This is a genomic window from Alkalihalobacterium elongatum (assembly GCF_019024285.1).
Classification (GTDB): Bacteria; Bacillota; Bacilli; order Bacillales; family Bacillaceae_F; genus Alkalihalobacterium; species Alkalihalobacterium elongatum.
Genome location: NZ_WMKZ01000012.1, coordinates 1 through 57671, shown reverse-complemented (window position 1 = coordinate 57671; position 57671 = coordinate 1). Strand labels below are relative to the sequence as shown.

The 57671-nt window shown below is 40.3% G+C and carries 47 protein-coding genes (1 of these 47 running past the window's edge); 46 read left to right on the top strand and 1 reads right to left on the bottom strand.

Translation table 11 applies throughout. The annotated features are described in order from the left end of the window. The 46 genes from GKP30_RS13275 to GKP30_RS13050 all read left to right on the top strand — a co-directional run. Nucleotides 1–1333 carry the 3' portion of an NADH-quinone oxidoreductase subunit C gene (locus GKP30_RS13275; RefSeq protein WP_216829940.1) on the top strand. 5 nt of this gene lie to the left of the window's left edge, so only the last 1333 of its 1338 coding nucleotides appear in the window; its start codon lies beyond the left edge, outside the window; its stop codon occupies nt 1331–1333. Nucleotides 1334–1336: 3 nt separating this feature from the next. After that, nucleotides 1337–2437 carry an NADH-quinone oxidoreductase subunit D gene (locus GKP30_RS13270; protein ID WP_216829939.1) on the top strand — a complete coding sequence of 367 codons (1101 nt, stop codon included), beginning with the start codon at nt 1337–1339 and terminating at the stop codon, nt 2435–2437. Beyond that, on the top strand, nt 2437–3438 hold the full coding sequence (nuoH, locus tag GKP30_RS13265) for an NADH-quinone oxidoreductase subunit NuoH (RefSeq protein ID WP_216829938.1): 1002 nt from the start codon (nt 2437–2439) through the stop codon (nt 3436–3438). Before GKP30_RS13270 ends, nuoH begins: the two co-directional genes overlap by 1 nt. 254 nt (nt 3439–3692) lie before the next feature. After that, entirely contained in the window at nt 3693–4118 is a 426-nt protein-coding gene (nuoI, locus tag GKP30_RS13260; protein ID WP_209123351.1) for an NADH-quinone oxidoreductase subunit NuoI, read from the top strand. Then, nucleotides 4115–4627, top strand: coding sequence for an NADH-quinone oxidoreductase subunit J (locus GKP30_RS13255; protein WP_216829937.1), 513 nt, complete (start codon nt 4115–4117; stop codon nt 4625–4627). The genes nuoI and GKP30_RS13255 overlap by 4 nt, the downstream gene beginning before the upstream one ends. Then, complete coding sequence (gene nuoK / locus GKP30_RS13250) at nt 4624–4938, top strand: NADH-quinone oxidoreductase subunit NuoK (protein WP_216829936.1); 315 nt, start codon at nt 4624–4626, stop codon at nt 4936–4938. The genes GKP30_RS13255 and nuoK overlap by 4 nt, the downstream gene beginning before the upstream one ends. A 19-nt stretch (nt 4939–4957) precedes the next feature. Continuing rightward, on the top strand, nt 4958–6829 hold the full coding sequence (gene nuoL, locus GKP30_RS13245) for an NADH-quinone oxidoreductase subunit L (RefSeq protein ID WP_216829935.1): 1872 nt from the start codon (nt 4958–4960) through the stop codon (nt 6827–6829). Beyond that, nucleotides 6826–8337: a complex I subunit 4 family protein gene (locus GKP30_RS13240; protein WP_216829934.1), complete on the top strand. Its 1512-nt coding sequence runs from the start codon at nt 6826–6828 to the stop codon at nt 8335–8337. Before nuoL ends, GKP30_RS13240 begins: the two co-directional genes overlap by 4 nt. 5 nt (nt 8338–8342) lie before the next feature. Then, on the top strand, nt 8343–9845 hold the full coding sequence (gene nuoN, locus GKP30_RS13235; RefSeq protein ID WP_216829933.1) for an NADH-quinone oxidoreductase subunit NuoN: 1503 nt from the start codon (nt 8343–8345) through the stop codon (nt 9843–9845). A gap of 734 nt (nt 9846–10579) precedes the next feature. After that, complete coding sequence (locus tag GKP30_RS13230) at nt 10580–10813, top strand: DUF1146 family protein (RefSeq protein ID WP_216829932.1); 234 nt, start codon at nt 10580–10582, stop codon at nt 10811–10813. Nucleotides 10814–11066: 253 nt separating this feature from the next. Further along, nucleotides 11067–11792 carry a YwmB family TATA-box binding protein gene (locus tag GKP30_RS13225; RefSeq protein WP_216829931.1) on the top strand — a complete coding sequence of 242 codons (726 nt, stop codon included), beginning with the start codon at nt 11067–11069 and terminating at the stop codon, nt 11790–11792. A gap of 41 nt (nt 11793–11833) precedes the next feature. After that, nucleotides 11834–13159 carry a UDP-N-acetylglucosamine 1-carboxyvinyltransferase gene (gene murA / locus GKP30_RS13220; protein WP_216829930.1) on the top strand — a complete coding sequence of 442 codons (1326 nt, stop codon included), beginning with the start codon at nt 11834–11836 and terminating at the stop codon, nt 13157–13159. Nucleotides 13160–13529: 370 nt separating this feature from the next. Further along, nucleotides 13530–14552 (top strand): stage II sporulation protein D, encoded by a 1023-nt coding sequence (spoIID, locus tag GKP30_RS13215; protein WP_216829929.1) that lies wholly within the window; start codon nt 13530–13532, stop codon nt 14550–14552. A gap of 680 nt (nt 14553–15232) precedes the next feature. After that, nucleotides 15233–16096: a M23 family metallopeptidase gene (locus GKP30_RS13210; protein ID WP_216829928.1), complete on the top strand. Its 864-nt coding sequence runs from the start codon at nt 15233–15235 to the stop codon at nt 16094–16096. Between the two features lie 650 nt (nt 16097–16746). Beyond that, a complete protein-coding gene (locus tag GKP30_RS13205; RefSeq protein WP_216829927.1) occupies nt 16747–16923 on the top strand; it encodes a hypothetical protein in 177 nt (58 codons plus the stop codon). A gap of 415 nt (nt 16924–17338) precedes the next feature. Beyond that, on the top strand, nt 17339–17641 hold the full coding sequence (locus GKP30_RS13200) for a DUF4212 domain-containing protein (RefSeq protein ID WP_216829926.1): 303 nt from the start codon (nt 17339–17341) through the stop codon (nt 17639–17641). 279 nt (nt 17642–17920) lie between these two features. Further along, the gene (locus GKP30_RS13195) at nt 17921–19582 is read left to right on the top strand and encodes a sodium:solute symporter family protein (protein WP_216829925.1); all 1662 of its coding nucleotides are present in this window, start codon (nt 17921–17923) and stop codon (nt 19580–19582) included. Beyond that, nucleotides 19563–21494: a DUF294 nucleotidyltransferase-like domain-containing protein gene (locus tag GKP30_RS13190; RefSeq protein WP_216829924.1), complete on the top strand. Its 1932-nt coding sequence runs from the start codon at nt 19563–19565 to the stop codon at nt 21492–21494. The genes GKP30_RS13195 and GKP30_RS13190 overlap by 20 nt, the downstream gene beginning before the upstream one ends. Nucleotides 21495–21678: 184 nt before the next feature. Next, on the top strand, nt 21679–22689 hold the full coding sequence (locus tag GKP30_RS13185; RefSeq protein WP_216829923.1) for a processed acidic surface protein: 1011 nt from the start codon (nt 21679–21681) through the stop codon (nt 22687–22689). A 4-nt stretch (nt 22690–22693) separates the two neighbouring features. Next, nucleotides 22694–23368 carry a class D sortase gene (locus tag GKP30_RS13180; RefSeq protein WP_216829922.1) on the top strand — a complete coding sequence of 225 codons (675 nt, stop codon included), beginning with the start codon at nt 22694–22696 and terminating at the stop codon, nt 23366–23368. A 607-nt stretch (nt 23369–23975) separates the two neighbouring features. Then, a complete protein-coding gene (locus GKP30_RS13175) occupies nt 23976–24641 on the top strand; it encodes a 3'-5' exonuclease (protein WP_216829921.1) in 666 nt (221 codons plus the stop codon). A gap of 303 nt (nt 24642–24944) precedes the next feature. Further along, entirely contained in the window at nt 24945–25229 is a 285-nt protein-coding gene (spoIIID, locus tag GKP30_RS13170; RefSeq protein WP_209121801.1) for a sporulation transcriptional regulator SpoIIID, read from the top strand. Nucleotides 25230–25337: 108 nt separating this feature from the next. Continuing rightward, the gene (gene mreB, locus GKP30_RS13165) at nt 25338–26342 is read left to right on the top strand and encodes a rod shape-determining protein (protein WP_216829920.1); all 1005 of its coding nucleotides are present in this window, start codon (nt 25338–25340) and stop codon (nt 26340–26342) included. Between the two features lie 409 nt (nt 26343–26751). Continuing rightward, a complete protein-coding gene (locus GKP30_RS13160) occupies nt 26752–27570 on the top strand; it encodes a flagellar hook-basal body protein (protein WP_216829919.1) in 819 nt (272 codons plus the stop codon). A 14-nt stretch (nt 27571–27584) separates the two neighbouring features. Next, nucleotides 27585–28430 carry a flagellar hook-basal body protein gene (locus GKP30_RS13155; RefSeq protein WP_216829918.1) on the top strand — a complete coding sequence of 282 codons (846 nt, stop codon included), beginning with the start codon at nt 27585–27587 and terminating at the stop codon, nt 28428–28430. A 138-nt stretch (nt 28431–28568) separates the two neighbouring features. Further along, the gene (locus GKP30_RS23525) at nt 28569–29555 is read left to right on the top strand and encodes a DNA-directed RNA polymerase subunit beta (protein WP_236035077.1); all 987 of its coding nucleotides are present in this window, start codon (nt 28569–28571) and stop codon (nt 29553–29555) included. Nucleotides 29556–29718: 163 nt separating this feature from the next. Continuing rightward, nucleotides 29719–30315, top strand: coding sequence for a transposase (locus GKP30_RS13145; protein WP_216829917.1), 597 nt, complete (start codon nt 29719–29721; stop codon nt 30313–30315). A 31-nt stretch (nt 30316–30346) separates the two neighbouring features. Continuing rightward, nucleotides 30347–30769 carry a 3-hydroxyacyl-ACP dehydratase FabZ gene (fabZ, locus tag GKP30_RS13140; protein ID WP_216829916.1) on the top strand — a complete coding sequence of 141 codons (423 nt, stop codon included), beginning with the start codon at nt 30347–30349 and terminating at the stop codon, nt 30767–30769. A 280-nt stretch (nt 30770–31049) separates the two neighbouring features. Next, nucleotides 31050–32765, top strand: a complete 1716-nt coding sequence (locus GKP30_RS13135) for an EAL domain-containing protein (RefSeq protein WP_216829915.1) — start codon at nt 31050–31052, stop codon at nt 32763–32765. Nucleotides 32766–33112: 347 nt separating this feature from the next. Next, nucleotides 33113–33334 (top strand): hypothetical protein, encoded by a 222-nt coding sequence (locus GKP30_RS13130; protein ID WP_216829914.1) that lies wholly within the window; start codon nt 33113–33115, stop codon nt 33332–33334. Between the two features lie 493 nt (nt 33335–33827). Beyond that, nucleotides 33828–34424, top strand: a complete 597-nt coding sequence (locus tag GKP30_RS13125) for a protein kinase family protein (protein WP_216829913.1) — start codon at nt 33828–33830, stop codon at nt 34422–34424. A gap of 206 nt (nt 34425–34630) precedes the next feature. Further along, on the top strand, nt 34631–35179 hold the full coding sequence (locus GKP30_RS13120; protein WP_216829912.1) for a hypothetical protein: 549 nt from the start codon (nt 34631–34633) through the stop codon (nt 35177–35179). A 733-nt stretch (nt 35180–35912) separates the two neighbouring features. Beyond that, entirely contained in the window at nt 35913–37265 is a 1353-nt protein-coding gene (locus GKP30_RS13115) for a C40 family peptidase (RefSeq protein ID WP_216829911.1), read from the top strand. Nucleotides 37266–37524: 259 nt separating this feature from the next. Further along, nucleotides 37525–38532 (top strand): UDP-glucose 4-epimerase GalE, encoded by a 1008-nt coding sequence (gene galE / locus GKP30_RS13110; RefSeq protein ID WP_216829910.1) that lies wholly within the window; start codon nt 37525–37527, stop codon nt 38530–38532. 149 nt (nt 38533–38681) lie between these two features. Further along, nucleotides 38682–39011: a hypothetical protein gene (locus tag GKP30_RS13105; protein WP_216829909.1), complete on the top strand. Its 330-nt coding sequence runs from the start codon at nt 38682–38684 to the stop codon at nt 39009–39011. A 315-nt stretch (nt 39012–39326) separates the two neighbouring features. After that, the gene (locus GKP30_RS13100) at nt 39327–40445 is read left to right on the top strand and encodes a glycosyltransferase (RefSeq protein ID WP_216829908.1); all 1119 of its coding nucleotides are present in this window, start codon (nt 39327–39329) and stop codon (nt 40443–40445) included. A 63-nt stretch (nt 40446–40508) separates the two neighbouring features. Then, nucleotides 40509–41672, top strand: coding sequence for a glycosyltransferase (locus GKP30_RS13095; protein ID WP_216829907.1), 1164 nt, complete (start codon nt 40509–40511; stop codon nt 41670–41672). 15 nt (nt 41673–41687) lie between these two features. Beyond that, nucleotides 41688–42449 (top strand): glycosyltransferase family 2 protein, encoded by a 762-nt coding sequence (locus GKP30_RS13090; RefSeq protein WP_407928613.1) that lies wholly within the window; start codon nt 41688–41690, stop codon nt 42447–42449. Between the two features lie 168 nt (nt 42450–42617). Next, nucleotides 42618–43394, top strand: coding sequence for an ABC transporter permease (locus GKP30_RS13085; RefSeq protein WP_216829905.1), 777 nt, complete (start codon nt 42618–42620; stop codon nt 43392–43394). Between the two features lie 14 nt (nt 43395–43408). Beyond that, nucleotides 43409–45004: an ABC transporter ATP-binding protein gene (locus GKP30_RS13080; RefSeq protein WP_216829904.1), complete on the top strand. Its 1596-nt coding sequence runs from the start codon at nt 43409–43411 to the stop codon at nt 45002–45004. 14 nt (nt 45005–45018) lie between these two features. Then, nucleotides 45019–47013 (top strand): glycosyltransferase, encoded by a 1995-nt coding sequence (locus GKP30_RS13075; RefSeq protein WP_216829903.1) that lies wholly within the window; start codon nt 45019–45021, stop codon nt 47011–47013. Further along, nucleotides 46994–48511 (top strand): ATP-grasp fold amidoligase family protein, encoded by a 1518-nt coding sequence (locus GKP30_RS13070; RefSeq protein ID WP_216829902.1) that lies wholly within the window; start codon nt 46994–46996, stop codon nt 48509–48511. Before GKP30_RS13075 ends, GKP30_RS13070 begins: the two co-directional genes overlap by 20 nt. Nucleotides 48512–48628: 117 nt before the next feature. Continuing rightward, a complete protein-coding gene (locus tag GKP30_RS13065; protein WP_216829901.1) occupies nt 48629–50260 on the top strand; it encodes an acylphosphatase in 1632 nt (543 codons plus the stop codon). 61 nt (nt 50261–50321) lie between these two features. Beyond that, nucleotides 50322–51944 (top strand): acylphosphatase, encoded by a 1623-nt coding sequence (locus tag GKP30_RS13060; RefSeq protein ID WP_216829900.1) that lies wholly within the window; start codon nt 50322–50324, stop codon nt 51942–51944. An 80-nt stretch (nt 51945–52024) separates the two neighbouring features. Beyond that, nucleotides 52025–53638: an ATP-grasp domain-containing protein gene (locus GKP30_RS13055; RefSeq protein ID WP_216829899.1), complete on the top strand. Its 1614-nt coding sequence runs from the start codon at nt 52025–52027 to the stop codon at nt 53636–53638. A gap of 136 nt (nt 53639–53774) precedes the next feature. After that, the gene (locus tag GKP30_RS13050) at nt 53775–55982 is read left to right on the top strand and encodes a peptidoglycan-binding protein (protein ID WP_216829898.1); all 2208 of its coding nucleotides are present in this window, start codon (nt 53775–53777) and stop codon (nt 55980–55982) included. Between the two features lie 116 nt (nt 55983–56098). On the opposite strand, the gene GKP30_RS13045 is transcribed toward GKP30_RS13050, so the two are convergent. Continuing rightward, nucleotides 56099–57671: peptidoglycan-binding protein (locus GKP30_RS13045; protein ID WP_216829897.1), on the bottom strand; the 1573-nt coding region annotated here is incomplete at its 5' end.

Sequence of the window (57671 nt, the reverse complement as noted above, 5' to 3'; positions counted from 1 at the left end):
TGATGAAAAAGCAAAAGCCGCAGCTGCCGCAAAAGCGAAAGCTGCAGCAATGAAGAAATTGCGAGAAAAAGAACTTGAAAAAGCTAGACAATCGGAAGCGGTTTCAAGTGAAAATAAGGAAGTAACGGAAGAAAAAGCAAGTGCAGACGCTAAAGCAAAGGCCGCAGCAGCAGCGAAGGCGAAAGCAGCGGCAGCGGCAAAAGCGAAAGCAGCCGAAATGGCGAATCAGGAAGCAGGTAACGAAGGGGCCAGCGAGGAACCAGCGAGCGCAGATGCGAAAGCAAAGGCCGCAGCAGCGGCAAAAGCGAAAGCAGCGGCAGCGGCAAAAGCAAAAGCAGCCGCAATGGCGAAGCAAGGAGCAGGTAACGAAGGGGCTAGCGAGGAACCAGCGAGTGCAGATGCGAAAGCAAAGGCTGCAGCAGCAGCGAAGGCGAAAGCAGCGGCAGCGGCAAAAGCGAAAGCAGCCGCAATGGCGAAGCAAGGAGCAGGCGGCGAGGAGTCAGCAGGCGCAGATGCGAAAGCAAAGGCTGCAGCAGCAGCGAAGGCGAAAGCGGCGGCAGCAGCAAAAGCGAAAGCAGCCGCAATGGCGAAGCAAGGAGCAAGCGAAGAAGCAACAGGGGACGATGAGAAAGCGAAGGCCGCAGCGAAAGCGAAAGCAGTTGCAGCAGCAAAGGCCAAGGCCGCGGCGGCAGCAGCAGCTAAGAGAAAAGCAGCTGGTGGAGCTGGAGACGGTGATGATGAAAAAGCGAAAGCGAAGGCAGCCGCTATTGCCAAGGCAAAAGCCGCAGCAGCAGCGAAGGCCAAGGCAGCTGGTGGCGAAGCCCCTACTGCTGATGCCGAGCAGGAGCAACCATCACCGAATCAACAGTACCTTGATAAGTATTTAAAGGTGATTAAAGAAAATTTAGGCGAAGATGTGCTAGAAGATGCCTATATTAATAGACTAGGCAAAGACATTCCTACTTTAGTAGCGAAGAAGGAAACGTACTTTAAGCTTGCTCAGTTTTTAAAGCATAATGAGCAGCTTGCGTTTGATTACTTATCTGAGCATCATGGTTCAGATTTTGAAACACATATGGAAATTTATAATCACATGTATTCTTTTAAAACGAAGGAAAACATCGCATTAAAGGTTAAAATTGACCGTGATGAACCTACGATTGAATCGATTACTCCTGTATGGGATGGAGCAAATTGGCCTGAAAGAGAATCATATGATTTACTAGGGATCGTTTTTACAGGTCATCCGAACCTAACGCGAATTATGCTTCCTGATGATTGGGTAGGGCATCCCCTCAGGAAAGATTACGAGCAGCACGACGAGGAGGTGTAACGAATGCTACGTACGGAAGAAATGTTATTAAACGTAGGTCCACAGCATCCAAGTACTCACGGTGTATTCCGTCTAGTTGTCAAAATTGACGGTGAGATTATTAAAGAGGCGATCCCAGTTGTCGGCTATTTACACCGCGGTACAGAGAAGCTTGCGGAAAACCTTCAATATACGCAAATTATTCCTTACACAGACCGAATGGACTACTTATCAGCTATGACAAATAACTATGTTCTCTGTCATGCGGTCGAAACGATGATGGAGTTGGAAATTCCAGAGCGTGCGGAATACTTGAGAGTCCTCGTGATGGAGCTAGGACGTGTCGCTAGTCACCTCGTATGGTTTGGTACATATTTACTTGATATTGGGGCAATGAGTCCATTCTTATATGCTTTCCGTGAGCGTGAGATGATCATTAACTTATTAAATGAGATTTCTGGCGCAAGATTAACGTTTAACTATATGCGTGTAGGTGGAGTTAAATGGGACGCACCTCCAGGGTGGATTGAAAAAGTAAGAGATTTAGTTCCATACCTCCGCAAAGAGCTAGAAGGTTATCATAACCTTGTAACAGGTAATGAGATCTTCATGAGCCGTATTAAAGATGTAGGAACGTATACGAAAGAAGAGGCTATTAAGTACTCGTTGAGTGGTGCCAATATCCGTTCAACAGGTGTGAATTGGGATTTACGTAAAGATGAGCCATATTCGATTTATGATCGTTTTGATTTTGATATTCCAGTGGAAGAAAAAGGCGACTGCTGGGCACGTTACATGTGCCGTATGAAGGAGATTGAAGAGTCGATCAAGATTATCGAGCAAGCCGTTGAGCAATTTCCTAGTGAAGGTCCGATCCTAGCCAAAACACCAAGAATTATTAAACCACCAGCAGGGGAGACGTTCGTTCGTATCGAGTCACCACGTGGAGAGATCGGCTGTTATATCGCAAGTCAAGGTAAGAAAGAGCCTTACCGCTTAAAGTTTAGAAGACCATCTTTCTATAACCTTCAAATTTTACCAAAATTATTAGAAGGGCAACCAATCGCCAATTTAATTGCTATTTTAGGTGGAATTGATATTGTCCTTGGGGAGGTTGACGGCTAATGATTAATGATCTCCTGACATCAGCGCCGAGTTGGACAAACTTTTTAATTTATTTTGCATTAGGAGCTGCCCTTTTAGGGGCGGTATTAGGGTTTGTTACGTACGCCATTTTGGCAGAGCGTAAGGTTTTAGGTTTTATGCAGCTTCGTGTAGGACCCAACCGTACAGGTGGTGGACTTGGTTTACTACAAACCGTAGCCGATGTATTAAAGCTATTATTAAAAGAAGATACAATCCCTAAGAAGGCAGATAAACCACTATTTATTTTGGCGCCAATCATTGCCTTCGTTCCAGCATTTGTAGTATTAGCTGTTATTCCTTTTTCTGAAAATCTTTACTTTACAGACATTGGAGTCGGACTTCTATTCTACATTGCCGTTTCTGGAATTACGACCATTGGAATAGTTGCTGGTGGTTGGGCATCAAATAATAAGTACGCCTTAATGGGTGGAATGCGAGCGGCGGCTCAGATGATTTCATATGAAGTACCTCTTGTACTATCAGTTGTAGGGGTCGTTCTATTAACTGGAAGCTTAAACTTAATTGAAATTGTTAATGCTCAAGCTAATCTATGGTTCTTTATTCCGCAAATTTTAGGTTTCCTAGTGTTTGTTATTGCGGCAACCGCTGAGCTGAATCGAGTGCCATTTGACTTACCTGAAGCCGAGTCAGAGCTAGTCGCTGGTTACCATGTTGAGTATTCAGGTTTCCGTTGGGCGTTTTTTATGCTAGCTGAATATGTTTATTTATTCGCGATGGCGTCATTAACGACTGTATTGTTCTTAGGGGGTTGGCAGCCGTTACCTTTCTTGGACTTTATACCAGGTGTCGTATGGTTTGCTCTAAAATTCTCTGCTGTTGTGTTCTTCATGATTTGGATGCGTGGTACATTCCCGCGTTTACGTGGAGATCAACTGATGGAGTTTGCATGGAAAATCTTATTACCAATTGCGTTAGTAAACATTATTATTACAGCATTAGTTAAAGAGTTTCTCTTATAAGAGGAAGTTCAAAAAGTCCAGGATACCCTCTGATAAAGTAGCCGTCGACGAAACGTCGAGGTCATCAGATCCTGTGCAAGCGTAGTATTCTAAACTGTAGCGCTTCGAACTTCTTGGATCTTTTTGTCCTCCTTTTTAAACATATTATTGAAGGAAGTGAAGAAGTAGTCGAATGGGAGTATCGAGCTCTGTGCCATAAGCCCTTCACTCTTTTAAAAGACTGCTTCCTTAATCACGACTAAGGAGTGATCACATTGTTAGGTCAAGGATTAGTCAAAGGGTTGAAATATACACTTAGTAACTTGACGAAAAAAAATGTGACGACAAGTTATCCGGATGAACCAATCGATATGCCGGATCGCTTTCGTGGCATACAGAAGTTTTATCCGGAAAAGTGTATTGTCTGTAATCAGTGTGCTAATATCTGTCCAACCGATTGCATTCAATTAACGGGTAAACCACACCCAGACCCGAATAAAAAAGGAAAAATTATCGACACATATGATATTAACTTTGAAATTTGTATCCTATGTGATTTATGTACAGAAGTTTGTCCGACAGAAGCGATTGTCATGACGAACAATTTCGAACTAGCTGAATACAGCCGAGATGATTTATTTAAAAACTTAGAATGGCTAGATGAAAACGATACGAACGTGAGGGAGGAAAATAAAGCATGAATGGAGAATTTCTAGCTTTCTTTATCCTTGCCCTTGTAGCGCTTAGCGGTGGTGTATTGATGATTAACTTGCGTAAAGTGGTTCATATCATCATCGCCTTAGCTTTTACGTTTATAAGTATCGCAGGGCTTTACGTACTGTTATCAGCGGAATTTCTAGCCTTCGTTCAAGTGCTCATATATGGTGGAGCGATTACGATTATGATGTTATTCGGAATTATGTTAACAAGACATGATGATAAGGTCTCCTCCGTAAGTATTTGGCGGACACTAGCAGCACTTGTTGGAGTAGCGGTATTCTTTATCATTATGTTTGTCGGAATCAATGATCTTTCATTTGGAGATCAAGTAACGAATCTACATGAAAACAATGTAAGACAAATTGGTATTGAGATTTATTCAAAATTTGTTATTCCTTTTGAAACAGTAGGGGTTATTTTACTAGTAGCTCTTGTTGGCGCCGTTGCTTTAGCTAAGAGTGATAATGAAGAGGAGGTAGATGAAAGATGAGTAGTATTCCTTTATCGGTCTATCTCGTTATAGCTCTTCTTCTCTTCTGTATTGGTATGTTCGGTGTGTTAACGAAGCGTAATGCTGTTATCGTTCTTATTTGTATCGAGTTAATGCTAAACGCGGTCAATATTAACTTAGTAGCATTTGCGATACACGGTGTTAACCCTGGTATTACAGGTCAAGTGTTTGCATTATTTACAATAACGGTTGCCGCGGCAGAAGCTGCTGTAGGCTTAGCCATCTTAATTGCTCTTTATCGTAATCGAAAAACGGTAAATGTCGATGAGATGGACTTAATGAAGCGATAGAAAGGGGCAGGTGATAGATATGATGGAAAATGCATGGTTAATACCACTGTTACCGTTCTTATCCTTCGTCATCCTCGTCCTCTTTGGTCGCAGGTTGAAGGAAAGCGGTGCATACGTTGGTATGGCACTTTCTTTCATCGCATTGATCATGTCAATCCTCGTATTATTCGAGCGAATGGCAGGTGAAAATGTATTAGTACAATTTGACTGGCTAGCAATTGGAGACCGAACGATTACGATGGGCTTTGAAGTCAATCAGCTCAATGCATTAATGCTCGTTATCGTAACGCTTGTTAGTTTTTTAGTACATACGTATTCGAAAGGTTACATGACAGCAACAGATAGCTATCGTGTACCTGTATTCTACTCTTATTTAGGGCTCTTTACGTTTGCGATGTTAGGGTTAGTTATTTCTCCTAACCTCTTACAACTATATATTTTCTGGGAGCTCGTTGGTGTTTGTTCATTCTTATTAGTTGGTTTCTACTTTTTCAAAACAGAAGCAAGAGCTGCTGCGAAAAAAGCATTTATCGTTACGAGAATTGGGGATGTCGGTTTATTTATCGGGATGATCCTCTTATTCTGGCAAGTTGGAAGCTTCGAGTTTGCTGCGATTTTTGAAGCGGTGAATGCGAACGGAATGACTGAAGGAATGATTACACTCATCGCGATCCTTATTTTTGTAGGGGCGGTTGGTAAATCAGGTCAGTTCCCGTTACACACATGGTTACCAGATGCGATGGAAGGTCCAACGCCTGTTTCGGCCCTTATCCATGCTGCGACGATGGTAGCTGCAGGTGTATACTTAGTTGCAACGATGTTCCCGTTATTTGCAGCTTCACCAGTTGCTTTAACAACTGTAGCGGTTATCGGTGGATTTACAGCGATCTTTGCTGCAACTATTGCTTTAACACAAAAAGATATTAAACGTGTCCTTGCCTACTCGACAGTAAGTCAGCTAGGATACATGATGCTTGCTTTAGGTTCTGCAGGCTATGTGGCTGCAGTATTCCACTTAATGACGCATGCTTTCTTTAAAGCATTACTGTTCTTAGCAGCAGGTAGTGTCATCCATGCTGTTCATACTCAAAACATTGAGGAAATGGGCGGACTGTGGAACAAGATGAAAACAACAGGGGTACTATTCTTAATCGGCTGTTTAGCGATTGCTGGTTTCCCACTGTTCTCTGGGTTCTTTAGTAAAGAGGAAATTTTATTAACGACGTTTGAAGATGGACGTTATGTACTGTTTGCTCTTGCTCTTGTTACCGCATTATTAACAGCAATCTATATGTTCAGATTGTTCTTCATGGTATTTACGGGTAAACCGCGTGGAGACCAAAGCAAAGTTCACGAATCTCCTGCGATTATGACGATCCCAATGATGGTGCTCGGGGTTCTAGCAGTCGTTTCTGGTTTCGTTCACACGCATTGGTTTGGAACGTTCTTAGGGGATTGGCTAAGCGATAGTCCGTGGACGAGAGGACATACTTATCTGCACGATCCAGGCTGGATTATGCCAGTAGCTATTCTCGTTTCTTTACTCGGTATTTTCATTGCTTGGTTAATTTATGGAAAAGGCATTATTTCCCGAGAAAGATTAGCACATGACAGCAGCTTGTACATGGTGCTTTACAACAAGTATTACATTGATGAACTTTATAATCGTACGTTTGTAAAAGGAACGACGATCTTAAGTTACACGATGTTATACATTGAAAAATACATTATCGAGTTTACCGTTCAAGCCGTTGTGAATACGACGGATGCACTTGGGCGACTAAACGCTCGTTTACAAAATGGTCAGGTCCAAACGTATGGGGCTGTGGCGTTTCTAGGGTTAGTCGTTATCCTTGCCGTCTTGACCTTGACAGGGGGGTACTTCAGATGATTGATTCATACTTACTTTCCTTACTCATCTTCTCCCCACTTGTAGGGATTATCATCTTAGCTTTTGTACCTAAAGGGCAGCATCAGCTAATAAAGTTAATTGGTTTATTAACAACCTTATTACCTTTAATTCTAGCGCTTATTGTTTATGTGAACTTTGATCATGCAGGATCAGGAAATCAGTTTGCAGAAACAAGAGATTGGATTAATTTTAGTAATAGTGGTTTGTTAGCGTATGGGGTTAATCTTGCCATTCCATATGAATTAGGCTTAAACGGATTTGGAATGGTACTCGTTTTATTAACAGCGATTGTATCAACACTTGCTGCATTAGCTTCCATTATTCAAGTTAAGTCAGGTTGGAAAGCGTACTTCATGTTATTCCTATTACTAGAAATCGGAATGCTCGGGGTATTTGCTTCACAAAACTTATTCCTATTCTTCTTATTCTTTGAGTTAACGCTCATCCCAATGTACTTCTTAATTGGTAGATGGGGCTTCTCAGATCGAGAAAAAGCAGCGAATAGCTTCCTGATTTACAATGGATTAGGATCAGCAGTTTTACTTATTGCAATTGTTACGTTGTTTGTTGTTACAAACACGACGAATATCGATCAAATTTCAGTGATCATGCAAGTCGTTGGTCCTGAAGCAGATAATCTTAAATGGGGATTACTTATTGCTTTACTCGTAGCATTTGGTGTAAAACTACCAATCTTTCCTTTACACAGCTGGATGCTTCGCGTACACGTTCAAGCACCACCAGCCATTGTCATGCTTCACTCTGGGATCCTATTAAAGATCGGTGCTTACGGTTTAATTCGTTTTGGGGTCGGCTTTTTCCCAGAACAAGTAAGTCAAATGGCTGTAGTCCTTGCGATCTTAGGGGTTATCAACCTTTTATACGGTGCATATTTAGCACTTATTCAATCCGATCTAAAGATGGTACTGGCGTATTCGAGTATCTCACACATGGGGATCGTTCTTATCGGTGTTGCGGCATTAAATGATGTCGGTTTACAAGGGGCTGTCTTCCAAGTCGTGTCTCACGGATTAATTTCTGCGTTACTATTCTTCTTAATCGGGGTTTACTATGAGCGTACAAATACGTCGCTTATTCCGAATTTAAGCGGTTTAGCCCGCTCGATGCCAATCGCTTCAGGATTTTTATTAGTCGGGGCAATGGCTTCACTCGGATTACCAGGAATGTCTGGGTTCATCAGTGAGTTCTTAGCGTTTTTAGGTTTATTTAGAGAAATGCCAATTATTGCAGCTGTCGGTACATTAGGTATTATTTTAACTGCTGTTTACTTATTAAGAGCCGTTTTAAATGTTACATTTGGTCCAACACCTGATCAGTTAAAAGAACTGAAGGACATTAGACCAATCGAAATGGTACCTGTACTTGTATTGTTAGCATTCATTGTGTTAATTGGTGTATATCCAAGTGTGTTAGCTGAACCATTACAAGCATCATTACAATTCATCTTAGCAGGGTTAGGGGGGTAACGATTATGGATTTAGAAACACTACTTAGCTACCCATGGGGAATTATGGCACCAGAGTTTACAATACTAATCGTTGCAACTCTCCTATCCATACTCGATATCTTTATGAAAGACAAAGTAAATCGAAATGTACTAGGATGGTTGGCAATTGGTGGGGTTGTACTCGCACTTATCTTCTTAATCGGTCAATTTGGAGCACCAGTCCAAATGATCTTATATGATACGTACCGATTAGATGCTTTTTCAGTAGCCTTTAAGCTCATTTTGTTAGTTGGAACATTATTTGTCTTATTGCTCGGATTAGATTACGGTCAAAAAGAAATTAAATACCGCGGCGAGTTTTTCTACCTCTTATTAACTGCATTACTAGGTGGAATGATCATGTCATCAAGTGCTGATATGATCACACTATTTGTCGGGTTAGAACTATTATCTCTATCGTCTTACGTCATGGCAGGTCTTAGAAAAAATAATCTCCAATCCAATGAATCTGCATTTAAATATGTAGTGAATGGTGGAGTTGCAACAGCGATTACGTTATTCGGTATGAGTTATGTGTATGGTTTAACAGGCTATACGAATTTATTTGATATTAGCGATGCATTACAAAATCCGGTTGTCTTAGAAAATAGTTTTCTGTTAGCATTCGCGTTCTTCTTAGTGTTTGTCGGTCTTGCTTTTAAAGTAGCTGCTGTTCCATTCCATATGTGGTCGCCAGATGTGTATCAAGGTGCACCTACACCAGTTACAGCGTTTCTAAGTGTCGTTTCAAAGACAGCTGGGTTTGCCCTTATTCTAAGGTTCTTACTCGTTGTCTTTGGTGGAGCGCAAGGCATTGACCTTCTACAGCCATTGCTGTTAGATACGCAAATCTATATCGCGGTTATTGCAGGGTTAACGATGATCGTTGGTAACGTTATGGCTCTTCGCCAAACGAATGTGAAACGATTATTTGCTTACTCGAGTGTCGCACAAGCTGGGTACTTATTAGTGCCTTTTGCAACACTTTCAATCGTCATGTTTGAAAATGTTTGGTTCTACTTAGTTGCTTATCTTTTCATGAACCTAGGTGCGTTTGCGGTATTACAACTTGTCACTTCGCAAACAGGTACAGAGGACTTAAAAGGATTTGCAGGCTTAGGCCAGCGCTCGCCACTAATGGCGGTCGGAATGGGAGTATTCCTCGTTTCATTAGCGGGTATTCCTGTAACTGCTGGATTTATGGGTAAATTCTATATCTTCATCGGTGCGTTAAGTACGGGACATTTCATCCTAGCTTCGGTGATGATTGCAACATCTGTCATTTCCTACTTCTATTATTTTGGAATTATGACGCAAATGTTCTTTAGAAAAACTCACACGACTGAACCGATGCGAGTTCCAGTTGGTGCAGCTATTGTCATTATCGTTGCGATCGTTGCAACGATTGGATTAGGTATTGTTCCGCAAGTAGCGATTGACTTTTTCAATACAAACTTTGATTTCTCACAAATCTTTACGCGAATTTAATGAGTTCGTGGAAAGCCGAAGGGCCCTCGTCTGGGGGCTCTTTTTTTATGCGCGAGACTGAAGCTCTGCACTTGTCGATTCGGGACAAATAATATTTCGATTTTGGCGTAAATAATTGGCATTGGACTTTGATTTAAGAAATAAATCTTAATTATGGAAATAGTACTTTCTATTCAGAGGTGATGTCAGACCATGAAACTAGGCGTAGAAGGGGGATCCCTTAATTCTTTTATAGAAATGGAAATGATTGATATAAGTTGGTTTTGAGCTCGTGGTGTGAAAGAAAGCTTTAAACGACTTTCAGGAACTAGTAAGAAATGAAAAAGGATAAATTAATCGTTCGTTAACAGTGCTTAACAGTGCTTAATGAAAAAGCTCTTTTCTCAAAAATTTTAGCTTTTAGCTTTTTGACCGTTACTGAAGTAAAAGCTTGGTTCGTCAAGCTTTTAGCGCATGAGGCTTTTTAAAAAAATGGGTTTAAAAAATAGTAAATGGTGGAATGGAATGAAGAGTGTTTGTTGTAGTGACCCCATTTTTCGACATTTTTCTGCAAAAAGATTTTGTAGTTTTGTGTATATTTCCAAGGAAATGTAGATTTTTATCAAGAAATCGGTTATCATGTATTTTGCATTGCTTTGTTTACTTTGGGAAAAATGTACCTTTTCATGGAAAAGGTAATTAAAGTATATTTATCAATGCAATGATGTATCAATCGATAAAGGAGTAACCTCATCATGATGGATGGCTTTGGAATGCAAGGTTTGCTACATATTACAGTTAATTTAATGTTTGTAGTGATTACTTGGTGGGCTCTTCAGTCTTTTAAGTTTGATCTTTTTTTTAGAGATCCTAAAGGACCTAAAGCTAAAACATTAATGATTTTGCTGACGATCGCTATTGCGCATCTAGTGAGTAGCTTCTTTTTGGATTATCTGAATTGGTCAACGATGCTAAGATACTTATTTTAAATCAAGTGAAGTCAAGACATACACGGTTTTTCAAGTTTAGCTTATGTTGCAAAGGTTTTGGTCATATACACTTCTTGTAGTATCCGACTCTAACTTCTATATACTAATTGCCTCACTTGTGCTAAACAGGAACCTTTCTGATTTCTGAATGGAGTTGTCGAAAGTTGACTGTAACTTCCATGTATGTAAAGCCTCTCAATGGAAAAAATGTTACTAATTAATTGTTTTGTAACGGAGAGGGGCTTACAGAGAGATGAAAAAAATAGTGCCGATTGTAGGATTGTTTTTCCTATTTGCAATGAGTATGTTAACACATGGGGAATCGAAAGAACAAACACAACTAGTTGATATTGTTCACTTGATGGAAGAGCAAGATGTTCAAATTGAAGATTGGAGACTGTACACGAGAGGGACGGGAAAAGAAGTCAAAGATATTAATGAGTATGAAGAACAGCTTCATGACTTAATGGCTTCTGAAAGTCAATTTCAATGGGACACAACAAAGTGGCGACAAAACGAACATTGGAAAGTGACTGGAAATAATGGATTTGAACAGCTTACTGTTCTAGCTTACCCTCTAGATGAACACTACTCCATGTACCTCATTTATGAAATGGTGGGAACAGGCTTCCCAGATGATGTAGAGACTGCAACGTCGTTTTTTCTAGAACGCTTGGACCAGTTGTATGTAGAAACCCCGACTGTTTTTACAACCGTAACAGGGCACCGCGAGGAAATCACAAAAGATTCTATGTACGATTTTGGATCTAACATTATAAAGAAGTTCTCCGCTGAGAAAGTTGAAGAATTAAAAGAGGAAACTTTTGTATCAATCTCTGCATATAATAAACAGTGGGTACACTCTCTCGATACGAACGGAAACAACATGAACTTGCAGGTTGCGCTAAGACAAGATCCAAGGTTGGGCGCTAAAACAACCATAACAATAGGAACGCCGATAATTACGACTGAATATTGATATATAAGAGACGCTGAAAAAAAGACGCGGAGGGGAATACGTTGGAAAAAATTATCGTCCAAGGCGGTAACCAGCTCTCTGGCTCTGTTAAAGTTGAAGGAGCTAAGAATGCTGTCTTACCAGTTATAGCTGCATCTATTCTCGCTAGCCGTGGCACTAGCAACATTTATGATGTGCCATCTTTGGCTGATGTATACACGATGGAGGAAGTTTTACGAAATTTAAATATTGATGTGACGTATAAAAACGGAACATTTTCGGTTAGGGCTGATAAACCACTCAAAATTGAAGCACCTTTTGAGTATGTAAGAAAAATGCGTGCCTCTTTCCTTGTAATGGGACCTTTACTGGCCCGCGTGGGTCATGCAAGAATCGCTTTACCAGGTGGTTGTGCGATTGGATCTCGACCGATTGATCAACACCTCAAAGGATTCGAAGCAATGGGGGCAGTTGTTGAAATTGGGAACGGATTTATTGAAGCGAAGATTGATGGGCGTCTACAAGGAGCTAAAATTTATTTAGACTTCCCAAGTGTAGGTGCGACAGAAAATATTATGATGGCTGCTGCAATGGCTGAAGGAACAACGATCCTAGAAAATGCAGCGGAAGAGCCGGAAATTGTGTGTCTTGCTAACTACTTGAATGCGATGGGAGCTAAAGTACGTGGAGCAGGAACAGGAACGATTCGCATCGAGGGTGTAGACGAATTAGTCGCGGCCGATCACACAGTAATTGCAGATCGAATTGAAGCAGGAACGTTCATGGTTGCTGCAGCAATTACAGGTGGAGATGTTCTGGTAGAAGGCGCGGTTTCTGAACATTTACGTCCACTCATTGCAAAAATGGAAGAAATGGGCGTTAAAATAATTGAAGAAGAAACAGGTCTTCGAGTAATTGGACCAAAAGAGTTAAAGCCAATTGATATTAAAACAATGCCACATCCAGGTTTCCCAACGGATATGCAAGCACAAATGATGGCGCTGCTTTTAAAATCAAACGGAACGAGTGTTATTACAGAAACAGTATTCGAAAATCGTTTTATGCACGTGGAAGAATTCCGTCGCATGAATGGAAATATTAAGATTGAAGGACGATCTGCGATTATTAGTGGACCTAGTTCACTACAAGGTGCTGAAGTTTCAGCAACAGACTTACGCGCAGGTGCGGCCCTCATTTTAGCTGGTCTTGTAGCGGATGGCGTGACACGCGTTGTTGAGTTAAAGCATATTGACCGTGGTTACGTAGATCTTGCTGGAAAGCTAAAGCAATTAGGTGCAAATGTAGAACGTATTGAAGAGATTGTTGAAGAAGAACTTCAAAATCAAGAAGCACCAGCACCATTAAAGATGAATACGAACCTTGTTTAATCATAATATGACTTAGGTGTCTTATACTAAAAAGTGTAAGGCACCTTTTTTGTGGTTTTACTAATGAAGATCATCACAATAAAAGAGTAAAAGAGCTTTCTTGAACATACACTCACTATTAACAGAATTTTATAAAAATATATTAAAAAACCTAAAGATTATGTAAAAAATATGAATTTGTAAACAAACTGAAAAATAAGTTCTATTTCATGACAAGCCCGCATAAAATGACTAGAGAGAAAAAGGATATCCCAAAAACTGGCTGGTAGAGCAAAATGCTAGCTTTTTCTAGCCGTGCATTATTTTATTATCACACCATCAGTGGGGGATACGCTGATGGAACTTTTAGTTTAAGTACTGGAGGCTTGGCATGAAAAGATTATTAATTATAGGTACTATTTTATGTAGCATCATTGTAGGTTTGCCTGCTATGCTTGTCATCATGTTTTCATCAGATGATCTTCAACCAACAACACCAGTCCAAACCGCCGCCTCAACAGGTACGGGCCAAGAACAGCTCGAATCATCAACTCCAATATCGATTGCCGTATATCGGACACAGCAAAGTAGAATTGAAGAAGTCCCGCTTGAAGAGTATGTCGTTGGTGTCGTCGCTTCCGAAATGCCAGCTGCCTTTGAACTGGAGGCACTAAAAGCTCAAGCGCTGACAGCGAGAACATTCATTTTAAAACAAATGCTTGAACCGAGCGATTTTGCGATGCCAGAAGGTGCAATGGTAACCGATACGGTCCACCACCAAGTATACAAGAATTTAGACCAGTTAAAAGAAGAGTGGGGCAAGGATTTTGACTGGAGAATTAATCGTATTCGAGAAGCGGTCGCACAAACACAAGGTCAAGTGTTAACGTATAACGGAGATCCAATTACAGCCGCTTTCTTTTCAACGAGTAACGGTTTCACAGAGAACTCTGAAGATTACTGGCCAAATGAAATTCCATACTTAAGAAGTGTTGAAAGCCCTTGGGATACAAACTCACCAAGGTTTACATCTACCTCAACTATTTCTGTAGGTGAATTCCAGCAAAAGCTAGGCGTCCAATTGCCATCCGATGGTTCAGTAGGACAAATTACAAACCGTACAGATGGAAAACGTGTCGCTAAAGTCAATATAAATGGAAAAGAATTAACGGGTCGTCAAGTGCGAGAAAAGCTAGGACTTGACTCTAGTGACTTTAATTGGAAGCGTCAAGGAGATCAAGTTGTCATTGAAACAAAAGGTTGGGGTCATGGTGTTGGGATGAGCCAATACGGAGCAAACGGTATGGCCCAAGAAGGAAAGACCTACCGCGAAATTATCGAGCACTATTACCAAGGAGTAGCAGTTTCACCAGTTGACCCGTACATAGGTCAGTTGGTCGTTAAGAAAGATTAAGGATTTTCCTGTGAGTTTAGAGAACTAAAGTAGCAGTTTGGATAGTTATTTTTCCTATTATTGGGATAAGTGTGAGCCAAAGTAGAGATTAGAACAGTGAGTTTCCTGTTACTGGGAGTAATGTGAGCTAAAATAGTAGATAGAACAGCATTATTCCTATAAATGGAAATGTTATGCCCTAAGGCACTGCTTACACCAAGGAATTATCGTTAGCGATAATAGAGATAGGGTCAACAATGAAAAGGTCGTATGGATTTGTTTTTGAACACTCCATGCGACTTTTTTTATTCTCGTTTTGACTGTGCTTCATAATGTTAGAAAGGTTTGACGTTTAAGAGGGGTCCTAGCTAATAGTAACCAACATTTTAAGGGCTTAGAGGACTGTGAGGACGGTATTAGCTTAAAACCATTTAAACTCATCAAACTCATCTAAATCATCTAGTATCTACTATAGTAGATGAAATAGCAGATCTACAGAACAGTTCAGCTGCCATCATTAGATCACTGTTTTTTTCATATATAACAGAAGGTAAAGCACTAAATTCATTTAATCTGAAAAATATTTTAAAATAAGATGCATAATTCTAATCACTTTGTCGAAAAATAATCAGAAAACTTTTTTTTGAAAATGTATATAATTTCTTGAATTTGATCAGAATGGTTGCTGAGGTGATGATCAAATGAGAGATGAAGAAAAACAACAATCTTCAAACGAATCAAATGAAACAAAGAAAACCAATGTCCAACGTTTCTTACGTAAGAAATGGATGTTACCTGCTGTTTACTTAGGAGCTGCTGCAATCGTACTTAGTGCTTTTTTCCTCATGCAAAATCAAGATAATACAGCTTTAGAAGATCCATCAGGAGTCTCACAACCAATGGAAGATGGAATTGAAGTACTAGAAGGTGAAGCTGTACCAGTTACAAGTGCAAACGAAGTAATTAAGATGCCAGTAGTTAACGAAAGTGAAGTTAATATCGTAGGATACTTCTACGACTTCAACGCATCAGCAGAAGAACAAGAAGCTGCATTAGTGTATTACAATAATATGTATTACCAAAACAGAGGAATCGATATCGCTACAGAAGATGGCGAAAGCTTTGAAGTAACTGCTGCTCTTAGCGGAACAGTTGTAAAAGCTGAAAAAGATCCTTTACTAGGACATGTTATTGAAATTAACCATGATAATGGTGTAATCACACACTATCATAGTTTAGAAGGTGTAGAAGTTGAGGAAGGTGCTTCAGTAAAACAAGGTGACATTATTGGACGTGCTGGACGCAATCTATATAATGCGGACGCAGCTGTACATGTTCATTTCGAAATCCGTCATAATGGTAATCCAGTAAATCCATTAGACTACTTCAATCAAAATCTTGAGACACTTGTAGATGAGAGCCATCGTATGGATGAAGACATCGCAAGCGCTGAAGAAGATGCTGGTGACAAAGAAGACACAGCTGATGAAGAAGATGCAACTGGTGAAGAAGACGCTAAAGATGACGAAAAGAACGAAGACAAAAATGAAGAACAACCAGAATAATAATTAATTGATCGGTGCCAGGCACCTTTAACGAATTACTGTGTTAAAGGTGCCTGGCACCATTTTTTTTCAACAATATTTTCAACAGCCATTCACCCATTTTTTTATTTTTAATATGATCGTGGTGGAAAGTTAATCTATCAGTAGTTACGAGATTTGGTAGAAAAAAATTCAACAATTTTTCAAAAAAACAGTTGACTAAGTATCTGAAAATTTGGAATAATGTGTACTATAAAACAATAAATTAAAACTGAACATAATTAAAATTCCCTGATTAAATCAAGGAACTTCTGTTATGTAATAATTTTTTTATTCTACATAATTAAGGTGGAATAGAAGTTTTGGAAAAACATATGAATGAAGAGGGACTGTAAACATACTAGATTTTTTTAAGAGTAATTATGATAGCGTTTTCACAATGGTTGAGATCACCTAAGAGGATGTGTTGCTCTACTAAAAATCAATTTGGTGAGGCACTAATGGATCTAGACGAAATAAAATTGAAAGCGCTTTAACTAACAAGGGGACGATTGAGATCTAAAATACTGTTCAATCGTTCAGTCTTAAATCAACCGTATTTGTATCTCTTCTAAAAAGCTGAATATGCGGTCAGTTTTTAGTCCATTAATCCATTAAGGAGGGAAAGAATTATGATTTACGTTTTTTTACTTATCACATTGTTCAGCTTTATTTTCGCCTTCCGCAAAAAGAAGCCGTTGTTTTTATCCGTTCCATTCGCGACAATTGGTGTTTATATGATCGTTCAAGTAGCGATGGTGCCACTACCCTTTTGGGAAACTGTAAAATTTATCTTCAGTTTAAGGTGATTGAATGACAAAAACGACTAGTTGTGCGAAGTGTAATAGCGACGAAACGGTAGTCATGAACAAGTGGCAATACTTCCTGTTTTTATCAACCTTACCCATTATAGTTACTCTCATCTTTAGTTTTATTTTTCACCCAGTCCTACTCATCTTTATTCTCATCGTCTATGTAGTCAACATGAAGATAGCCAAAAAGAAAACACCGTATATCATTTGCCGAAACTGTAAGCAAGTGGCACAGGGTAACGGAAGTAAGACCATGTGATCGTAACGAATTTTTTTTAAAACAACTAAAAGAGAGACATAAGACTGAACCGTACTCAAAGCTTTAAATATCCAACCATTTTGAAAGCGGTTACAAAAGTCACGAAAACTTAAGCGACAAAAGACCTAATCACTATTTAAAGGAGGTGAGAGTATGAAAAAAATCGATAAGTCTGTAGCAGATGCATATTTCAGAGCAAGAAACATTGTAGTTATTATTTGTTTAATTATTGGAGGCCTAGCGTCATTTGGAGTTGTAGCTTTCGCTGAGTCTCTTGTGAACGTAACATTCATGGGAATGCCGTTCCACTACTATATGGGAGCTCAAGGCGCAGTTGCAACTTTCGTTATCTTACTATTCGTAAATGCGATTGTAAGTGACCGAATTGATAAGAAATTTGGCATTGATGAGGAACAAAACACGCGTATTGGTGCTGGAAAAGCACTTGACCACTAATTGCATCTGACTAGGGACACTGACTTTTGATCAGTTGAAACCATCTCTTTTTAAAAAAGACAAAAAAAGTGAGGCTAGCACTTAAATAGAGTAACCTTCAACAATGATAGTCAACACGAAGGTTGAAAATCTTGAACGAAGGAAGTAACTCTAAAAAAGTGTAGCCTCCAATAAGCGACATTCATCATTAAGAAGTCTTAATGAATGAAAGAAAAAAGAACACTACTATTTTACCAAACTAGAACAAAAAATAGAAACCTTATACTAGGGGGGAAACAGATGGATTCTCAATCAATTGTTTCGATATTGATGATTATAGCAACATTTGGCCTTTATATCGGAATTTCCATTTATAATCGAGCAAAAGCAACATCTGACTTTTACGTAGCGAGCCGTGGGGTACCACCATTCTGGAATGGTATGGCGATCGGTGGAGACTGGATGAGTGCAGCATCCTTTATCGGGATGGCTGGAACGCTCATGATTTTAGGGTACGACGGTCTAGCTTACATAATGGGTTGGACTGGTGGTTACTTATTTTTAACGTTCTTATTAGCTCCACAATTACGTAAATACGGTCGTTACACAGTACCAGAGTTTATCGGTGACCGTTTTGATAGTAATGCAGCACGCTTAATTGCTGCGATTGCAACGATCATTATCTCATTCGTTTATATTATCGGACAGCTTTCTGGTTCAGGGGTAGTTATTGGACGTATCCTTAACATTGAATCGATGTATGGAACGATGATCGGGGTTGTCATAATCGCGATTTACGCTACTCTAGGTGGTATGAAAGGGATTACGTGGACTCAGGTTGCACAGTACATCATCTTAATTATTGCTTATATTATTCCGATCGTGTTCATGTCATTACAAGTAACAGGAAATCCAATGCCATGGTTAACTTACGGAAACGTTGTTACACAGCTTGGAGAGCTCGATAAGGAACTCGGTATCAGTGAATATTTCGCGCCATTTGCGCAAAGTGATAAAGCACAGTTTGTTGCATTACTATTTACTTTAATGGTAGGTACAGCAGCATTACCACACGTTATCGTTCGTTTCTATACAGTTTCAACGATGAAAGCAGCTCGTTGGAGTGGTGCGTGGGCACTTTTATTCATCGCGTTACTTTACTTATCAGCTCCTGCATATGCAGCATTCTCTCGTTTCATCCTAATGACGCAAGTGGCAGGTAGTCCAATTGATAACTTACCAGCTTGGACAACGAGTTGGGTAGATACAGGGCGTTTAAAGGTTGCCGATGAAAATGGGGACGGTGTTCTTCAATGGGAAGAGATCGTCATCAGTAATGATATCGTCGTAATGGCAACGCCTGAAATTGCAAACTTAGGAATGTTCGTTATCGGTTTAGTAGCAGCTGGTGCGATGGCAGCTGCATTATCAACAGCAGGTGGTCTATTAATTACGATTTCATCTTCATTTGCACATGACATTTACTATCGTTTAATGAACCCGCAAGCAAGTGATAAGAGACGTTTAGCTGCTGGACGTTGGGCGATTGTACTATCAACGATCGTAGCTGGAGTCGTTGCACTTGACCCACCAGGGGTTATTACACAAATCGTTGCTTGGGCATTTGCGATTGCCGGCGGAACGTTCTTCCCAGTTCTTTTACTAGGTGTATGGTGGAAGCGTTGTAACGCTAAGGGCGCGATTGCTGGTATGCTTTCTGGTTTATTTGTCACAATTACGTACATTCTTTTAGCTCGTCAAGGAATTACAATCTTTGGTATACTAGACACAGGTGCTGGTATTATCGGTGTTCCGGTGAACCTAATCGTAACGTATCTAGTGTCTAAAGCTACAGCAGCACCATCTCAACGCATCCAAGATGAAGTCATTGACCTACGTTACCCGGAACAAATGACTTATAAAGATGGCGAGGTATGGATGGATGAATCAGCTGGAAAATAAAGACTTATTTGAACAAATTCACAAGCACCCCCTTTTTCAAGGGGTGCTTGATTCTGAATTTGTAAACTTAATGGAAAAATGTACATTAAAGCATTATAACAAAGCAGAAAAAGTCCTTTATTCGAAAACACCACGAGAAGGGCTTCTTCTTATTTTAACAGGAATGGCTGAAGTGTATGTTCAAGGTGACGATGGCCTTTTTCAGCAAGAAGTGTTAGAGGTACTGCAAACAGGTGATATGATTGGTTTTTCTAGTTTAGCTGACTTCTTAGGCGAGCCGAACCCACATATTGCTAAGTATACTGTTGAAGTTCGTGCGGTAGAGGATTCGTATTGTTTGAAAATCCCGTACTCGGTCGTTGAAGCTCGGTGGGACGATGAAACGGTGCGTGATTTTGTACTTCGCCAAGTGGCGGTCCGCCTGCGAGATATTTACGGGTCTTTAGCTGAACAAGTGAAATTAGCGAACCAATGGGGTGAAAGTGATCCGTTTATTCGCCGAATCCAAGATTTAATGAATGAACCTGTCGTGTCCGTTGTCAAAGATGAAACGGTCCAGGTTGTCGCGAAAAAGATGGTTGAAAATAGAGCTAGCTCTGTCGTTGTCAATGATTTTGATGGAACATTAATTGGCATAATTACTGAAAAAGATATTGTCCAACGCGTCGTTGCAAACTTAAATAAAGGCCCATTGACGGCCAGAGATGTGATGACTGCTAACCCGATTACGATTTCAAGATATAGCTATTATTATGAAGCGATGTCTAGTTTTCTGTTAAATGGCATTAAACATCTTCCAGTTGTAGAGGATGAAAAAGTCATTGGTATGGTCACGCTATCTGACCTTTTACGCAAGAAAAACCGCGGTTCTATGGAGATTTTACAAAAAATCGAGCAGTCATCGTTCGAAAACCTACCAACGGTTAAAAGCGCCATTTATGACGTCCTTGGGCAGCTTATTAATGATGAAATTCCGACGGTGCACACGCTAGAAATCATTACAAAATTATACGATCGGCTCGTCAGCCATTGTTTAGATTTAGCTGTTGCCTCTTTAGAAGCGAAAGGAAAAGGGAAGCCGCCTGTTCCGTTTTGTTGGTTCCAAATGGGCAGTGGCGGTAGAGGAGAGCAGTTTCTTTTAACGGACCAAGACCATTTCCTTGTCTATGAAAACCCTGACAGTGACGACCTTGATATGGTAGAAGAATATTTTGCTCTGCTTGGCCAGGAAATCGTCGATCATTTGCATAAAGCAGGCTATAGACTTTGTATCGGTAAAATGATGGCCAATGAAGCTAGCTGGCGCGGCACGGTAAAAACGTGGCAAGAGCGCTTACGAGGGTGGGCGCTGCGAGCGACGAATGATAATGTGCTGTTAGGACACAACTTTATGTCTTTCCGGTACTTATATGGCGACGACAACCTTCACGATGAATTTGTAAAAATGGTCAAAGAGCAAATCGCAAGGTCACGGATTTATTTGTACCGCATGGCGGAGCAAGAAAGAGACCACCCTGTTCCGACACTTGATCACCCGATCCGTGCTTTGTTTGGATTAAGACGTGACTCGATTGATATTAAAAAGCATGCGCTGTTTCCACTGCATCATTGCTTACAAGTTTTATCAGCACATAACGGAATTATTGAGGGCACGCCATTGCAACGCCTCGATGAACTCGTGAAATTGAACGTGTTCACACCAGAAGTAGCTGACGATATCCGCTTCTCCTATGAGATCGTTTTAAAAGTAAGAGTCGAGCAAGCGTGGGGCAGATACCTTCGGAAAGAAGAAGGTACAAGTGAGGTCAAGTTCACCCACCTTCGCTCCCGTGATAAAGAGGAACTCATGATTGCCCTAAAAACCATTCGCTCCTTACAAAACCAAACGCTCGGAGCCTTTGGAATGATATAAGCATATTATAATGGTGCCAGGCACCTTCAACACTTTGCAGTGCTGAAGGTGCCTGGCACCGTTTCTACCATAAAAATGACATTTAATTATATACGGAAACTATTTTTTTACAATTCTTTTTTTAAACTATTTTTCGGAATATATTAAATATGAAGAAACTATTTCATTTTTGGGAGGAAATCTAGTGAAGCGAATTGTCATGGCTTTGGCCTCAATCTTATTATTATTTACTTTTGCTTTACCAACATCAAGTAGTGCAGCGGTCAACCAGACTGAACTCAACGCGTATTTGAGTGAAATTGGTTTGACACAAGGTGAACTGGAAGAGCAGCTGATGAAGCACTGGTTCTTAGAACTAAGTGATTTTGAGTCAGTTGACGATTTAAAAGTATTTCTTGGACCTGTCATTACCGATGAAAATTTACAAGAGTTACTAGATTTATATGAGCTTACGCTAGAAGAACTAGAAGAACTTCTTGCTGAGTATGGTGAAACACTAGATGACTATAGATTTATCGAAGATCTTAGTATGTCGGTTGAGTTTTACCTGATTGGCTTTGATTTTGACTGGGACGAGCTTCTTAGTGAGATCGACGCGCTTTTTGCTGAATTTGATTTAACAGATGAGGAAATTGAAAGATTAATCGCTCACTTTAAAACATTGGATTTAGAAGATCCACTATTTGAAGAACGTTTAGAGAATATCTTAGAACGCGCACTAGCACTTCCTGATTTTGAAAGTGCAGACGAGCTTTCAGCAGAAAATGTTGCAGAAATTTTAGCAATTTATTCTGATCTAATGGCGTTATTTGAACTCGATGCAAAGTATTTCCTTATCGAGGGAAGAGACAAAACGACGAAACAGCCGATTTCTCTGCAAACGTTAATTACGCTTGATAGTTTAGAAGGCTATAATCTATTAATTGAGCTTTACAACCTAGAAGGTGAATTCCTAGCTGATCTTATCATTACAGCGGATATGTTTGGTTCTGATATCATTGAAGAAACAGTTGAGGACTTAAAAGAAGTAACAGAGATAGTAAAAAAAGCTCCAGCTAAAGATCAATCGAAAACAGAAAAAGGAGCAAAGCTACCGAAGACGGCTTCAAACTCAATGCAAAACGCACTCATGGGCTTAGGTATGATGTTAACAGCTGTTATCATCTATCGCCGTATGAAAGTAAAAGGTGCCTAATGCGATGAGACTCGAAGAATATAAGACAAGAAGACGTAAGAAACAACGTCTTCTTCTTCTGTCTCTTTGCATTTTTCTTTTTGTCGGTGGTCTTTGGTTTACAACGACGAACGCTTACACCTTTTTAAAAGGGTATGGGCTATATAAAGTGAATGAAGCGGCGAAGGAAGTTCCAGAAACTGTAGAAAAGGCTCCTGCTAGTGACAAAAAGGAAGTCGCTGACGGTCCGCTTTATCCCGTGCGTCCCGAGCAGGGCGAATTAATGGGTGAGCTTTATATTCCAAAGCTTCAAGCGACATTGCCCATTTATCATGGAACTGACGATGACGAGTTAGATCGCGGGGTCGGTCATTTTAAGGGCAGTGTCTTACCTGGGGAAAAGGATAACAGTGTGTTATCCGGCCACAGAGATACCGTTTTTCGCAAGCTAGGGGAAGTTGGCGAAAAAGATGAACTCGTTGTTACAACGACAGCTGGAGAGTTTACGTACAGAATTAACAAAGTTCGGATTGTCGATGAGGATGATCGCACAGTGATCGTTCCAAGACCGAGAGCAACTTTGACGGTGACGACATGCTACCCGTTTGACTTTATCGGTTCTGCACCAGAACGCTATGTACTCGAAGCACATTTAATCAAGGTTAATTTAGATGTGAAGTTTACTGCTGCTGAAGGTTAAGGGTGCGTAAGAGCTCGATGAACTGTTTTATCTCATGTAAAACTTGAATGCGTTAGTTTCTAGCCTTAGGGTCTGGGACTAACGCTTATTTCTTTTGTAGGCAGTCGCCCGTTTTTAAAAAATTTAAATAAAATCTGTAAAATTTAACACTTTGTTATGGAAAAAATTTAGAAAATTCGGTAAAATGAAATCGTTGTCATATAACAAAGAAATTATTCCTTTGGAAATAACGGACGCTCACTCAATCAAATAGGGATGGCAAGTAGGTGGACCGCAATCTTTGTTAAGGTTGTTTTCTCGTACCCTGGTGCATTTTGCTAGAGAAACGTCTGCGTTGTAAGACTTTGCTTTTACCCGCTTAAGCAGGGATGGAGCTGTAACCGCCCTATACCAATAAGTCAAAATAAAAGCCTAAGTTAAATAGTATAGCTGCTTTTATGAAAACAGCGCTATTAGTAACGGTACTAGACATTAAAAAATGGCAGTTTTTAAGTTTAAAAGGATCCGTACAACCAAGCAATACAGACTGAACGTTCACTAAAAATAAAGAAAAATTCGTTGATTAAGAAATAAACAATAGATTTGAAACGAACAAGGGGAGATTGTTATGTTCTGGAAAAAGAAGTTGTTGCATTACCAACTAGACCAACAGCCCTCACTCGATACACCGCTACGTGATTTATCTTTTACTGTATTTGATACAGAAACGACAGGCTTTGCCGTAGGTTCTAAAGATCGTGTCATAGAAATTGGAGCTGTTCAAGTTGAAGGATTAATGGTAACTGACAATCGATTTCAAACGTATGTAAATCCAGAAAGAAACATCCCACCACAAATAACAGAACTCACAGGGATTGGGCAGCATCATGTTGACAATGCGCCTAGTTCAGTCGAAGCGATCGAGGCATTCTTTCAATTCATTGAAAAGACAAAAAGTGGTGGTTGGGTAGGACACTACTTAAGCTTTGATGTCATGGTGATTCGAAAAGAGCTGCAACGAGCAAAATATACATTTGAACAGCCGCTCTATATCGACACACTTGATATGCTTGGTTATTTAGTTCCATCATGGGATATGCGTGACCTAGAACAATATGCTAGGTCATTTGGTACAAATATTTATGAGCGTCACAGTGCAATTGGCGATGCCTTAACGACGGCTCATCTTTTTGTTGAACTGCTCCGTCTGCTAGAAGAAAGAGGCAAAACGACACTTGCAGACCTCGTCCAAGTCACAGACGCTAACAATCGCAACCGCGTCCTGCAATTCTAATTATGGTGCCAGGCACCTTTAACCCTTCATTGTGTTAAAGGTGCCTGGCACCATTTTTAGTAAAAAAATTTCAGAAAAATTTTTCATCTAAAACCCTAGGCTGTAATTTTACGAAAACCTCATAATACGAACGGTTGAGCGCTAGTAGACAAAACACAAAATTCTTGAAATTATATAATTTTTTAATACATAATTCCTTTACCGCATGAAAAAATGCCTTGTCCTGCTTGACTTTTTGGTATATATACCCTTGCTCCTTAATAAAATGTACCAATCACCAACATTGATTAGGAGGCGAGTGGTGTGCACGATTACATCAAAGAACGTACTATCAAGATAGGCAGGTACATCGTCGAGACGAGGAAAACGGTCCGAACGATTGCAAAAGAGTTTGGCGTTTCCAAGAGCACTGTACACAAGGACTTAACAGAACGATTACCTGAAATCAATCAAGAGTTGGCAAATGAAGTTAAGGAGATTCTTGAATACCATAAGTCGATACGCCACTTACGCGGTGGTGAGGCAACGAAGGTAAAGTATAAAAAATCAGACCAACCGAACGAAAAAGTTGTAAAAACACAAAATTGAAAACAAAAAATCAATCCCTGTATTGACAAAATATGATAAAATAAAACATTAGTAGGATTACAGCAAAAATGCTGTCGAATGATTTGCAAAACAGGGAGGATAACACTAATGTTCGGTAGGGATATAGGGATTGATTTAGGTACAGCAAATGTTCTTGTGTATGTCAAAGGGAGTGGAATTGTTCTAAATGAACCTTCAGTGGTAGCTTTAGATACAACGACTGGAAAAGTACTTGCTGTAGGAGATGAAGCGTTTCGAATGGTCGGACGAACACCAGGAAATATCGTTGCTTTACGTCCCATGAAAGATGGGGTGATCGCAAACTTCGAACTAACAGAAGCAATGCTCAAACACTTCTTAGGTAAAATTAACGTAAAAGGATTTTTCTCAAAGCCGAGAATCTTAATTTGTTGTCCGACAGAAATTACTTCTGTTGAACAAAAAGCAATTCGAGAAGCGGCAGAGAAAAGTGGTGGCAAAAACGTTTACTTAGAGGAGGAACCGAAAGTAGCTGCGATTGGTGCTGGAATGGATATTTTTCAACCGAGCGGTAACATGGTCGTAGACATAGGCGGTGGGACAACAGATGTTGCTGTTCTTTCAATGGGTGATATCGTCACCGCCTCTTCTATAAAAATAGCTGGAGATAAGTTTGATCAAGAGATTCTCAACTATATAAAAAAGAAGTACAAGCTCCTTATCGGAGAAAGAACTTCTGAAGAAATCAAAAAGCAAGTCGCAACGGTATTTCCAGGTGCTCGTCAAGAAGAATTGGAGATCCGCGGACGGGATATGGTAAGTGGACTCCCAAGAACGATTACAGTGTATTCTGATGAAATTCAGGATGCCTTAACAGAATCTGTTTCTTATATTGTACAAGCTGCCAAATCTGTACTAGAAAAAACACCACCAGAATTATCGGCTGACATCATTGATCGCGGTGTGATTTTAACAGGTGGAGGCGCTCTTTTGCATGGAATCGACCAGCTGCTAGCTGAAGAGCTTAAAGTTCCAGTTTTTATTGCAGACGAGCCGATGCATTGTGTAGCAAAAGGAACAGGGATCCTGTTAGAAAACCTAGATAAAATGACTAGAAGGAAAATTAGTCTTTAAATCAACCCAGCGGTACTGCGACAAAGATACGACGCGCTACCGCCTTAAGATAAATTTGAACGCTATTGATAAAGGTGCAAAGTCTCATAATCTCGGAAAAACAGGATAATCCCAGTTTTCAGAAATACACCTACTAGAACGGCTATCGAAAGACTTACGCATCTGTTTTTACACAAAACAGAAAAAATTACCTCTATCCATGTCATAGTGTTTAGGCGATATAATAGAAGAATAGATAGATGGAACTACTTACTTAACAATGACACTCATTCGGCCGATGAAATAAATGAAGCGTGAATTTGTTGAAAAAGAAGCACCCATCAACAAATTAACACGTTAATTCATTAAAGGTGCCTAATTAACACGTTAATTCATTAAAGGTGCCTGGCACCGCATAAGGAGGAAGGTCATGCTTCGCGGTATTTATGGTTCGGCTGCGGCGATGATTGCCCAACAACAGCGACAAGAGATGTTGACCAATAATTTAGCGAATGTCAATACGCCTGGCTACAAAGCAGACCAAGGGTCATTACGTTCGTTTCCAAATATGCTCATTCAAGCGATGAACACTTCAAACAAGCAGCCTGGCTCTCATTTTGTAGGCTCTTTAGCAACGGGTGCTTATCTGCAAGAAAGAACACCGAATTTTATTCAAGGTGACCTGCAACAAACGGGCAATAACACCGATCTGGCTCTTCTTCAAGGAACGGTTCCAGTCAACGAAGAAGGCAGACAGGGCGCATTGTTTTTTACGGTGCAAAATGCTGACGGTGAAGCTCGTTATTCCCGCAACGGAAACCTCGCAGTGAACGGACAAGGTTTCCTAGTAAATAGCCAAGGCTTTTATGTGCTAAATACAGCAGGCCAACAGATCCAGGTTGGCAATGAAGAATTCCGCGTTAATCGTGAAGGCTTTGTCTTCAATGAAGCAGATGCTCCATTAGGACAGATCCAAGTAGCTCTTGCTGAAGATCCAATGCAGCTAGTAAAAGAAGGCGATGGCCTGCTTCGTTTTACAGCAGATGGTCAGTTGCCTACTGCGATTGGAAATGGACAAGCTACCTATCAAGTCCAGCAAGGGTTCATTGAACGCTCAAATGTAGACTCTGCCCAAACGATGACAGAAATGATGAGTGCCTACCGTAGTTTTGAGGCAAACCAAAAAGTACTACAAGCCTATGATCGCAGCTTAGAAAAAGCAGTAAATGAAGTTGGACGAATTGGCTAAGGAGGTGTAATGACATGAACACATCGATGATGACGGCATCTGTAACAATGGGACAATTGCAAAAGAAAATGGATACGATTGCGCATAATATGGCTAATACGAACACAACAGGATTTAAGCGCCGTGAAGCCAGCTTTTCTGATCTATTATTCCAACAAGTCAATAATCAGATCGTTCCATCAATGGAAACCGGACGTCTTACACCAAATGGTCTTCGTGTCGGTGCAGGCGCTAAAATTGGCCAAACAGCATTGAGAACGGAACAAGGGTCCATTCAGCAAACGGATCGACCATTAGACCTTGCGATTCAACATCCCAATCATTTTTTTCAAATAGAAGTGACTAACAATAACGGCGAGCGAGAAGTACGTTATACGCGAGACGGTGCTTTTTATTTTTCACCTAACCCGAACAATCCGAATGTACTTAATATCGTAACAGGACAAGGACACCTTCTGCTCGGTCAATACGGACCAGTTACTGTCCCAGCTGAGCACTCCGAAGTTCAAATAGATCAAAATGGAGTGATCTCTGTTATACTTAGAGATGGAACAACAACCGTACCAGCAGGTCAACTCGAAATGGTAAGAGTCCAACGACCGCAAATTCTTGAACAATTAGGTGAGAATTTATTTGGACTTCCAGAAAATTTAATTGAACAAGGCTATGTACCAGCAGATATACTAGGAGTCATTGCCGCTGGTCAAGTTAGCATAAAACAAGGTGCTTTAGAAATGTCTAACGTAGATATGGGGAGAGAAATGTCAGAGATGATCTTAACCCAACGTTCGTACCAATTTAATGCCCGCTCCATTTCAATGGCAGACCAAATGATGGGGTTAGTAAACTCCATCCGTTAGTTTTAGTAATGAATGAACGAAAAGGCTAACGCTACCATGTTGTATGGATAGGCGCTAGCCTTAGCATTTTTTAGATATAGCTTTACCTAGGAATTCGACAACCCTACTATACTATGTAAGACAGGACAGGGAGTAGTTATGGATAATCGTGATCTAGAAAAAGACAAACTAAAAAACGAACAACAACCAAAAGATTCAGCAACAGAGCCTGAAAATGAGCATGTAGTCGAAGAGAAAGATGACGCTGTACAGCGCCCTGCACGAGACACTGCAAGCAACGAAGAAGGCCATGAAGAGAACAGACAGGTTGATGAAAATACGAAGGTCTTCGAAGCCGCGCCATTAGCTTCTTCTGATCCAAAGCATGAAGAAGGAGAACAAGCTGATAGTGACACGGCGACAGCAGAAGAAACGAAAGTATTTTCAAGAGGTAAAACTTCATCTGCTCAAACAACAGACCCAGCTGGAGAAAAAGAACCTGCTCCAGGGGAAACGGAAGAAGCAGTAGACGCTGAAGCATCTGGAAAAGCTGATGAGATTGAAGACGCAAAAGACGCTGAAAAGACTGATGAAGGCGTACAAACTACCGAAGTTGGAAATGCTCACGACGCGCAAAATGCTGAAGACGCTGTAGACAGCGAGAAAGCTGAAGCAACTGCAGAGTCCGAAGAAGCCGAGGAAACAAAAGTTTACCGAGGAGTCCAGCAGCAGTCGTCACTAGAAGCATCTGAAACAGCAGAAACGGGAAATAATGCAGACGGTGCAGTTGACTTAAGTCAGGACACGATTGTCTCTCATCCCCCTCTAAAACGCACACGCATGCAGTCGCGTTCAGCAGAAGCAACTGAACAGGCAACGGATGAAGAAAGCCCAGAAGTTACTGAAGCAGACGAAGCGGAAAAGGATACGCGAGAGAAGCGAAATAAGCGCAAGAAGAAGCGTAAAGAGCGAATTCGCCTCATTCCAATTTGGTTACGCGTCGTTATTGTGATCCTGTTATGCGGATTGAGCCTAATCGCTGGCTTAATGTTTGGATATGGTATCGTAGGAAATGGTACACCTAGTGATATCCTTCAAAGAGAAACATGGGAACATATTTACAATATCATCAGCGGTGCCGAGTAACAGGCTTTGTACCGTTGATGTTTTTTTAATTAATTGTAAAGATATACAGAATGAGTTTATCTTTTAAAGTCATCACACTATAATAGACATTAGGTTGTCCCCAAAAAAAACAGTCATCATCCCCGCAAAATACCTCTCCAATTTCACAAAGGAAGTGATCTTTATGCCTCGTAAGCTAAGAATGTGGTATCCAGGTGCAGTCCTACATATTATCAACCGTGGAAACCGTAAACTCCCCATCTTTCACGATGAACAAGATTATGAACAATTCCTTTCGCTCATTGAAACCGCAAGACAACGTCATCCTTTTCACCTCCACGCCTACTGCATCATGAGTAACCACTATCATCTTCTCCTTGAAGCTATCGATGACTCTCCAGCCAATGTAATGCACTTCCTCAACGCAAGCTATGCAAAATACTACAATGATCGGTATGACCAAACGGGCCATGTCTTCCAAGGCCGCTACTTTTCAAAACTCGCTCCAGCCATCGACTACATCCTTGATGCAAGTAAGTACATTCACCTAAACCCTGTTGAAGCAGGTATTACCAACAATCCAGCAGACTATCAATGGAGCAGCTGCGCAGCGTATATCTACCATACACCAAACCCTCACATCACAACTTCAACTGTACTTTCTTACTTTCCTAACCCATCTTCTTACCATTATCAAAAATTCCTTCAAAGTGATCGCCCGTCAAAATTTCAAGACCTCGTCTTTCCTGTGGTACAATATAACAATAAAAACACCAATTAGGTGCCAGGCACCTTTAGGGAGGTAAAGCGTTTTGTTAACAATTGAAGAAATTAAAGAGATTATTCCACACCGTTATCCGTTTTTACTGATTGATAAGATCTTAGAAGTAGAGGAAGGACAACGTGCCATCGGTCTGAAAAATGTTACTGCCAATGAAGAATTCTTTAATGGCCATTTCCCAGACTATCCAGTAATGCCTGGAGTCTTAATTATTGAAGCACTAGCACAAGTTGGAGCGGTTGCTATTCTGAAGAAAGAAGAAAACCGCGGAAAGCTAGCATTCTTTGCTGGTATTGATAACTGCCGATTTAAAGAGCAGGTAAAACCAGGTGACCAACTTCGTCTAGAAGTAGAAATCGTTCGTCTGCGTGGCCCAATCGGTAAAGGAAAAGCAACAGCATCGGTTGACGGAAAAGTTGTCTGCGAAACAGAATTAATGTTTGCCCTCAAATAAACACCGCATAAACGGTGCCAGGCACCTTTAACGAAGTGAAGTGTTAAAGGTGCCTGGCACCATTCTTTTCCCACCTCACCACTGCGTTATTACCCACTCATCCACCTATCGCTTCTTTTATTCCAAAAAATCATATTTTAAGTAGGATTTTGGCGAAATTTATAGAATAGTAATTGAAATGAGATAATAGGACTAGCTAATAACTACTAAATAAACAAAGACATTTCTAAAGAAAGTGGGGGAGGCTTATGATTTTCATAAAGTTAGGAAGCCAAAAGAGATGAAGACGAAATTTAAGAAGTTCTCTAGTGATCATGAAAATGTCTGGCACCTTTTTAATCAAATGAGTGATGGGTTGATGATCACAGACTACCAACAAAACATCATAGCTGTTAATCCCTCCTTTGAAAACATTACAGGATACTCTTTTGAGGAAATCGTCTATAAAAAACCAAATGTCTTCCTATCACCTGAAAAAGCAACACATTTAAACTTCAAAGAAATGTGGAAGAACATCCATAGCCGTGGCACCTGGACGGGAGAATTGGAAACTAAGCGGAAAAATGGAGAAGCGTTCACTTCAAATATAACAGTCACATCTATCCAAAAACAGCAAGTAGAGGAAAGTTTATATTTTATAATAGTTAAAGACATTTCCAGCCGAAAAAAGGTGGAGACCGAAATCACTCGCCTTGCCAACTTTGATGAATTGACACAGCTTCCTAATCGGACTCAATTCAAAAAAATCATAAACGAGGCGATACACCAAGCAAAAAAGAACCATAATACATTTGCTGTCTTGTTCCTCGACCTCGATCACTTCAAGAAGATTAACGACTCGCTCGGGCATCAGATCGGAGATGAGCTGCTTCAACAGATAGCTAAACGACTTCAAAACGTTATTGGTGCAAACGGAACGGTAAGCCGTTTTGGTGGAGATGAATTTACGATTTTGCTTTCCCCTTTAAAAAATAAAAAAGAAGCTTACGAGTCAGCAAAGAAAATTATTGCATCCTTGCAGCAGCCTATCGTTTGTGCGGGTGAAAAAATATATATGAATACAAGCATCGGCTGCAGTTTTTTTCCAGAGCACGGAACAGACTATACGACGATACTGAAAAATGCAGACAGCGCCTTGTTTCAAGCTAAAAAAGCAGGAAGAAATCAATATCAAGAATATAACGACTCAATTAATGAAGGGCTAATAGAACAACTGCAAATAGAAAGAGATTTAAGGACAGCCCTTGCAGAACAACAATTCGAAGTCTACTATCAACTGCAAATGGATATAGAGACTGGAAAGCCTTATGGAATTGAGGCATTAATCCGCTGGAATCACCCAGAAAGAGGCAATCTACCTCCGTTTATATTTTTACCTGCGGCAGAAGAAACAGGCCTCATTGCTGAAATCGACGACTGGGTACTACAAACCGCATGCGCTCAAACGAAAAAATGGCATGAAGACGGTCATGAAGATCTAGTTCTTTCAGTTAATATTTCAAAAAAGCAATTTGATAGACCAGACTTTGTAAAAAGAGTCAAACAGACCTTGAGGGAAACAGGACTCAACCCGAAACAGCTTTGCCTAGAAATAACAGAAAGTATGGCGATTACACACATCGATGAAGCCGTCGATAAGTTAAAAAAGCTAAAAAGTATAGGCGTACAGTTATCACTCGATGACTTTGGAACTGGTTACTCATCGCTCAGCCAATTAAAAAACCTGCCAATTGATACTTTGAAAATTGATAAATCCTTTATGCAAGGTTCAGGTGATGAACAAGAAAATCATGTACTTGTCAAATTGATAATTGCGATGGCTAAAACATTAAACTTCGCTGTTATTTGTGAAGGAGTGGAAACAGAAGAACAACTTCTTCTACTACGAACGGAAGGCTGCAACCATGCCCAAGGCTATCTATTCAGTGAACCGCTCGCTCCTAGCAATTGTGAGTTGAAAATGAAACATATCACCGAAAATGTAAACATTATATGAACTTTACATTAAGTCTATTTTAAAAATCACTCAAAAAGGAAGCTAAGAATTCTGTGAAAACGGAGATTCATATTTCATTTTTTCATCAAAATTTAAATTCTAATAATCAACTTTGTAGCTAAAAAAACAAGGAAATCATAGAAAAAAACAGCCGAAACCCGCATCAAACCAACAAAAAGTCAAATTGTGGGAAAATCTATTACAGTTTGTAAGAATCCCGTCATGTTGCCAAAAATCCCTGAATTAGGTAGACGGTGATTTTTTCGTTTGCTAAGATAACGTCAGACTAACAGAAACAAAAAACTGGATAGTCACACTATTAAAACCATTACGGGGGTTTGAAGAAAATGAAAAAATTCTTATTAGGTTTAGGTACAGCTGTTTTAGCTTTAGGAGTATTAGCTGCATGTGGAGAGACTACAGATGAAGAAACACCAGTAGATGACGCTGGAATTGAAGAGCCAGCTGAAGGTGCAGAATTAGAATTAGAAGAGCCTGCTGACGATGCAGAGCTAGAATTAGAAGAGCCAGCTGACGAAGACGCTGAAGAAGAAGACGAAGAAGCTTAAGATTAACGTTACTTATATGAAAAAGGTTGCCAGTGCCTGTGCAGCCTTTTTTTGTTAAAATCTATCTCCCGCTATCGGCTGATCAGAATAACTGACGCTGTTCGTTAGTGCCTATACATTAGCACATATTCATTCATGCCAAATAGCCCTCAACTAATATAATTATGGCCATATTAAGCTACTTTTTATCATTTTAATTACGTGGTAGAAATGGAATAAATTAATTATTTTTCAAAGAAAATAAAGATTGTAGAAATAATAAAAAGGCGCTACAATGAATCTAATCAAATATTCTTCCTAAAGGGGAGTAGCATTTACAGCAAAGTCGTCATTACGGGAATGATCCCCGGCTTTGTTGGCAACGTTATTGTTGTTTGCAAGACCTTTACCAATTATTTTGGTGAGGTCTTTTTTGTTCTCGTAAAAAGGCATTGTGACTAAAGTAATTGGTCCAATGCCTTTTTATTTTTCCTCGATGAAGGGAGTACTCATAGTGAAACGATTCAATGAATTAGCCAATAGTGTTACTTTTAAAACTGGAAATAAAATAGATGTGAAAAATTACGACATCGATTTGAAATTACTCGGTGTAGGAAAAAGCGCCGCTGTCTTTCAGATAAAATCGACAAACCTAGCCCTCAAGGTGTTTCACCCGCTGTATCACGAGCTAGCAGAAAAAGAAGCTGAGATTTATAGAATACTAGATGACATCCCGTATTATCCTAATTTACATGAGAGTGGACCGAATTATATCGTCATTGATCTCATTGAAGGAAATACGCTATACCAATGTTTAAATCAGGGTATACAAGTATCAGAACAGGTCATCTATGAAGTTGATCATGCCCTAATGTTAGCAAGAGACAAAGTGCTGAACCCGTCCGATGTCCACCTGAAAAATATATTCCTTACGACAGAAGGGAATATCGTTATCGTCGACGTTGCCCGCTTCAAGCAAGTAGAGCACTGTCCGAAATGGGAAGATACAAAAAAGGCATTCTATAAATACTACCAAAAAGGAATGATCCCAAAGAAAATGCCAACCATCCTCCTCGATACGATCGGCACCCTCTACCGAAAATACAAATAACAGGGGGGATGCAGTGAATGCGGGCGAATGCAGTGAATGGTGAAATGCAGTAAATGCAGTAAATGGAGTAAATGCAATAAATGCGGTGAAGAGCGAAGATGGCGGTGCCAGGCACCAGTTATGCTTTAAAGCACTAACGGCGCCTGGCACCCTTTATAGTAATATGATATTATAGAAATCTATAGATCCATCAGGGAGGGTACTAAGTGAGACACTTACTAGTTATGCTATTAGCAGCAACACTATTAATCACAGCGTGCACGAAGCCAGTTGATAATGAAGAAATAGAGGATGTTAACGACCAAACACCAGAAGAACAAGTAGAAGAAAACATAGATGAGGAAGAAGAGCTAACGGAAGACGAGCCAAATCAAGATAACGAAAAAGAAGAAAAACCTAACAAAGATCAAGAGAACAACAATAACGGTTCAAACGACAAGGCAACGAACGACCAAGATACCCAAACAGATAACAACCAAGGCAATGGCAACACTGAACCCAAAGACAACGAGCAACAAACGGATAGAGACCCTAATGAACTTTTAACGGAACAAGAAGCCATTGCAAAAGTAAAAAGCTATTTACAGCTTCAATTTGAGCCTGACGTTCATGTTGTCGTAGACCATGAAGAAAACGGCAGATATTTAGTTCACGTATACGAGGTTATCCCTGGTAACGGCGGCGTCGGCCACACATCCACTCGTGGCTGGTACTACGTAGACCGAAAAACAGGCGAAATCGAGTCGATGTTCTAATTTATCCTAATAATCAAAGACATTGTTAATCACCCAATGATTAACAATGTCTTTTTCTATGCAGCTATACATGGCCTTTCCACCAACTGTGTCTACCCTGCTAGTCAACTACAGTTACCAACGGCATCAGGGGCATCGTATGGCCTCTTCTAGTCCGTTTACCACAATGAGGTTCCAATGAGAGGAAGAACCTAGCCCTAAAGAGGAGTATAGCGCCTGAAACTTCCAAAAAGAGGAAGGAACGAACGCTAAAGAGAAGCAAAGCACACAAATCCCCCAATAAAAGGGAAAAACTAGAGCAAAAAAGTAACATCCCATTCCCCCAAAAAACGCACCTCTACCAAACCACACTTCTGCAGCCGCTGCACACCACTCCCAAACAAATGGATAAAAACTATGACTATTGAATCTAATTCTACTATCAAAAAACGACAAAACTCCTATAAATTAGACGACGCAAAATGTCGAAAATAAAATTTCTATGTCTAATGTTGTGCAAGAAAACTATCAAAAAAGTAGGATTAATCAACTATTTTATCGAAAACCAGGGTAAAAACTCACAAAATTAACGTTATTGTACCCAGACTTTTGTAACATTTCTGTAACCTACTACCATAATTTTCACTTTATAATAAAAGAAACTCATAAAATAGACGATAAAAATACATATAAGACCATATTAATAGTACCTAAAATCTATAAAACTACTATTCTGCACTTAGGGGGAAAAATAATGAGTACAAAGTCGGTTGTGAAAAAGGCGGTAATTTCTTCAACTTTTGCTACAGGAATTGTGTTGACTGCGCCGTTAATGGTAGATGCAGCACTTGGTGACCAGCCGTTAAAAAAAGGGATGAATCACCCTGATGTAAAAGAACTACAAGAAGCATTAAGGGCTAAAGGCTTCTTTACCTTCCATACATCAACGGGCTACTACGGAACGATTACAGAAGAGGCAGTACGACAATTTCAAAGAACGCACGGGATCCAAACGTCTGGAGTGGCCAATAATGCCACTTTAAACTTACTTCTAAGTTCAAACTCTCAAAATAGAAGTGCTACGAATACTCAAATCGCTTCGGCATCAACAACGTCAGCAAGCGGAGCGCTTGCTCAAACAACAGGGCTTCTTCGTGCCGGATCGCAAGGGCAAGCTGTTACGGAACTTCAAGAAAAACTAAAAGAAGCTGGCCACTTCAATCACCAAGTAACAGGTTACTTTGGAAGAGTGACGCAAAATGCGGTAAAAGACTATCAGAAGAAACACGGCTTAACTGTCGATGGCATTGTCGGACCACAAACGATTTCTCATATTCTTGGCAGGTCGACGGCATCACAAGCTCCAGCACCATCAGCGCCAGCGCAGTCTGCACCAGCCCAGACAACGCCATCAGCTAATGCGGCATCTTCACCTTCTCCTGCACCTACAACAACTGCGACTACACAAACTTTACGCTTAGGCGCAAGTGGAACGGGGGTTACTCAATTACAAGAGGCGTTAAAACAGCTCGGTCACTTTGATCATCGAGTAACTGGTTATTTTGGTAGTGTGACGGATGCAGCTGTTCGCTCGTTCCAAAGAAGTCAACAGATCACGGTTGATGGAATCGTTGGCCCGCAAACACTTCGTGCAATTGAAGCAGCTGCAAGTGGGGGAGCGCAAACGATTCAAAACCAAACACAACTAAAGTCAAGCACAACTGCTCCACAGCCAGCGCAACAAGCTTTTAATGTAATGAACTTAATCGCCGATGCCGCTGATCTAGTCGGAACACCGTATCTATGGGGTGGGACAACACCAAGTGGATTTGACTGTAGTGGGTTCCTTCAATATGTATTTAGAAATCAAGGGGTATCTATCCCGCGTACAGCTGCGCAACAATGGGCCGCTGGAAGATCAGTCGACAAGCCAAGTGTAGGGGATGTTGTCTTCTTCCAAACTTATACAAACGGCCCGTCGCACAATGGAATTTACATAGGTAACAATCAATTCATTCATAGTGGTTCATCGACTGGTGTAACGGTGACAAGTATGAGCAATAGTTACTGGAGTCAACGCTACCTAGGAGCCAAACGCCTTCATTAATCTAATAAAAGTGTAACTTGGGTCCTTATTAACGGTTCTGGAACAAACTGCATCCTCCATCCTTGTATGGAAGGTGCAGTTTTTTTACTTTACAAGAATGCTTGTTCATTCCGAAATTCTGGCCATTTATGATACGATAAAAAAGAACATCAATCCCAAATCAATACCGAAATGGAAACAAGCACGACCACTTCAGAAACGTAAACAATTCAATCTTCTTAACTAAAAGAACTCGACTATATACATAGGAGTGATGGCGATGATCCTCGTAACAGGGGCGGCGGGATATATAGGAAGTCATATGTGTGTAGAACTGCTTCAAGCAGGGTATAACATGGTTGCAGTTGACAACCTCTCGAACAGTAAAAAGGAAGCGCTCGACCGAGTCGAAGAAATTACAAAAAAGACCATTCCGTTTTATGAAGTAGACCTACTAGACCGCGAAGCGCTCGAGCGTGTTTTTGCGAACCATAAAATAGAAGCTGTCATTCATTTTGCAGGCTTAAAAGCCGTTGGTGAGTCAACGGAAAAACCACTTCAGTACTATCACAACAACATTTCAGGTACACTAGTACTCTGTGACCTAATGAGTCAATACGGGATAAAAAAGCTAGTGTTTAGTTCGTCTGCAACAGTGTATGGTCAGCCTGATCGTGTTCCGATTTCTGAAGATTTCCCGTTAAGTGCAGCGAATCCGTATGGGCGAACGAAGTTGATGATTGAGGAGATCCTGCGTGACCTTTACGCGGCTGATCCAAGCTGGAGCATTTCTCTATTACGCTACTTTAACCCAGTCGGTGCTCACCATAGCGGTCGTATTGGCGAAGATCCGAACGGTGTACCGAATAATTTAATGCCTTTTATTACCCAGGTGGCTATCGGAAAGCTTGATCAATTAAAAGTGTTTGGCGATGATTATGAGACGAAGGATGGCACGGGCGTAAGAGATTACATCCATGTGGTTGACCTTGCAAGAGGACATCTTAAGGCGCTAGAAAAAGTCACCCAAACGACTGGGATCAATACCTATAACCTCGGGACAGGAAATGGCTATAGTGTTTTAGAAATGATTAAAGCATTTGAACAAGCATCGAATCGAACGGTTCCGCATCAAATTGTGGAGCGCCGCCCAGGTGACATCGCCTCCTGCTATGCAGACACAACAAAGGCGAAAGCAGAACTCGGTTGGACAGCCACAAAAGGAATAAACGAAATGTGTGAAGACGCATGGAGATGGCAAGTGAACAACCCAAACGGTTACGAATAAACTGGGCCTTTGTGAAAAAAAGGGCCGAGTCTAACTTGAGATAAAAATCAAAATTAAAATTGAAACCCAAACTCAAACCCATAACCATTACAAAATTAAAAACAACCCAAACCCTCAATGACCGAAGAAAACAGGAGTGTGACATATCAATGTCTTTAGATCGCTGGAAAGCCGATATAGAGTATGAACTAAAGCAAGTCAATAAATCGCTAGAAGCAGCTAATGCCGCGCTAGAAGAGTTGAAAACGAAGAAGGAGATCGTCGATGAAGTGTGTATAGAAGTCGCTACATCCAGACAGCAGGATAATGTGGGTTATATCTTCGAGTTACAAGAAAATCTCCAAAAAAAGATCAACGACAAAACCATCGAACTCATCAAGCTAGAGGAAAACCCGAAAAAGCGGCAACTCGAACTACTCATCGAAAAAATCGCAAAAAGGATCGCCGAAAAACCGCAAAAGGCACCGCAGCTCCGCTGAGGTGCCACGGTTGCGGTGCCAGGCACCTTCATCCCTTTACTGCATTGAAGGTACCTGGCACCATTTATTACAGGCACCATTTATTACACGCCCCCGCCCTTCGCAAACGACCCACAAAATCCCCACCCCCACCCGTTTACTCCACCGCCCAAACGTTCATAATGGTAATACTCGATAATAATATGGAAAACTGTGTGAATAAACGGAGATTTCCAACGAGGTATGATATAATTGTTTGTTGGAAAAACGGAAGGCAATTTATAGCCTGAATGTCATCGTCAGCAATCGTGCTTGACGAGAAAGGTCGGTCGTAAAGTGACAAAGATTAAGGTACTATTTTTTATCTATCAAATGGGTGGCGGCGGCGCAGCACGTACGCTCTTAAATATTATTAATAACCTAGACAGGGACAAGTTTGCCCCGATGCTAGTGACCTTGAATATGGACGGCTCTTACGAAAAGGAACTAAAAGAGGACGTTCAATTTATTAAATTAGAAACAACGAGATTAAGCCGTTCGATCGGGGATCTCGCCAATATCATCAAAACCGAAGAGGTGGATCTCGTTTTTAGTACGATCCCAAGAGTCAACACCATCGCTATCTTAGCTAACGAACTGTCACGTTCAAAAGCGAAAAACGTTATTCGTGAGGCCGATAATCTTGGAGGAAGCTTCCGTGAAAACCTCCAGCTCATCGGTTTTGGATTGGTCTATAAGCGCGCAAGTCAGATTGTCTCGTTATCTGAAGGGGTCAAAGAAAACCTCGTGAAGCGCTATAAAATCAAACCGCAGGACATTAAAGTCATTTATAATCCAGTGGATCTCGAAAACATCAATAAGCAGCTGACAGAAGGGCAAATTGACCCAGCCCATCAAGAAATTTTTAATACAACCGATAAAATCGTCATTACCGCGGGGCGCTTAGTGCCGCAAAAGGATCAGCGCACGTTACTAGATGCCTTTGCGAAAGTTAATCATCAAGAAAGCAGCCGCTTAGTGATCTTAGGTGAAGGGCCGCTAAAGGACGAGCTCCTGCAGCAGGCTGCACAGCTCAATATCGAAGATCGCATTTACTTTGTCGGCTTCCAAAGCAACCCGTACATTTACTTTAGTAAAGCCGATTTATTCATCCTAACGTCGATCCACGAAGGCTTTAGTCACGTAATCGCGGAAGCACTAGCAACAGGAACACCTGTCGTTTCAACGAACTGCAAGTCAGGTCCAGCTGAAGTGCTTAATAACGGTGAATACGGGGCGCTTTGTCCAGTTGGTGACGTCGATGCCCTGGCAGAAAACATGCTGCGCATCCTGCAGCTAAATGAAGCGGACCTCGCCGACATCATCGAAAAAGGCCACACGAGAGCTGGTCACTTCGATGCTAAGCAAATTGTGAAGCAATATGAAGACGTGTTTTTACAAACGTTAAAAAAATAACGCTTATTTGTGGGGACGGTTCACAGACCCCCTCATAGATCCCCCTGTAAGGAAGTGTAAACCATGCCTACGACGAAAAAAGTTGTGCATATTACGACAGTACATCATCCGCTCGACCCGCGGATTTACTATAAACAGTGCCAATCATTGCAGCAAGCAGGCTACGATGTGACCTTAATTGCACCTGAAGGCGATCAAGCCATTCAAGACAGCAACATACAGGTCGTCCCGATCAAAAAGCACAAAAATAAATGGCTGCGCATGCTGCTGTCATCGGTCCAAGCGTATCAACAAGCGCGCAAGCTAAACGCAGACTATTACCAGATCCATGACCCAGAGCTTCTGCCTGTGGCGTGGCTGTTAAAAAATAAACACAATGTCGTCATTTACGACATTCACGAAGATTACGAAACAAGCATTATGCAAAAAGAATATATCGCGAGGCCGCTAAGAAAATTCGTCGCCAAAACGTACCGCTTCATGGAAAAATTCTTTTCGAAAAACCTCGAGCTCATTCTCGCGGAAAAATACTACAAAGAAAAGAACCCGAGTGGGACGTGCATCCTAAACTACCCACTACTAAATGAAAAAGTCATCAACCACGTGGTAAATGAGCAGCCTGCAGAAAATAAATTGATTTACACAGGTAATGTATCCGTCGAGCGTGGAGCGCTTATTCAAGCGAAAATCCCGCAAATCGCTAAAGGTACAACGGTCCACTTTTACGGAAAGTGTCCGAAAACGCTAGCTGACAAGATGTACGACGAAGCAGGCGAGCACAAGGATCAATTATTCATTGAAGGTATCGACAGCTATGTTCCTAAAACGGAAATCGACCAAGCCTATGCTTCAACGAATTGGTTAGCAGGAATTGCGCTTTTTCCTCCTGATGAGCATTACTACAAGAAGGAGCTAACGAAGTTCTTTGAATACATGAGCTTCGGGCTTCCGATTATCTGTTCGAACTTTCCTGTTTGGAAGGCGTTCGTTGAACAACATGCTTGCGGGATTGCAGTCGACCCTACGAATGAAGCGGAAATCAAACGAGCGATTTCGTATTTAAAAGAAAACCCAGCGGAAGCCCAACAAATGGGGCAGAACGGAAGACGAGCAGTCCTTGAGCAACTCAACTGGGACAAGGAAAAAGAGAAATTAATTTTATGGTATGATGAACTTCGTAACCAAGATAAAGTTCCAGTCCAAGAGCAAGAAAGGAATTATTCTTAATAAATGGTGATCACATTGGAAAATTCTAACCCGTTAATCTCGGTCATAACGCCAGCGTACAATGCCGAAAAATTCATAGAAGCGACGATCCAATCCGTCCAAGCCCAGAAGTATCCGCATTGGGAAATGGTCATCGTCGATGATTGCTCGAAGGACCGTACCGTAGAAATCATTGAGCGGTATCAACAGGCAGACCCGAGAATTAAGCTTATTCAACTTCAACAAAATAGTGGCCCTGCCGTTGCGCGTAATACGGCAATTAGAAATGCCAAAGGACGCTATTTGGCCTTCTTAGACAGTGACGACCAATGGACGCCTGAAAAGCTTGCGCGCCAGCTGCAGTTTATGCAGGAGCAGGACATTGCCTTTTCGTTCACGCAATACGAAGTTGTCGATGAAGCGGGTGCGGATACAGGAAAAGTGATTGAAGCGCCAGAAAAAGTCACCTACACAGATCTACTAAAAAATAATGTCATCGGCTGCTTAACGGTAATGGTTGATACGAAAAAAACGGGGGAAGTGGAAATGGTCAACATTCGCTCCCGCCAAGACTACGCCTTGTGGCTAGAATTAAGCCGCAAAGGGTTCCAGCCGTTTGGCCTAAATGAGCCGCTAGCGAAATACCGCGAAGTTGGCAACTCACTTTCGAGCAATAAAGTGAAAATGGCCCGCCAAAACTGGCATGTCTATCGCGAAATCGAGCACCTGAGTTTGCCGAGGAGCTTGTGGTATTTTGTGCACTATGTGTATTTTAAGCTGAAAAAATACTCAACCTAGCTGCACTATTGATTTCAGCCCTTTTAAAAGTGAAAAATCAATATAACTCACAGTTATTTAATCGCTGCATTAATTCATATAATGTAGATTTAATAATTTATAGTTGTATGGACTCTCCAAAAATACTTCTATAAGATCGATATCCGAATGGCGGTGTGAATTTATTTTATGCGTGACTATATACAAGAAATGTTGAAAAGAAAAGATCTATTAGTATACCTTGTCAAATCAGGGTTGAAAGCGGAACACCGCAATAGCTACCTTGGCTATTTCTGGTGGTTACTCGATCCGCTGTTAAATGTCCTTGTTTACTACTTTTTAGTATCCGTTATTTTAGGACGCGGCGGTGAAAACTTTGCAGTATTCCTCGTCATTGGATTAATCGGCTGGCGTTGGATGAATACAACGGTAAATACATCGGCAAAAGCTATTGTGAGGCAATCATCACTTATTAATCAGGTATATTTACCGAAGTCCGTCTTTCCACTATCAGCCTCATTTACTCAAGTCGTTAACTTTGTTTTCGGTTTAGTTGTTATTGCTATCTTTTTAGCTGTATTTGGCGTTATGCCAGGGTGGCAAGTCGTTTATCTACCATTAATTATTATGGTTCAATTAGTATTTTTATTAGCAATCAGTTTATTTGTGGCCTATATTTGTGTATTTGTTCGTGACATTGATAATATTTTGTCTCATATTTTACGTGTATTTTTCTATGCCTCCCCGATCATTTGGGAAGGTGGGCGTTTGCCAGATGAATATAGCTGGGTCATTGCCTATAATCCAGTTGCGATTATTTTAGATTCATATCGTGCTGTTCTTATGTACCAAGCAAACCCTCAATTTGTCGGGCTGTTCGTCATTACCATTTCTTCTATCTTAGTAATCATTTGGTTATTATATTATTATAGTCGAAATGAACACAAAATTATTAAAGCACTATAAAAGAGGTTTTTCATATGACATTAAGAGAGAATATTTCGGTGGATCAGACGAGGGAAGTAGTAATCCGTGCAAGTAATCTCGGTGTATCTTTTAGCGCTACCCGTAAAGATGATTATAAATCACATGTAATTAATCTGTTTCGCCGAAACAAGGAATCAACTGTCGAAAAAGACAAAGTGGTTTGGCCTCTTAAAAACTTAGATTTCACAGGATATAAAGGTGAAATTCTTGGAATTATCGGCTCAAATGGTTCTGGGAAAACAACTCTTTGTAAAATGATTTCAGGAATCCTTCAGCCTGATGAAGGAGAACTTTTTGTAGACGGTCGTGTATCTGCTTTGTTTTCATTAGGTATGGGTTTTAATAAAGAACTAACAGGTAGAGAAAATGTCTATTTAAACGGAATGATGTTAGGAATCGGTAAAGATAAGATCAGTTCCTTTATCGAAGAAATACAAGAGTTTTCTGGCTTAGGCCAGTTTATAGATCAACCGATGAAAAAGTATTCAAGTGGAATGAAGGCAAGGCTAGGGTTTAGCGTAGCATCGTTTCTAGAGCCAGAGATCTTAATCCTTGATGAAGCATTGAACACAGGGGACGCTGCGTTCAGTAGGAAAGCAGCAGCAAAGATGAAAGAGCTCGTTGAGAAGGCGAAGATGGTCGTCCTTGTCACCCATAGTCTTCGTTACGCCCAAAAGAACTGTGATCGGTTAATTTGGTTAGATAAAGGTGTTATTAGAGCCGTAGGGGAGCCCGCTGAAATTGTTGAGATGTACAAGGCATCTGTTCCTGTTAAAAGTAGAAGGCCAAGAAAGAAGCTAGAGATCCAAAAGACCAATCAAATGGTGAGAGATCGAGTCGTCGTAAAGGCAGAAAATGTCGGCGTCTCTTATCAAATGAAGAAAGATACCTTCTGGGCACTACGAAACGTTAACTTCGAAGTGAAGGAAGGAGAGGTCGTTGGAATTATTGGCCATAATGGTGCTGGTAAAAGTACATTATGCAGGCTGATGACCAACATCTTAACGCCAGATGAAGGGCATATGGCTTTGCATGGCGAAACGACTTCATTGTTAGGCTACGGTACGGGCTTTAACTCACAGTTATCTGGACGCGATAACATTTACCTGAACGGTTTGCTGTTAGGTATTTCGAAAGAAAAAATTGAACAGGATGCACCCGAGATTATCGAATACTCTGGACTGCAACGCGTGATCGACAAGCCTGTTAAAGAATACTCAAGCGGTATGCAAGCCCGACTTGGCTTTAGTATCGCAGCGACTTTACAACCAGATATTTTTATTATCGATGAAGCCCTTTCTACTGGAGATATGGCTTTTAAACAGAAGGCCAGTGAGCGAATTCAGGATATGATGGAAAAAGCGAAAGCGGTCATCATCGTATCCCATAGTATGAATTTCGTAGAAAAAATTTGTACACGAGTCATTTGGTTAGAAAAAGGTCAAATCCGTTATGATGGGGACCCGACAGAAGCGGTGGAGCTATACCGTGAAAGTGTTGGCGCTCCTAAAAAGATAGTAAAGAAAAAAGCTCCAGCTAAAAAGAAGAAAAAACGAGTCAAAAAAGCAGAAACAAAAAGTATTGAATAGGTGCTGAGGATAAGATGGTAAAATCAAACATCCGAAAAATTTTAAATGCAACAGAACAGTTAAGTTATAAGGTGCTTACTCCAAAACAGCGGGAATGGCTTAAAAATTCGTTAACAGACAAGCAAAAGTTTTATATAAAGAAAATATTATTTTCAGGGAAATGGCAACGAGCAGAGATTACGCAAGTCAAACATCGTCTGTATAACCTCGGTTTTACTAAAAGAGGACTTACAGAGCTTGAAGTTTTATGTCAGGCAAAGGATGAACCTTATTTAAATCGTCTGGCTAATTGGGAGCTTGCTTTATGGCATGCGAATCAATATGACAAGGATCATGCGCAAAAATGTCTCGAATTATTACCAAAAGCAATCCAGGATGAAGCCGATCCAAATAAAATTCGTCAGGCTGCAATTATGGAAGCGGAATGCTACGAAATACTAGGAGACATTCCAGCAGCAAAAGAAGCGTTATCAAAAGCACTAGCAACTGGAGAGCATGCCGACACGTACCTTGCAGCGGCGAACTTAGAAACGTCAATGACAAAACGGCTGAATTGGGTGAATAAAGCATTAGACCTTTACGAAATCAATCATGTTTTCCTTACTGAAGAGAACGAAGAGAAGCTCGCTTATGATCGTCTGGGTTCTAATGGGGAAAAATACGAAGAAGCAAGCTCAGGTCCAAAGGTAACCATTATAATGCCTGTGTACAATGCTGAAGACGTCATTGAAACATCACTTGATTCCATACTTGCACAAACATGGACGAACCTTGAAGTGCTAGTTGTTGATGATTGTAGCCCAGATCAAACAGCAAGCATGGTTGAGGAGTACGAGAAAAAGGATGCACGTGTAAAACTGTTAAGGGCAAAGGTCAACGGTGGAGCCTATGCTGCACGTAACTTGGCGTTGAAAGAAGCGACAGGTGACTTTATAACAATCAATGATGCCGATGACTGGTCACATGTCCAGAAGATTGAGCTGCAAGTACGTCACTTAGTTGCAAATCCAGATATGATTGGGAACACATCGCAACAAGCAAGAGCGACGAACGATATGAAATTTTATCGCCGCGGCAAGCCTGGAACGTATATTTTCAGCAATATGTCATCCTTTATGTTTAGGCGTGAAGCCGTTACAGAAAAGCTAGGTTTTTGGGATACGGTTCGTTTTGCTGCCGATTCCGAGTTCATTCGCCGAATTAAAAAAGTGTTTGGAGAAAAATCAATAATTGAGCTACCAACAGGACCACTCTCCTTTCAACGACAAACCGAGTCATCACTAACTGGAAATTCAGCGTTTGGTTACCATGGCTTTAAAATGGGTGTAAGAAGGGAATATGAAGAGGCACATGATTACTTCCATGCGCATACGGATAATTTCTATTATGATTTCCCGCAAACGGTGCGACCTTTCCCAGTCCCAGAACCGATGTGGACGAAAAAAGAAGAAAAGTCAGACGGGTATCGTTCATTTGATGTCTTGATCGCTGCTGATTATCGCCTAAGCGAAAATGACGAGTTTGTCCAAGAAATCAAGACAGCAAAAGAAAATGGATTAAAGATCGGCCTCGTTCAAATGTTTCAATATGAAGTGAGTCCTGATAAAAAGGTTCATTCGCTCGTTCGTGATTTACTTGATGGCGACCAAGTGCAAATGGTCGTTTATGGGGAGAAAATAATTTGTGATGCACTTGTCATTAGGGATGCACGAGTACTGCAAGAATGGCAAAAACACATTCCTCAAGTAAAAGCAAACGCTGCTCATGTTGTCATTATAGACGTATCTCTGGATACAGACCGCGAAAAAGATGAAACGGCGCCACTTGACCTATCGGCTTGTTATAGAAACTTCGAGGAGTATTTCGCACAAAAGCCAAATTGGTATCCTATCAATTCGCACGTACGTAACACACTTATCAATACTAGCCGTTCTGAGAATAGCTCATTGAACCTAGCAGATAAGGATTGGGATTTGGGGGAAGTCATCATTGAAAGAGTTAAAAAATAGTTCGTCTAAACCAGAAACGCAAACCGAAGATCGGCTCTTAGACAAGTTAATTAAACAAGAAGCAGAACTCCAGAAGCTGCAAAAAGAAAAGAGACAGCTTCAAAAACAAAAAGACTTAGTAGAAAAAAATTATAAGACGATCACGAAAAGCCCGTACTATAAATATTCATGGCCGTTAAGAAAATCGATCAACGTCATAAAAGGAACGTGGCACTCTGTCCAAACAGCGATTTATGGCTCTAAATATAAATTAACAACTGAAGAAAATCAGAAGCTGAAGGCAAAGACGAAAAAACTTCAAAAAGAGCTATTTGTTGCTAAAGAAAAGCTCAAGAAATCGAAAGACATTCTTGAGCAGCAACAGAAACGGGAAACAGAGCTCTTGTTAAAGCTTGAGGAAATAGACCGTGAAGCGCTTCTCGAAAAAGTGAAAGCGGCCAACGAAAAAGGTGAAATCATTGAATTTCTCGACAGTATGGTTGAGAATAGATCCATTCATGATGCTAAATATTGTGAGTCCTTAAAGCAAGCGGCTAAACTATTCATAAACAAAGACGATGATTTAAAGCGTCTCGTCTATGAAAAAGTATTAACAGGTTTAAAAATTGAAGAAATTCCTGAATTTATTATTCGCTCTGCAGAGACTGCTGACTCACTATCTCTTCACGAAGTAGCCTCTTTTAGAGCAAGCTTAAGTATGAGAGCGAGACAAAGGCAGCTCGATCGGTTTGTACCAGAGTGGATGCTTGATAATAAGGTGGATGCGTATTCGTTTATTGATCAGCTCGGAGTTAGAAGACCGTGGGTATCGATTGAGACGTATACGTTTAAAGAAATTCCCCCAAAAGAGAAAATCGTGATTAAACCTTTTGACGGAGCTGGCTCGAGAGGTGTTTACCTCGTTCACTCGCCAACTCATATCCAGGATGTGAAACGCTCTGAAATCATTCAAAGCTGGGACGAGCTTCAAGCCTATTTGAAGGCAGATCTCGCGTCTGGCTGGGTTGAAAAGGATGAGTGGATCACCGAGGAACTTGTCCTTGAAAGTGAAACAGAAAAAACAGCTGCACGTGATTTGAAGTTTTATTGCTTCTATGGAAAAGTCGCATTAATTCTTGAAATTATCCGTTTTCCAGAGGTTAAATACTGTTGGTGGACAGCAGCAGGAGAACAAGTGGCCACTGGAAAGTACGAGGATGATCGATTCGAAGGCAACGGAGTCACTGAAGCGCAAATTCAGATAGCTGAAAAAATAAGCGCAGAAATCCCAGCCCCATTTATGCGCATCGATTTTTTAAAGAGTGGTGACGAACTCGTCTTTGGCGAATTCACACCGAAGCCTGGACACTATGATCATTTTGATAATAATACAGACCGACTGTTAGGTGAATACTTCTTAGAAGCCGAAGGGCGTTTAGTGAAGGACTTATTATTAGAAAATAAGTTTACGCATTTTATTAGTTTTTTAGAACAGTCTAGAAAAATAGAGAAACTATAGGTAAAATGTATTGGGGAGATCGACTTGAGCGGTCTCTTAATGCTATATAATTATATTTAAAAACCTAACAATTTGACAGATATAAGCAGTGTTGGTTGATTCTTAGGAGGAAACTCAATGGAGAAAAAAGCAGAATGGCTTCCTGACCTTTCAAATGAAGTAGTAGAGGCTGCGCGGGGTCATGAATTATGTCCGTATGTAATAGCATTGGAAGGTTGGAGAAGAGGGTTAACTCTAAAATGGTACTCGAAAGAATCAGAAAAATTTAGTGATATAAAGGTTTGGTATGTTAATAAGCCTGGTAGATTGTTTTCTCTTAGTTCACAAGACAAGACTCATTATTTTTTTCGTTCTCGTGGTGACCTAGTAACGAATGAAGCCGTTGAAATTGGTGCTGATAAGGAAGCGACAAAAAACTGGTTAACAAAAGCTAATGTTGCTGTTCCAAAGGGAAAACAGTTTAGCGCAGAAGCAACAAATGAAGAAATAATTAATTTCGCTGCAACGATTGGTTATCCACTAGTTGTTAAGCCAACGGATGGAAGCTTTGGGCGAGGTGTCGTCACAAACATCGAAAATGCCGAAGCACTAGAGCATGCATTAGTTTATGTGCGATCAGAGCTCAATTTTCCAGATGTCATTATTGAAGAGCATATCTCTGGAGATGATTACAGGTTATACGTCGTAGATGACCAAGTGGTAGGTGCTATCCGCCGAATCCCTGCAAACGTTGTGGGCGATGGGACGCAAACAATTCAACAGCTAATTGATCGGAAAAACGAGGAGAGAATGAAAAATCCGCGATTGTTTAGCTGTTTAATTGAAATTGATCAAGAAGTCCGTGAGATGTTAGAGAAATCAGAAAAGAGTTTGAACAGTGTTCCAGCTGATGGAGAGACTGTATATCTGCGAGAAAAAAGTAATATATCTCTAGGAGGAGACTCCGCAGATGCTCTAGATGAACTCACACCAGAGATCAAAAATACAGTTGTTAATGCGGTTAAAGCTGTACCTGGGCTCACGCACGGTGGTATAGATATTATTATCGATGAATCACAGCCAGAAAATAACCAAGCCGTCATTTTAGAGTTAAATCCAACGGCACAATTAGGTTCATTGTTATACCCAATGGAAGGCAAAGGTCGAGACATTCCTGGGGCTATTATTGATTATTATTTCCCAGAAACAAAATCAGTTGATAAGACGAATCTTTACTTTGATTTCAAGAGTGTATTACAGCCATTAGCGAGCAAAACAGCGATTGAGGTTGAAGTGACAAAACCAACCTTAGGCAGAGTATATGCTAAGAAATATGTCATTTACGGGGAAGTACAAATAGTTGCCTATCACCAATGGTTACGTAAAAGAGCGCTTGAATTAAATTTAAGTGGTGTCATTAACAATATGACAGACAACAGTATTGATGTTATTGTAGCTGGTGTTAATCAAGAGGACGTCGAGCGATTTATGGAGATAATAAGACAAGACCCAAGAAATGTAGAAATTCGAGAAGTGGTTGAAGAAACGTGGGACAAGTCAGTCCGAATTGGTTTTGAGATCCAAGCGGAATTAAAAGAATTAATAGCTGAAATAAATAAATCGCGTAAAGAGCTGGAAAAAATAGAGAGACAGCGACAGCGAGCTGAACAAAAATATATGAAATTGCAAAATAGTAAAGTATGGCGCTTAACTTTACCGATTAGAAAGGTATTTGACTGGGTTAAATATATTAAGCGTAAAATATCATAACTTTGGTATTTAGCATTTGTAGCAACACAATAATCGTGCTTTTACCAGGAGGGGAAATCAAATGCAATACAATAAAAATTGGCTTCCGCATTTAGAAGGTGCCATTCCAGTTGAAGCCCATAGTGACAATCTAAGTATGTACACCATTGCGTTGGAAGGCTGGAGAAGAGGATTAACCTTAAAGTTTTACACGGTCTATAAAAATAAAAATAATAAAAATAAGTTTCGATATTCTTTAACCTATGAAGGAAGAGAACACTTATTTTCTCACTCATTAGGCGATAAAATTTCTAAAGAAGGTATTGATATATGTAGAAATAAAGAATTAACGAGACAGACCCTCGCAAATGCAGGAGTAGATGTCCCTGCTGGAACAAGTTTCCCAGCTGAAGCGAACGATGAAGAGATCATTGAATACGCTAAGACGATTGGTTTTCCACTTGTTATTAAACCGACAAACGGTAGTTTAGGGAGAGGGGTTTTTGTTAACATCCAAGATATGGATACGTTTAATAAGAACCTTGAATATATACGCAAAGAACTGAACTATGACAGTGTAATTGTAGAAAAATTTGTGCAAGGTGAAGAGTGCAGAATTTATGTGATTGAAAACGAAGTGATAGGTGCGGCAAATCGTATTCCAGCTAATGTTATTGGGGATGGTAAAAATAACATTAAGAAACTGATCGAACTCAAAAATAAAGATAGACAAAACAACCCAGTTGCTTCAAAGCGTTTAATTAAAGTTGACAATGAAGTACTTACGCTTCTAGAGGCTTCGGGTTATACATTAGAGTCTATTCCAGAAGAAGGTGAGCGAGTTTTCTTACGAGAAAAGAGCAACCTATCCGCAGGTGGAGACCCTGTCGATTTTACACCTCAACTAACTCCAGAAATGAAACAAACTGCCATTAATGCTGCAAAGGCAGTGGGTTTATCGCATTGTGGTTTAGATATGATTGTGGATGTAAAAAATAATAGGGGTGTAGTCATCGAAGTAAACTCTAGAGCTCATATCGGTTCTATAATGTTTCCAATGGAAGGACAGGCTCGTGATGTTCCTAAAGCGATCATTGATTATTATTTTCCAGAAACAGTTAATAATAAAATACAGAATGTTCACTTCAGTTATAAAACGATAGCAGATCTTCTCAAAAGTGGCGTGGTTGGCGAGTTTATTGTCCCTCAAGCACCGCAAGAAGAGTTGTATAAACAAAGCTATACGGTTTCTGGTAAAGTACAGGGTGTTGGCTATAGACGTTGGGTTCTAAGGAGATGTCGAAATCTAGAATTACATGGATTTGCAAAAAACTTGAATAATGGAAATGTATTAATTGTCATTGCTGGTAAAAGAGACAGTATTGAACAATTTGAAAGCCTTATTTATAATGAAAGTCCGAACAAAGCTATTGTAAAAAAGGTAGAAAAAAGTGAGTGGCTGAGTTCGGTTAATGTTGGATTTGAAGTACTAGAAGAAGGTAAATTGAAGGACACAACTAAAAATGAACTAAAAAATAAGCTCGCAGCAGAAGTAGAATTAAATCAAAAATTAGAAAAACAAATGAAAGAGCTTGAACAAAAATATCATTCGCTTGAAAATAAATATAGAGTACTAGAAGAAAGCGTTAGTTGGCGTATAACGAAACCAATTCGAATAATTAGGAAGCTGATGAAAACGAATTAAATGCTAAAATCTTGATAGTGACACAATCCTTAATTACCTATATAGTTTAGTTAAGGAAAGTACAGTAAAGAGGGATACGTATGCAGGAGAATAGAAAATGGCTACCGCATTATGTAGATGCTGTACCATTAGAAGCTCGTAGAAAAAAAACAAGTATGTATGTAATAGCTCTTGAAGCTTGGAGAAGAGGCATTACGCTAAAGTTTTATAACCATAATGAGGATGGGAAATTTCAAATCAGATACTCTCTTGGTTATAATGGACGCGTACATCACTTTCAAGGTTCTAAAGGCGATAAAGTTTCTGAAGAAGCTTATGATATTTGTAATAATAAAGGTCTCACGAATGATCGTCTAGTTAAAGCAGGTGTACCTACACCTCAAGGAAGAAAGTTTGCAGAAACAGCAACGAATGAAGAGATCTTTAGTTATGCCAATAAACTGGAGTATCCTCTTGTTGTTAAACCAACTAATGGTTGTGCAGGTAAAGGGGTTATTGCAAACATTGAAACAGAAAAGGAATTTGTCGAAGCTGTAAAATATGTACGAGAACAACTCAATTTCCCAGAAATCATTGTTGAGCAGTTTGTTACTGGTGAGGAAATTAGAATTTATGTACTAGGCGATAAAGTACTCGGTGCAGCAAACCGAAGACCAGCGAATATTGTTGGAGACGGTGTAAATACAGTTAGACAATTAATTCGTATAAAAAATAAACAGCGAAAAGATATACCTCACCTTTACTTCAGACCGATTAAAATGGATAAAGAAGTCCTTCATTCTATTGAAGCGGCGGGTTACACACTAGAAAGTGTTCCAAAGGAAGGTAAACGTATTTATCTGAGAAAGATTAGTAATGTATCTGCAGGGGGAGACCCTATTGATGTCACTGATCAATTAACAGATGAACTGAAAGAAATTGCCGTTAATGCTGTTAAAGCTGTTCCAGGGTTAGTTCAATGTGGAGTCGATATGATTGTAAACCCTACGTTTACTAAGGGTGTCATATTAGAGCTGAATACAAAAGCTGGTATTGGTTCGCACTTATATCCTATAGAAGGTGAAGCAAAAGATATACCAAAGGCTATTATTGATTATTATTTCCCAGAAACAAAAGGTATGGATACGGAAAGTTCCAACGTTTTCTTTGATTTCAAGAGCATCGTTGATTCACTACAAAGCCGATCGGTTATTGATATTGAAGTAGCTCCAGTCCCAGCGATTACATGGTATGCAAAGAAGTACACGATCTTAGGCCCTGTAAATATGGGTATAAAGAATATTATCAAGAAACAAGCACTCGACTTAGACCTAAATGGTTATATTCAAAAGATAAATAAGAATGAAATGGAAGTCGTAGTTGCAGGAACGAATGAAGCAGTAGTAGATGGTTTTAAAGAAAAATTAGTTCCATTTAGTAATGTCGATACAATAAGCGAAGAAACGTATAAGAAGCCTATTAAAAAAGGCTTTGAAATCGTCAATAGACTAAATGCGATGACATTAGAGCATCTTGAAGATGAGCTAAACATGTTGAAAAAAGAAATAGATAAAGCGGAAAAAGATCGAATGCGCTATGAAAAGCGCGTTAGAAATATAAAACAAAGTACGTCCTGGAAGCTTACGTTACCATTAAGAAAATTGAGTATGCTGATCAGAGGATTTTTTAAACCGCAAAAAACACTCAAGACCTGAAGGCAACCAAAGAAATAACGTATGATTAGAAGAGGGGTTTTCTTATAAACCCCTCTCTTTTTTTGAAAATAGGTAGAAAAAACTAGTATCTTTATCACAGTAAATCACCTATATTTAAAGATAGGTAGAGAAATAAATGAGCAAAGGTGAGGCAATGATAAAAAAGTATATTATCTTACTTCTAGCATCCATATTATTAATACCTCATATACAAGTCTCTGCACATATTGAAGAGAAAGAGCAGATGATTGTCATCTTTAAAGAAACGATAGATGATGACATTTTAGAAGAATATGACGGTACCCTTATTAAGAAATTTGAACAGCTTTCAACTGCTGCTGTAGAGTTATCACCGAGTGCAGCTGCTGAATTAGAAGAACATCCTGAAGTTTTATCTATAGAAGTGGATCATGTTGTTTCCATTCGTGGGCAAGTCGTTGACTGGGGTGTCCAGCAGATCCAAGCGCCAAAATCCTGGGAGTCAGGTTTTACAGGAAAAGGGGTAAAGATTGCTGTATTAGATACAGGGATTGCACCACATCAAGATTTGAAAATTGAAGGTGGATTTTCAACAAAGACGAGCTCTTACGACGATGATAATGGTCATGGTACTCATGTTGCTGGAATTATCGGAGCAAAGAATAATTCAGTAGGAGTAGTTGGAGTTGCTCCAGATGCACAGCTATATTCAGTAAAAGTATTAGATGAATCAGGAGTAGGAAATATTTCTGATATTGTAGAAGGCATTGAATGGGCCATCTCAAATAATATGGATATTATTAATTTAAGCCTAGCAACCCCAAATAGGTCAGATACATTAAAGCGAGTGGTAGATAATGCATACAATAGTGGGATTTTAGTTGTTGCCGCTGCTGGTAACTATGGAACGGGAAGTGGAAACACTGTAGAGTACCCTGCAAGATACGCTTCAGCGATTGCAGTTGCAGCGACGAACTCGAAGAATAATAGATGGGCAACGTCAGCCACTGGCCCTGCAGTAGAGATTTCTGCTCCAGGTGTGAATATTCTAAGTACACATTTAAATAATAAAACGAGGTTGTCTAGTGGTACGTCAATGTCGACAGCATTTGTAACTGGAACCTTAGCGTTATTAAAAGAAGCACACCCTAATTTAACCCATTTGCAATATAGAAAAATGCTACAAGATATGGCTATTGATCTTGGACCAACGGGAAGAGACGAGTTATATGGTTTTGGTTTAGTTCAAGCCCCATTTAATAAAGTGAAAGAACAAGATGAAGACGGCCCGTTGGTTTTAAAAGAAGGAGATAGACGCCCTGAAGTCATCCAACTGAAGCTTGATCTTGAGAGAGCTGGTTTTAAAGTATCAGATAACCCAACCGATTATTATGGTCCGATTACGACTAGAAAAGTAAGGGATTTTCAGTTAGCCTATGGAATTACTCCAGCTGATGGAATAGCAGGTCCAACAACATTAGAAAAATTAAAAGAGATTCCCCACGCATTAACGTTGCGAGAGGGAGATCGCAGACCAGAAGTTATTCAATTAAAGCTGGATCTAGAAAGAGCTGGTTTTAAAGTATCGGATAATCCAACCGACTACTATGGTCCAATTACAACAAATAGAGTAAGAGATTTTCAGCTAGCTTATGGAATTATACCAGTAGATGGAATAGCGAGCCCTGCAACATTGGAAAAATTAAAACAAATTCCTCTTGGATTAACATTAAGAGAAGGAGATAGACGCCCAGAAGTAACTCAATTAAAGCTTGACTTAGAGAGTGTGGGCTTCAAGGTATCGGATAATCCAACTCAATTATATGGTCCAATTACAACAAGTAGAGTAAGAGACTTCCAACTTGCTTATGGTATCATACCAGCAGATGGGGTGGCAGGTCCTGTAACATTACAAAAGTTATCGGAAGTTCTAGCCACATCTTTTTTAAAAGAAGGAGATAGACGCTCTGAAGTAATTCAACTTAAGATCGACTTAGACAATGCTGGCTTCCAAGTTTCAACAAGCCCGAATAACTATTTCGGTCCAATTACGTCTACAAGAGTAAGAGAGTTTCAAGCTCATTACGGTCTAGAAGTGACAGGAGTAGCGGATGTTACGACAAGACAAAAACTCAGTGAAGTGACAACAACATCTCTTAAGGAAGGCGATCGCCTCCCAGACGTCATTCGATTGAAACTAGATTTAGAAATTGCAGGTTTTCTCGTATCTACTAACCCAACGAACTTCTATGGTTCCATTACAACTAGGAAGGTAGAAGAATTTCAAGCGTCAGTTGGACTTCCTGTAACAGGTATCGCTGACCCTGTAACGAGAAAAACACTGATAGAAACGATTAGAAATTAATAAACCTAGAGCAAAAGGAGGGTACGCAAGGCGTACCCTTCTTTTTGATTTATGCTCATAAAAATAGCGCAAGTAAGAGTGTATTGATTACTTGCGCTAAAATAGTAGGCTATTTATCATCTATTATTATAATACGTTACTGTTCCTTTATATATTGCATCGGCAATTCGCTCACGGTACCTGCTTTGGGCAAGCTTGGCACCATCGCTGTTGTTATCAATAAAACCAACCTCAACGAGTACCGATGGAATAGTTATTTCTCTAATGACTCGGAAATTACCTTCTTTCACACCTCTATCAGTCGTTTCCATTGCTTTTACTAACTCTTTTTGAATTTCTTCAGCGAGGCTTTTACTTAGAGAAGAACTACTGCTTCTATTCCAGTAGGTTTCAACACCTCTTGCGCTTTTATTAAATGAATTAGCATGGATACTTACAAAAGAACTGGCATTCGAATTATTCCCAATTCTTACACGTTCGTCTAGAGTGATGAACACATCCGTAGAACGGGTCATAATTACTGTAGCACCAGCAGCCTTCAATTTTTTCTCGACTCGTTTAGAGATATCAAGGACGACATCCTTTTCTTTTAGACCATTGACGCCAATAGCTCCAGAGTCGGATCCGCCATGTCCAGCATCAATTATAATTCTGTACCCTTGTAGAGGCCCTGTTGGTAGTTTTTTAACAATATCCTGTAACGTTTTTAAAGTATAGGGATCTGCAACTCCTGTGACAACTAAGCGGTTAGCCCGCTGAAAGGCTCTTACTTGGGCTTCCGTTTGGTCACCAAAAAGGTTTGTATTATTACCAGGAACAGGGAAACCAACTCTACCTAAATCAACTTTGAGTTGGATGACAGAGCTATGTCTAACACCGTTTCGAAGGACAACAGGAGGATTAGCGGCTACTTCTTTTAATTTATTTAACGTCGCTGGTCCTGCTATTCCATCAGCACGAAGGTTGTACGTATGCTGAAAAGCCTTAACTTGAGCTTCTGTTTGTGAACCATATAAGTTTGTCATATTACCAGGTACTGTGAAGCCAACTTTATCTAAATCTGCTTTTAGTTGAATAACTGCGTCATGCCGATCACCTAAACGAAAAACTGTAGGAGTCGGTGGTGGAAGAGCGTTTACTGCATCTTGCAAAGCTAGTAAAGTCTGTACATCAACAACACCCGTAGCTGGTAATCCTCGACTTAGTTGAAAAGCCGTGACTTGAGCTTCGGTTTGAGAGCCAAAGTAGTTGGTTGTATTTCCAGGTACAGTAAACCCAACTTTGTCCAAGTCAATTTTCAGTTGGATAACAGCCTCATCCCGGTCGCCAAAACGTAGGCCAGTCAATTCGGAAGGAATATTCACGGCATCTTGTAAGGCTAGTAATGTTTGCTCATCAGCAACCCCCGTAACCGGTAAACCTTGGCTTTGTTGAAAAGCCATGACTTGAGCTTCGGTTTGAGAACCGAAGTAATTGGTTGTATTCCCAGGCACGGTAAATCCAACCTGATCGAGACCAATTTTTAGTTGGATAACAGCCTCATCGCGGTCACCAATACGTAAGCCAGTAGGGCTAGCCTGTGAAGCAGCATTTACGGCATGTTGTAAGGTTTGTAATGTTTGCTCATCAGCAACCCCCGTAACCGGTAAACCTTGGCTTTGTTGAAAAGCCATGACTTGAGCTTCGGTT

What these genes read in the sequence shown, in the direction of transcription:
- GKP30_RS13190 (WP_216829924.1), top strand. Translation starts at nt 19,563, where the DNA reads ATGAATCAGCTGGAAAATAAAGACTTATTTGAACAAATTCACAAGCAC.
- GKP30_RS13255 (WP_216829937.1), top strand. Translation starts at nt 4,115, where the DNA reads ATGAATGGAGAATTTCTAGCTTTCTTTATCCTTGCCCTTGTAGCGCTT.
- spoIID (WP_216829929.1), top strand. Translation starts at nt 13,530, where the DNA reads ATGAAAAGATTATTAATTATAGGTACTATTTTATGTAGCATCATTGTA.
- nuoL (WP_216829935.1), top strand. Translation starts at nt 4,958, where the DNA reads ATGATGGAAAATGCATGGTTAATACCACTGTTACCGTTCTTATCCTTC.
- GKP30_RS13130 (WP_216829914.1), top strand. Translation starts at nt 33,113, where the DNA reads ATGAAAAAATTCTTATTAGGTTTAGGTACAGCTGTTTTAGCTTTAGGA.
- GKP30_RS13155 (WP_216829918.1), top strand. Translation starts at nt 27,585, where the DNA reads ATGAACACATCGATGATGACGGCATCTGTAACAATGGGACAATTGCAA.
- GKP30_RS13105 (WP_216829909.1), top strand. Translation starts at nt 38,682, where the DNA reads ATGTCTTTAGATCGCTGGAAAGCCGATATAGAGTATGAACTAAAGCAA.
- nuoK (WP_216829936.1), top strand. Translation starts at nt 4,624, where the DNA reads ATGAGTAGTATTCCTTTATCGGTCTATCTCGTTATAGCTCTTCTTCTC.
- GKP30_RS13060 (WP_216829900.1), top strand. Translation starts at nt 50,322, where the DNA reads ATGCAATACAATAAAAATTGGCTTCCGCATTTAGAAGGTGCCATTCCA.
- GKP30_RS13075 (WP_216829903.1), top strand. Translation starts at nt 45,019, where the DNA reads ATGGTAAAATCAAACATCCGAAAAATTTTAAATGCAACAGAACAGTTA.
- GKP30_RS13175 (WP_216829921.1), top strand. Translation starts at nt 23,976, where the DNA reads ATGTTCTGGAAAAAGAAGTTGTTGCATTACCAACTAGACCAACAGCCC.
- GKP30_RS13180 (WP_216829922.1), top strand. Translation starts at nt 22,694, where the DNA reads ATGAGACTCGAAGAATATAAGACAAGAAGACGTAAGAAACAACGTCTT.
- GKP30_RS13225 (WP_216829931.1), top strand. Translation starts at nt 11,067, where the DNA reads ATGAAAAAAATAGTGCCGATTGTAGGATTGTTTTTCCTATTTGCAATG.
- GKP30_RS13195 (WP_216829925.1), top strand. Translation starts at nt 17,921, where the DNA reads ATGGATTCTCAATCAATTGTTTCGATATTGATGATTATAGCAACATTT.
- GKP30_RS13050 (WP_216829898.1), top strand. Translation starts at nt 53,775, where the DNA reads ATGAGCAAAGGTGAGGCAATGATAAAAAAGTATATTATCTTACTTCTA.
- nuoN (WP_216829933.1), top strand. Translation starts at nt 8,343, where the DNA reads ATGGATTTAGAAACACTACTTAGCTACCCATGGGGAATTATGGCACCA.
- GKP30_RS13085 (WP_216829905.1), top strand. Translation starts at nt 42,618, where the DNA reads ATGCGTGACTATATACAAGAAATGTTGAAAAGAAAAGATCTATTAGTA.
- mreB (WP_216829920.1), top strand. Translation starts at nt 25,338, where the DNA reads ATGTTCGGTAGGGATATAGGGATTGATTTAGGTACAGCAAATGTTCTT.
- GKP30_RS13210 (WP_216829928.1), top strand. Translation starts at nt 15,233, where the DNA reads ATGAGAGATGAAGAAAAACAACAATCTTCAAACGAATCAAATGAAACA.
- GKP30_RS23525 (WP_236035077.1), top strand. Translation starts at nt 28,569, where the DNA reads ATGGATAATCGTGATCTAGAAAAAGACAAACTAAAAAACGAACAACAA.
- nuoH (WP_216829938.1), top strand. Translation starts at nt 2,437, where the DNA reads ATGATTAATGATCTCCTGACATCAGCGCCGAGTTGGACAAACTTTTTA.
- GKP30_RS13160 (WP_216829919.1), top strand. Translation starts at nt 26,752, where the DNA reads ATGCTTCGCGGTATTTATGGTTCGGCTGCGGCGATGATTGCCCAACAA.
- GKP30_RS13270 (WP_216829939.1), top strand. Translation starts at nt 1,337, where the DNA reads ATGCTACGTACGGAAGAAATGTTATTAAACGTAGGTCCACAGCATCCA.
- GKP30_RS13095 (WP_216829907.1), top strand. Translation starts at nt 40,509, where the DNA reads ATGCCTACGACGAAAAAAGTTGTGCATATTACGACAGTACATCATCCG.
- GKP30_RS13055 (WP_216829899.1), top strand. Translation starts at nt 52,025, where the DNA reads ATGCAGGAGAATAGAAAATGGCTACCGCATTATGTAGATGCTGTACCA.
- GKP30_RS13115 (WP_216829911.1), top strand. Translation starts at nt 35,913, where the DNA reads ATGAGTACAAAGTCGGTTGTGAAAAAGGCGGTAATTTCTTCAACTTTT.
- GKP30_RS13065 (WP_216829901.1), top strand. Translation starts at nt 48,629, where the DNA reads ATGGAGAAAAAAGCAGAATGGCTTCCTGACCTTTCAAATGAAGTAGTA.
- GKP30_RS13230 (WP_216829932.1), top strand. Translation starts at nt 10,580, where the DNA reads ATGATGGATGGCTTTGGAATGCAAGGTTTGCTACATATTACAGTTAAT.
- GKP30_RS13205 (WP_216829927.1), top strand. Translation starts at nt 16,747, where the DNA reads ATGATTTACGTTTTTTTACTTATCACATTGTTCAGCTTTATTTTCGCC.
- GKP30_RS13080 (WP_216829904.1), top strand. Translation starts at nt 43,409, where the DNA reads ATGACATTAAGAGAGAATATTTCGGTGGATCAGACGAGGGAAGTAGTA.
- GKP30_RS13145 (WP_216829917.1), top strand. Translation starts at nt 29,719, where the DNA reads ATGCCTCGTAAGCTAAGAATGTGGTATCCAGGTGCAGTCCTACATATT.
- galE (WP_216829910.1), top strand. Translation starts at nt 37,525, where the DNA reads ATGATCCTCGTAACAGGGGCGGCGGGATATATAGGAAGTCATATGTGT.
- GKP30_RS13200 (WP_216829926.1), top strand. Translation starts at nt 17,339, where the DNA reads ATGAAAAAAATCGATAAGTCTGTAGCAGATGCATATTTCAGAGCAAGA.
- GKP30_RS13135 (WP_216829915.1), top strand. Translation starts at nt 31,050, where the DNA reads ATGAAGACGAAATTTAAGAAGTTCTCTAGTGATCATGAAAATGTCTGG.
- GKP30_RS13240 (WP_216829934.1), top strand. Translation starts at nt 6,826, where the DNA reads ATGATTGATTCATACTTACTTTCCTTACTCATCTTCTCCCCACTTGTA.